A 57,671-nucleotide genomic window follows, 5' to 3' on the forward strand; every position below is an offset into this window, starting at 1 on the left:
AGTGTCCGGCGTCTGCCATAGCCTCAAGGCGCTCCGGCTCAAACTGGTTGAGCACGGTATTGCGCAACCAGGTCTCGCCAAACATGGCCGTCATGGTCGCGGTATTCCGCGCCAGCTCCAGGGTGCCACCGGCTACCTGGCCGGTGAGCCGGCGCAGGGAGTCGATGAGTCCGTCAGATTCGTGTGTGTCGTCTTTAGCCATACGCCAAGGATAGCTTACTCAGCGGCAGAAGGCAGGCCTGTTTCAAGCGCAAAAATCCGCTGCAAGATCCCCCGCCAATCGCTGTACTGCTGTTCCAGGCTCCCGGTCAGGCGGTAAACCTGCCCACTGGACTCCAGTACCGTGGGCGCTGTTTCATTGTCGAAGCCTCGCGCGAGCTCGCGAATGTCCTGCTGTTGGGTCTTCGCCACCTTGTACTGATTGTAGACCTGCTGCAATGCAGAGAAGCTACCGTAGCGGCCTTGTGAGTCACGCTCTGAGACACGCTGCTCGTATTCTGCGCGGTAAAGCGTTTGCTCCCGGTCGTACTGCCGCCAAAGATTATAGGCCGGCGCCATCTCCCGCTGCAGGTCGACATACTGCTCATCAACGTAGTCCACGAACAGGTACTCCTGGCTGCGAATCCGCTTGACCCGCGCCACCATTTCATCGCCTTCTGCCGGCAGTCGCAGCGCCTGATAACGTCCATCCACACTTCCGAGATAACCTCCAAACGCGTCCGGGGAGAGCCCAGCGGCGTAGCGGAGGAAAGAAATTTGCCGTATCTGTCGCGGCGCGGCAGGGTCCATAGCGTCGCGGGCCGCCAACATATCGTTGGCTACAGCGCGGTAGATGTCGGCAAACGGATCGGCGTCATTCTGCACCGGATAATCGCCCTCGCTCGAGGTATCCAGGTAACTGCGATTGAGCCAGATACGACCCGTTGCATCGACGACCTCGATAGCCAGCTGCAACCGAAGCCCGGTGGCGTTTTCAATCCTTGCGAGCACCTGGACATCGGCCAGCGCACTGCGCTCAGGCGTCACCCGGATAACGCCCCATGCATCACTCTGCTCGAGGGCACGGCGCAGGTTCACCGGCAGGTACGTGGATTCAACCGCCCGTACTTTCGGCAGGATGCCCTGGGCGTTCTGCTGGGCGACGTCCTCAGGCACACCGTCGTCGAAAACCACGATAGCGATGTCCAGCCGGTCCTCATCTGCAATGCTCTGTGAAGTCTCTAACGGCACCGAACCCACAGGGTTCAAGAGCTCTTGTGCCTGCGCGACCCGAAACATCATCGAGCACAGCGCAACCAGGGTAAACAAAGCGAAATATCTGCTCATAGCTGCGGAGCCTCTGTGGTACAGACCCGCCCTTTGGTCAGGGTCTGGCGGCAGCGAATACCCGAGCGCGTCGGGTCGTAACGGCGGTATACGCGATCGATGGTGAAAGGATAAGTGGAGCCCGGTGTGCGCACTGTCGTCGCGATATTGAGACGCTCACCGTCGGGGGCGAGGGTCAGCCGGTGAAAAATAGATAATTTTTCCGGAAGCCCGATAGAAAAGACGAGCTGGTGCCCGTTCCAGCCGCAAGACTCGCGCCCGAAGGCGTTCTCGTCGGTATAGACCTTGCCCGCGTGGAACTCGCAATACAGGGCAAAACTGCCCTCGCGATCTATATCGATATGAAACTCATCCTGGGTAATTTCCAGCAACTGCACATCCGTGATCAGTTCCGCCATACGCGCCTGGGTGTACAAGCCCTGGCTGCTCGCTGAGCCGGTATTGCCCGTCGACAATGTGCCCGGCCCCTGCTTCATATTGCGCTGGCGCCGTTCCGCTTCACGCCGCAGTTCACGCATGGCGACATCGTACTGGTCGCGCACCGTTTCACTCTTGCTGTAGTCCACTTCCCAGGCGCCACTAAGATCCACCGCCCGGGTACTTGTCGGAGTGGCTGGAATCCTCTCCGGCTCAGAGGAACAAGCAGGCAACAGAGAGCCGGCGAGTATCACCAGACAAAAAGTACGTACTATCGGAGCAAACATCAGCCTTCGCTGCCCCTCCCGGCCAGTTGGGGGAATTCAATGGTCATGCCGGTCGCAATATCCATACCCGGCGCAAGCTCTGTGGCAATTGCGGGGTGCAGGAAGGACTCCCAACTGCCTTCCAGCGTATACACTCCATCATAGCCTGCCGCCGCGAGTCGCTCTGCTTCTTCAGCGGCCTGGGGTAGCTGGGCGTAAAAGGGGCCGTCGATCTTCATCATGTGGTTCCAGAATTCATCAGCCCGATACCATAACCTAAACCCAATTCAGGAGTAATACTGCAGTGAAAATTGGTGTGTGCCTGCCCTACATGAAAGCCGGTATCAACCGCGACGATTTGCTCGCGTGGTTCCGTGTCGTCGATTCCGGTCCTTTCCACAGCGTCTCCTGTGGCGAGCGAATTCACGGCCCCACCTGCGATATGGGTGCACTGCTGGCCGCCGCTGCGGCCTGCACCACGCACGTCGAGATCAGCCCTACTCTTTACGTGCTACCCATGCACAGCGCCGTAGAAGTGGCCCGGGAAATCGCCACTCTGGACCTTATTTCGGGTGGCAGGATGAATCGTGTAGCACTGGGTTACGGCGGTCGAGAACAGGATTATGCGGCACTCGGCGCAACATTCCGCGGACGCTATGGCCGCATGGACGAACAGGTAGCGACGATGCGTGAGGTCTGGCGCGGGAACGAAGTCATTCCCGGTTGCGGCCCCATTGGCCCCCAGGGCTTACGCCCGGAAGGTCCGCAGCTACTGGCCGGCGCCATCGGGCCAAAAAGTATTGAACGCTGTGCCCAGTGGGCCGATGGCCTGTACGCCTGGTCTGGCAACGGTGAATCCGAGGAGCTGGCCAACGCATTCGCCCTGGCTGATGCGGCCTGGGATCGCGCTGGCCGCGAGCAACGCCCCTATCGGCTGGGCGGTTTCTGGTACACCCTGGCCGAGGACGGCGCGCAAAAGCTCTATGACTATGTCTACCAATACCTGGATATCGCAGGGCCCGAAATCGCCACGATGATGGCTGAGTCAGTCTCTCGCTCTTCCAGCGACCAGGTGCTGGAGGCACTGGATAACGCCGAGGCAGCGGGCTGCGAGGAGGTATTCCTGGTGCCGGCCACCGCCGAGCTGGTTGAAATCGAAAAGCTCGCCGAGTTGCTGCAGAAACGGGGCTAGGCAACAGTGTAAATATGGCCTTTTTCCCGGTCTGAGTTGACGTATACTGTGCGGCCACCGCAAACCCAACATTCAGATATACCGCGAGATACTTCATGGCCAAACGAGTCTACCTGTTCAACGAAGGCAATAGAGACGACCGGGAACTCCTCGGCGGCAAGGGCGCCAACCTCTGTGAAATGACCTCTCTGGGGCTTCCCGTGCCCTACGGTTTCATCATCACCACCGACACCTGTCGCGAATATTTCCAGGCAGGCAACAAGCTTCCAGGCTTGCTGGAGCAGGAATACCGGGTCGCGCTCGATCTTGTTGAGAAGAAAATGGATGCTCGTTTTGGCGACCCAGAGAACCCGCTACTGTTCTCGGTTCGTTCCGGCGCCCCTGTTTCCATGCCTGGCATGATGAACACCATCCTCAATCTCGGCCTGAACGACGAAATCGCCGCGGGTCTCGCCGAGAAAACCGGCAACCCTCGCTTTGCCTACGATTCCTACCGTCGCTTTATTTCCATGTTCGCCGACGTGGTGATGGGCATTCCCGGCGAGAAGTTCGAGCACGAAATCGAGAAATACAAGGAAGCGCACGGCAAGGAACTCGACGTCGATATGAGCGCCGAGGACTGGCAGGCCATAATTGCTATCTACAAAACCATCGTCGACTTTCCGGAAGACCCTTTCACCCAGCTAAAGATGGCTGTTGAGGCCGTATTCCAGTCCTGGCATACACCCCGCGCAATTTTCTACCGGGAGATGAACAACATCTCCGACACCATCGGTACTGCCGTCAACGTGCAGGCCATGGTGTTTGGGAACTTCGGCGAAGACTCAGGTTCGGGCGTGGCATTTACCCGCAACCCATCCACCGGTGAACGCCAGTTCTTCGGTGAGGTTCTGTTCAACGCCGCCGGCGAAGACGTGGTCGCGGGCATTCGCACTCCCCTGCCCGTGGACGCCTTGCAACAGCGCATGCCCGAAGTTTACGACGAGCTCTACCGCACTCAGGAGCTATTGGAGAAGCACTATCGCGACATGCAGGACATGGAGTTTACGATCCAACAGGGTCGCTTCTACATGCTGCAAACGCGCGGCGGCAAGCGCACAGGCCGTGCAGCGGTGAAAATTGCGGTAGATATGGTTGGCGAAAACCTGATCAGCGAAGACGAAGCGCTGATGCGGGTGTCGCCCGACCATGTGGAAGCATTCCTGCACCCCACGGTCGATCCCAGCGCCAAGAAGGATATCGTCGCCACGGGCCTGCCAGCGAGCCCCGGCGGTGCCACCGGCCAGATTGTCTTCTCCGCCGAGGAAGCTGAGGAGGTTAGCAAGACTGGCCGCAGTGTGATCCTGGTGCGTCGAGAAACGACGCCAGAAGACATTCACGGCATGAAGGTCGCTGCGGGCATTCTCACCGAGCTGGGCGGCATGACATCTCACGCGGCCGTTGTTGCCCGGGGCATGGGCGTGTGCGCTATCACCGGCTGCGGTAGCTTGAGTATCAATTATGCCGACGGCATCGCCACTACCGAAGATGGCGTGGCGATGAAACGCGGCGACACCATCACTCTCGACGGCACCTCCGGTGAAGTCATGCTCGGCGACATCCCGAAAGCTGAAGCATCGTCCTCTGACGACTTCCAGACCCTGCTTTCCTGGGCAGACAAACACCGCCGACTCAAAGTGCGTGCCAATGCGGAGACTGCAGAAGACGCAGCCAAGGCACTGGAGCTCGGAGCCGAAGGCATCGGCCTGTGCCGCACCGAACACATGTTCTTCGAAGCGGAACGCATTGAAAAAATGCGCGCCATGATCCTGTCTGAGACCAAGAAAGAACGCAAAAAATACCTCAAAGACCTGCTCGAATTTCAGCGCAAGGACATGTTCGAATTGTTCAAGGTCATGGACGGTAAACCGGTCACGATTCGACTGCTGGACCCCCCGCTGCACGAATTCCTGCCGCATACCGAAGAGGACATGCAGGCGCTTGCAACCTCTATCGGCAAGCCAGTAGAGAAAGTGCGAGAGATCACTGAGGGCATGTCGGAGGTCAATCCGATGCTGGGTTTCCGCGGCTGCCGCCTATCGATCATGTATCCCGAAATCACCGAAATGCAGGTAAAGGCGATCATGAGTGCCGCGGCAGATGCCGTGGAAGCTGGCTACAAACCGCTACCCGAAATCATGATCCCACTGGTAGTAAACGTGCGTGAGATTCGCATGATCACCGAGATCATCGACAAGGGCATCCAGAAGGTGTTGAAGGATCGCCTGATATCGGTTCCCTACAAGGTGGGCACGATGATGGAAACGCCCCGAGCCACCCTCGGTGCCGACCGCATCGCCCCGGAAGTCGAATTCATGAGTTTCGGCACCAACGACCTCACTCAGATGACCTATGGCTTCTCGCGCGATGATGTGGGCAAATTCATCCCCAGCTACATCGAAAAGAAACTGGTCGAGGACGACCCCTTTGTCAGCCTTGACCAACGGGCCGTAGGCCGCTTGATGGAGCTGGCCGTGTCAGAGAGCCGCAAAGCGAAAAAAGGCATCAAGTACGGGATCTGTGGCGAGCACGGCGGCGACCCGCGCTCAATTCGATTCTGTCACAACCTCGGTCTGGACTATGTTTCCTGTAGCCCATTCCGCGTGCCCATCGCGCGTATCGCCGCCGCACAGGCACATGTGGAGAAAGCGCAAGAGGATTGAGTCTGTTGGGCGCGGCTTCAGCCGCGCCCCGCTAACCCGCTACCTGCTCCTTGAGCACAAACTTCAGCACTTTGCCCGCCGGGTTGCGCGGCAGCGCATCGACCAGTTCCATGCGCAACGGCAGTTTGTAGCGGGCCAGGAATGGGTCGGCGAAGTCGCGCAATTCGTCCAGCGTCAATGAGGCGCCCTCATGCAAAGCCACCACGGCTGTCACCGCCTCCCCCCACTTTTCGTCCGGCATGCCGATTACGGCAACTTCGGCGATCGCCTCGTGTTTGTAGAGCACACCTTCCACTTCCGCCGGGTAAACATTTTCACCGCCGGAGATCACCATATCCTTGAGACGGTCACAGATGTAGAGAAAACCCTCATCGTCGAGGTAGCCGATATCACCTGAGTGGAACCAGCCCTCGGTATCAATGGCAGCAGCCGTCGCTTGCGGGCGGTTCCAATAGCCCTTCATGATGTTCGGGCCACGCAGGCATATCTCGCCTTTCTCTCCCGCAGGGAGCGGTTTGTTCTCAGCATCGACAATGCGTGTGTCGCTGTACAGAGGCACCTGGCCCGCTGAGCCCAGCTTGCTCACTGCGTGTTCGGGGGTCAGCATGGCGGAGAACGGCGCGGTCTCCGTCAGGCCATAGCCCTGGCAAAAGCTCACGTCGCGAGCACCGTAAGTTTCGATCAGTGATTCGGGCACGGGCGCCGCTCCACACACCAAAACGTCCAGGGAACTGAGATCCGTGTCTGCAAACTGTGGCATCTGGGACATAAACAAATACATGGCCGGCGCGCCGAACATATGCGTCACCTGGTAGCGCTCGAAGTTCTCCAGCACCGCACCCGGGTCGAAGTTGCGCAGCAGTATCAGTTTGGAGCCGAGATGGAAAGAATGCAGGGTGAGCACATTGAGGCCGCCAATGTGAAACAGCGGGGCCGCTGTTAGCACGATATTGTCGCGGCTGGCACCGAACGCCATGGACGCATTGATATTGTTCCACACAAAATTGCCATGAGTGAGCATGGCGCCCTTGGGCAGGCCTGTTGTGCCTGACGTATACATGATCAAGCCGGTTTCGTGCTGATCGACCCCCACTGTATCGGTGATCGGTTCAGCGGCTGCACGCTCTGATGTCAGGTGGCGCCAGCCTTCCGCTTCGCTCTCGGAACTGAAGTAGTTGCGGCAGCACAGGTTTTCCAGCGCGGGCTCCACGACCGGGCGCAGTGCATCATCCACGACCAGGCTGTGGAGACCCGCGTCATTGATAATAAATGTGAGTTCCTCGGCGGTTAGACGGAAATTCAGGGGCACAAAAATGGCACCCAGGGCCTGGGTCGCAAATAAGGTTTCCAGCAATGCAGGGTGGTTAAACCCGAGGTAGCCCACTCGATCGCCAACACACACGCCCGCTTCGCGAAACAAGCTGGCCTGACGTCGGACACGGCTGGCGAAGTCCGCGTAGGTGATTTCCTCTTCCTCGAATACCACCGCGATACGCTCGGGATTCAGGTCTGCCCTGCGCAGCGCTGCAGCGGCAAAGTTGTAGTCGATCTCGGGGCGATTCATCGCTATTCCTCTTATTTACTTATTCAACGGAGACTGAACAATAATGCTCTCTGGGCGCTACGTCCATTACCCTCGCGAATGGGCACAATTCATTTCAGTGCTATTAAGCTGCACGCCAAAACCTGATACCGTTGCGCTCCTTTGATTCACTGCAGAGAGCACGACCATGACCAGCAGTTTTTTCCCGCCCCAACGCACCCTGATGGGCCCCGGTCCCTCCGATGTCTCGCCCCGGGTCCTCGGCGCCGTCTCACGCCCTACTATCGGCCACCTGGACCCCCTGTTCGTCCAGCTGATGGATGAAATCAAGGGCCTGCTGCAGTACGCCTTCCAGACGGAGAACGAACTGACTATTCCAGTGTCCGCCCCCGGTTCCGCCGGAATGGAAGCCTGCTTCGTCAATCTGGTGTCTCCTGGCGACACCGTCATCGTCTGCCAGAATGGCGTATTCGGCGGCCGCATGAAGGAAAACGTTGAGCGCTGCGGTGGCATCGCGGTGATGGTAGAAGACGCATGGGGCGAACCCGTGAGCGTCGATAAGACACGCGCAGCCTTTGCCGAACACCCCGAGGCTACCCTGCTGGCTTTCGTCCACGCAGAGACCTCCACTGGCGTGAAGTCAGACGCTGCCGCCCTCTGTGCACTGGCCAAAGAGAACAACGCCTTGAGTATCGTAGACACCGTCACATCCCTGGCCGGCATCGAGCTCAAAGTCGACGCCTGGGGCGCTGACGCTGTTTACTCAGGCACCCAGAAATGCCTGAGCTGCATACCCGGTATCTCTCCTGTGACCTTCAGCCCAGCCGCTGTAGAGCGCATCCAGAATCGTGAGCACAAAGTGCAGAGCTGGTTCCTCGATATGCAACTGGTCATGGGCTACTGGGGCGCCAATACCAAGCGTGCCTACCACCACACCGCCCCCGTGAACGACCTCTACGCCCTGCATGAATCGCTCGTGATGTTGCAGGAGGAAGGTCTTGAGAACGCTCACGCTCGCCATCAGCGCAACCACGAGGCACTGGTAGCCGGGCTGGAGGCAATGGGCCTGAGCATGGCGGTTGCCGCTGAGCATCGTTTGCCGCAATTGAACGCTGTCAATATTCCGGAGGGTGTGGACGATGCCGCGGTGCGCACCGCGTTGCTGCAGGACTTCAATCTCGAGATCGGCGCGGGTCTCGGCGCGCTTGCAGGCAAGACATGGCGCATAGGCCTGATGGGTTATGCCAGCAGCCCACGCAATGTTGTGACCTGCCTGACTGCGCTGGAAGCGGTGCTCTCGCGCCAGGGCGCCACAATCAATGTTGGTGCCGCCCTGCCCGCTGCCAAAGCACTGCTCACGGACTAGTCAGCATCTGCCAGAGGATGGCGGCTCGTTCGGGCCCGCCATCTCTGCTCATCACATACTCGACGTGATCCCAGCGCCCCGCGTTCGGGCTAAGCTCGATACTCCACAAAGGATCGATTTCGTTAGGTAGCATCGAATAGCGGATATCGATCACCCGGTTCGGGTGCTCCGGGTCGAGCGCTACGTAGTCGTTGCTGAACCAGCGGAAACGCTCCACATCCAGGGCCTGCTGAGAGTTGGCTTCCAGCCAGGGCATGTCGCGTTCCAGATCCAGTTTTAACACCGAATCTCCAGGGTAAACCTTTGGACGCCAGGTCACGCGCACTGCGTCCACGTAGTAACGATCGCCGTCCGCATAGACCGTTTTCCAAAGCAGGACATTGCCGAAACTGGGCTTGGCCTCCAGGCCATGCGCAGTATGGCCGCGACTCAGGGCAAGCTCCCGCCCCATCTGGACAGCAGCATCGCGCTGATACAGGCCAAAACCCAGATAGCAAAGCGCCCAGACCAGGCCGACCCGGGCTATGCCCGGCTTGCGCAGCGCCCAGGCGAGAACTACCGCCAGCAGCAGGGGCAAGGTGAGCAGCGGGTCGATAATCGAAATCGTATTCCAGGCGAAACGCTGATCACTGAATGGCCAGAGGAGCATGGTGCCGTAGGTCGTACAGGCGTCGAGCAAGGCGTGGGTGGCATAGCCGAGCGTGCAGAACAACCATGTCTGGTGGAATGCCAAACCCCGCCGGCGGCCCAACAGCCCGTGTAACACCAGGGCGCAGATTGCGCCGCCCAGCGGAATAAAGACCAGAGAGTGGGTAAACTGCCGGTGGTATTCGAGAAACAGCAGTGGATCTTCGGCCGACCGAATCAATACATCGAGGTCAGGGGCCATACCGGCGAGAAAACCCAGCAGGCCGGCAGCGCCCGTGTGCACCTGCCGGCTGAAGGACTGCGGTAATGCTGCCCCCAGTGTTCCCTGAGTGAGAGGATCCATTGCAAAAGTTCCATGCTAAAAACCTCAACAAAGTTACAGAATTCTGTTCGCCGCAACCACAGCCGATCCGGTATTATTTTTTAACAATTCTTAACGCAACGTCGACGCCTCGATGCTGTCCAAATTGATAACAATTCAGGAGATAGTCACGATGAACGCTCTCAAACCTCTCTCAATCGCCGCCTGCCTGGCGGTTGTATCCGCATGTACGACCAATCCCTACACAGGTGAGGAGCAGGCCAGTAAAGCTGCCACCTACGGAGCTGCTGCAGCCCTGGGCTGCGGCCTGATCGGCGCTATCGATTCCGGCAAGCACGCGCGCAATGCGGCACTGGGCTGCGGCGCCATCGGCGCTGGAGTCGGGGCATACATGGATGTTCAGGAAGCGAAACTGCGTGAAGAATTGCAGGGCACCGGCGTACAGGTGGCGCGCGAGGGCGACAATATCCGCCTGATCATGCCAGGCAATATCACCTTTGAAACGGATTCCTACAACCTGAAATCAAGTTTCTACCCGGTGCTGAACTCCGTTGGCCAGGTTTTGGCGAAGTATCACGACACCACCATCAAGGTCACCGGCCACACGGATAACACCGGCAGTCGCTCTTACAACCAACCTCTCTCCGAGCGACGTGCGGGCGCCGTGGCGGACTATCTCGCCACAACCCAGGTTGAGCGCAATCGGATGCTGGTGGAAGGTGTGGCGTTTGACCAGCCTATCGCGGACAACGCTACGGCCCAGGGCCGCGCAGCGAACCGCCGGGTGGAGCTCTATATCCTGCCCAAATCCCGCTAGTCGATTTCAAACGAGTAGTAGAGATCTACAGAGCTCTCCAGCCGGCTGACAACTTCCAACCAGAGCCGGCTCTGTAAATATAAACGAGCCGTGAACACGTTGATCGGCTCGTAGATTCCAACCCCGTAAGAAACGTAGATGCGATTGCCGATGTAGCCACTGACGGTCGCTGCGGTATCGTCTTCCGAGCCACTGGTGCCAAACGCGACATCGCTGATGAGCGGCATTCTGTTGAGCTCACTGACAATACCACTTCGGTTTACCACATCGGCGCCCATGGCCAGCGCCAGCGCCGTGCCGTCGGCACCAGCGCCTGCATCGAGCCCTCGTCCACGCACAAGATAGGACATGGCCTCGCTCTGGCTCATCACGGGATCGGAATACACCTCCAGCTGAGCATCATCCAGACTACCCGAGAGGCGCGCACCTACCGTGACATCATCGCTGCGAATTTCTCGCTCCGCTGCAACGTCCAACTCCGGGTTGTCAGCCGGGCCGGAGAAAGCAATTGTGCCCCGCTTGATCTGCAAGGTTTGCTGATAGGCTCTCAGCTCGCCGCCTAGCAAGTTAAGCGTGCCGTATACCTGCAGCGGGGTAGTCGGGGTCTGCACCAGGTGTAAATCACCTCCAAGCACTGCCTGCACTTGCTCACCCTCGACCCTGAAGCGATCACGGATACGTATCCAGACATCCGCATCCAGCGCGATCGGGCGCTCCGTCTCGATGGCGTTTCCAGCCAAATCCACGATCACCACATCGTCGGATATCGCCACACTTCCCGCGGGTAACTCCTCGTGACGCAAAACGCCTTCGTGTATTTTGATCTCACCAGTGACCTGCATCTTGCGATCGGAAAAGGCAATGGCAAGCTCTTCCGATACCACCAGTTCAGAGGCTGGCGGCATCAGTACTTCGTGCCGCTCGCCAGATAGAGAGAGTTCGAGAGTGAGTTCGGGTTGCACCTGCAGCGGCCCCTCGAAGCGGAGCTCGCCGCCCCCGAGCATCCCCCTCCCCGCGATATCCCCGCCGCCTTCCCGCACGGTCAGTTGCATTTCCAGATCGGTTAATTCCGTTGGGTTGCCCACGAGAGCAAGCCGCCCCTCGGCCAGCGACAAGGTGCCATTGATATCGGGATCCAACACCGGGCCGCTGGCATCGATTCGTCCGGATACCTGCCCTTCCAGACTGGAAATCTCCGGGAACCAGGGCGTGAAGCTGGTCAGCGGTAGCGTATCGATCGTCAGCTCGAGATCCATCGCACCATTGCTGTCCTGCGGCAACATACCGGCGACTGACGCGACTTCCCTGCCTTGCTGCCGTACCTGACCTGTCACACCCAGCCGGCCATCATCCTGGCGGGCCAGCCCCAGCTGGATCAATTCGTACTCAGTTCGCACACGCTCACCCATGCCATAGCGGCGCACCACGCGCAGGTTTTCCATCTTCAGCTGAGCGTCCAGCTCTGGCGCTGCATCGGGTCGCCATTGCGCATTGAGGCGCCCCTGAGCCTCCCCACGCAGGCGCATCCCCCGCGGAAGCGTCGCCTCGAGAGCGCGGGTATCTCCTGCCATTGTCAGCTGAACATCACCCTGCGCGCCAAATTGAAGCTTGCTGCCGCAGAGTTCGAACTCCGAATGCTTCCAGCAATGTGGCGCCACAAGCCACTGATTCTCGATCGGAAGCCAACTCACAGCGACTGGCTCGCGCGACGCCCAACTACCCGCCGAAGTCTCCAGCTGCGCCGGCGCCAGTTCGCCCTGCCATGCACCGTCCTGCGCTGTTGCACTGAGACGCAGCTCACCGGCCAACTCACCTCGGCTTTGGATATTGGCCCGGAAGGATTCAAGGTCACCCTCAGCATCGATCTGCACACCAAATTCGCGCTCGAAACGAATGATTTCTGGGGCGTCTACAGCGAGGCGGAACCGGCTGCTGGCACGATCGATCTGCCCGCGAATATTTGCCAAGGGAACCTGAACCTCTGCCAACTCTATACCGCGACCGCTACCCTCGAGCTGCAAGCTATGCAGAGCAGTAGAACCCTCCCCCGTCAGCTCAATACGACCGCGCGATCGCGGCAGCCAACGGCTCAGGCTATCGAGCACAAGCGACATGCTCGCGCGGTCAGCGTCCACAGCCAGCGAAAGGTCGGTGCCATTCACGCTGGCGTGCAATGCGCCCGGCAGCAACTCAAGATTCGAGTCAATACCACCACGTCCCTTCACAATCGCAGGCAGGCCCGCCACCTCGCCCTCCAGCGCAATGCTGCCAAGCTCAACAGACCAGCTAGCGCCCTCTCCCTGCGCAGCAAGCGAGACTGCTCCTGCCAGCCGTCCATCCCCTGCCGCCTCGGGCAGAGTAAATCCGTCGCTAGCGATACGCCCTTCGACACTCCAGCTCTGCGCCAGTTGTGCTGTGGCATTCAAATGAAGCGCACTGTCGCTGATCGCGTCGCGCAGGGTGAGGTCAGACACGGTGAGCATCGGCGCCTGCCAATTCAAGGTTCCAGCGGCATCAATTGCGGTGTAACCCTCACCGGAAAACTGCGCGCTGAACTCCGCCGTTTGTTCCCCCAACAGCTCGCCCTGAGCGCTGCCGGACAGCGGCCCTTCCAGGGCAAAGTCTGTCTCCGTCAGGGAGGGAACGAGCTCCACCAAAGGCATCACAGAAGCCCATTCCAGAGACCAGTCACTCGAATAGGGAACCCCCACCTCAGTGACGTTCAGCCGTGCGTCCAGATCAGCATCGGGGGCGCCCTCGCTACGCACATTGAGATGAAGATCATCGAGCGCGCCCACAATGAGAAGCTGTGCTTCACGTTGCTGTACTGCCGGCGGCAGCAAATCGCCCTCCAGTGAAACCTCTGCGTCGAGAGCTAGCGACCAAAGCCCCTGCAGCTGGGCTGAACCCTGGGTCTGCAAGTGCCCAACACCAGGCACCCCCAGTTCTAGCTGCGCCAGCGAGAGCTCAGTGCCAGACCAGCGACCGACCAAAGCGATACTCTCCAGCTGTTGTGAGACATCGCCAACAAGCACATCGAGTGTTGCCACCCTCATGCTGTCTACCTGCAGCAGTAGCGGCAGCAGGACCTCGGGTGGAATAAATCCAGCGGGCTCTGAATCCTCCGCTGGATCGAAAATCAAATCGCCCTCCACCAGGTCGACACTGCGCAGGGTAATTGATTCTGCCGACGCAATACCGGAGGCGCTCATTGCTCCTTGCTGCCACCGACCTCCAGGCCAGTTGACCGCCCCCTCAAGCAGTTGCAGATCAAAACAAAATTCACTGTGCCAGAGGCAGGAGGCATCCAGCTGGATCTTCAGACCGGAGGCCTCCACACGCACCGCCCCCGCCGGCAGAGACAGACGCTTTAGCTCCAACAGACCGAACAAGCTGCCTGAGGTGTACTCGATATCCAACGGTGTAGCGGAGTCTATCCAGGCAACGATACGCCGGCTGCCAGCGTCACTGAACGGCAGCATTAACAGCGCGGTGAGCAACGCTACCACCAGGGCGAGACTTATCAGCAACGCCCTCAAAACTCTGCCCCGATGCTGAAATGAACACGCCAGGATGGATCGTCATCCGTCACCGGGTTGGCAAGGTCTAACCGAACTGCCCCCACCGGGGTGATGTAGTGCACGCCAACACCCACACCTACATTGGCGTCGAAGTCACCTTCATCAAAGGCGTCCCCTGCGTCGACGAAAACCGCTGCGCGCCAGTTTTCACGCACCAGATATTGATACTCGGCGCTGACGGTGAGCAAACGGTCGCCGCCGACAACGAGTGAAACCTCGTCGCTATTGTCATCCTCCACGGTGACCTCGTTGCCAATGGACTGGTAGCTGTATCCCCGAATGCTCTGGGCGCCACCGGCAAAGAAATTTAAGGATGGAGCCAGTTGATCGCGGTCACTGTCCGAAATAAAAGCCAGGCCCAGCTCGGACTTGAACACCATTCTGTGCCGCTCTCCACTACTGCGTACATGGCCAAAATTCGCCGCCATACGCACAACGTCGACGTCAGAGGCGAGTTCGGCTGAGCCGGCCTCAATTCGATACCAGTGACTGAACGCACCACTGGGATTGAGTGGATCACCTGTGCGCCGGCGCTGCGAGAGAGAGAACCCGGGCAGCAAATAGTCATTCTCGCGGCGAATCCCCTCGGCATCCCAGCCCTCGTTTAACCTTCGCAAGCCATAGCTATACACCCAGCTGTCACGTTTAATCTCTCGCCGTACCGCCAGTTCTTCCTGGTTGCTGTCGAGATCGCCGAACTCGTTGTCCTCGAGGCGGGCAGACATTTGAAGCACATCGTTATTCGGATGTCCCAGAGGAATGGTGTAAGTGAAACGACCACTGGGGTTTACCGGCGAGTACATCAGCCGTGTTTCCTGGCTGTGACCAAGGCTATTGAGCCGCGGAGTGCGCCAGGTCACCGACACACGCTCGCGGGTATCAGTACTGAACCCCACACCGAGATCAATACTATGGGTGCGTGCCGGGTATAGCGAAAGGTTCAGCGGCACTACCTGATTCTGCGCCTGCTCGCGGTCAGGGCGCAGAACTACGGTGGAGAAATAGCGAGTTCGCTGCAGATTTGCCTGGGTTTTCTGCAACAGTGCCTGATCGTAGGGTTCGCCCTCTTTCGCTTCGAGCAAAGGTTGCAGCAAGGATTCCCGCAGAAAATCCTGGTCATACACCGTCGAGCCGAAACGGTAGCGTTCGCCGCTGGCATAGTGCAGGAAGACGTCCGCAGTATTGCCCTCGGGCTCAATCTGAACCTCACTGCGTGTGTACTCACCGTCAAAGTAGCCTCGACGCAAACCCAACGCACTCAACTTCGATTTAAACGACTGATAGGCGGCATGATCAAAGGGCTGATCAACCTGCAAGCCGTGCTCGAGAATAAGCTTTGTGAAAGCCTCGTCCTCTTCGGCCCCGCCGACAAGGCGAATATCCACGCGACGCATTCGCGCGCGTTCTCCCGGGTCGACATTGATACGCAATAGCCAGGGATTCGCGTCGCGGTCGAGCTCCAGCGTCACATCTGCGTTGTAGTAACCTAATGCCTGCAGGCTTTTGAGTACGTTGTTCCGCGCCGAGAAAAGATAGTTGGTGCGACTCTGAGCTGTATCAGGCAAGTCGCCTAACCAGGCCTGGGTATTATCCCGGACATCGCCGGAAATCCCGGAGAGTTCAAGTTGCAGTGTCTGGGCCTGAGCACTCCAGGCCGGGAGGACGAAAACCAGCAGCGCGATAAGGGCGTGTGGAATTCGCGTATTCAAGCGATGTTCGCAGAGCCCCAGTAGTTATAACCGGCAATTCGAGGTGTGCCGGGGATGTAACTGGTTTCCATGCCGCTGATGCTCAAGCCACCCTGGGCCAGCAGTGCGGGAATATCCCGATTGAGATTGCAGCCGCCGGCGATAGCGCGCCACATGGGGTTCACGCGTTCCTGCCAACGCTGCACCGAGGCATCCGGTGCCTTGCCATGCTCGCAAAATATGAGCTTGCCACCGGGTTTTAATACCCTCGCCATACCCTTCAGCGCCGCTACCGGATCGGGAATAGTGCATAGCGAATATGTAACCAGCACGGTATCCACAGCCGCGTCGTCCAGTGGGATCTCCTCGCCTGGCAGGCCGATAAATTCCACATCAAAATCCAAGCCGCTGGCGCGCTCTCCTGCAAGCTTCCAGGATTCTTCAGAGGGGTCGAGGCCTATGACCTTGTCAACCTTGGCCGGATCGTAATAGGGTAGATTAAGGCCGGTACCTATCCCGATTTCCAGAACGCAGCCCTCTGCGTGGGGTACCACCTTCTCTCGCTGCTTCATCATCGGCTTGGTACTGCAGGCGCAGTTGATAAACCGCGGTAGTACATATTTTTCGTAGATCCCCATGGTCACTCCTTGAGTTCACGCATATGGGCTACTCCAAACAGGAAGACCTGCAGCAGATGTAACGGCAGCGATCCCCCCGCTGCACGACAACGCTTGAAAAAGACCGCCACTTCTACCAGATGTGCCACAGCAAGGATTAACAGCACCCATGCGGCGCCAGTACCCAGGCCGGTACCCGGCATGGTGATAGCCAACGCGGCGAGAATGGCGTAGGTGATGAGCATTATAATTTTTATTGGAGACATGGTTTTCCTCTCTACTTAACTGTTATCTGACTGTTGCTCATAAGCCTCAGGATCGAGCCGGCGCATCTCTGTTTCAATCCACTGCTCCACTTCCGCCATCAACTCGTCCTGCTGGCGCCCCTCGGAACTGATCGGCACCCCAATGGACACGTCTACCGTGCCGGGGATGAACCAGAATGTTCCTCGTGGCCAGCACTTGGCCGATGTCACAGCAATAGGAATAATCGAGGCGCCGGTAGTGACCGCGAGCCTTGACGCTCCGGTCTTGTAGTTGCCCTTGGAACCGCGCTCCGAACGCGTACCCTCGGGGAACATAATAATCCACTTGCCCTGATCCATCAGTTCAACACCCTGCTCCGCCACCTTGTTCCAGGCCTCTGAGCGCTTGCTGCGGTCAATATGGATCATATTCAGGCGAGCCATGGACCAGCCGAAGACGGGAATTCGAAGCAGTTCTTTTTTGAAAACATAAGCGAGCATGCGCGGCATCCAGGCCGGGAAAAAGAATGTCTCCCAGGTGGATTGGTGTTTGGGGCAGAGAATGATTCGCTGCATGTCGCTCTCGGCAGGGAGATTTTCTTCACCATGGACACGGTAGTTCACACCGCCAATGATTCTCGCCGCGCCGATAACGCCAGCCAGCCAGGGGACACCAAACCAGGCCCACAGTTTGCGATCGCCTACAAAGAGCGAAGATATAACGAGCCCAAGCCCAAGCGGTATCAGTGACAGCACCAGCCAGATAAACACCAGCAGTGATCGTATTGCGTTCATGTATTACCTCGGAAAACTTCTGTGGTGCATTAAACCAGAGCGGGCGGAGTGAGAAAACCTGTATAGCCGATTCTGCTTGCTTCCCTAACGACTCTCTACCGCTGTAAGATATGGGGTTTGCCGAACGCCGCGGAGCTCAGCAGTGCACCAGAACCCCGAATCCGGACTCATCCAGCTCGCTAACGGCGCCTGGGCCTGGCTCGCGCCAGGTAATAGCTGGGGCTGGAGCAATGCGGGCCTTATCTCCGATGGCGAAGAAAGCCTGCTGGTGGACACCCTGTACGATCTGGCATTGACTGGTCAGATGCTGGACAAGATGCGCGACGCCGAACCACTGGCTAACGACATCGACACCCTCGTCAACACTCACGCCAACGGCGATCACTGCCACGGTAACGAACTCGTGAGCGGCGCTGAGATCATCGCCTCTGCGGCCTCTGCAGCAGAAATGGCAGAACTCACACCTGACGCCATGGCGGCGATCGTGGCGATGGCTCCCGACATGGGCGAGATGGGGCGCTACTTCCTCGACTGTTTTGGTCGCTTTAAATTTGACGGCATCACGTTCACCCCTCCGACGAAAACCTTCGAGGGAGAGATGCACATGACGGTGGGCGACAAGCCGGTCGAGCTGATCGAAGTCGGCCCTGCCCACACCCGCGGCGACATTCTGGTTCACTCCACCAAAGATCGCGTCGTGTATACCGGTGACATTCTGTTCATTGAAGGGACCCCCATTATCTGGGAAGGCCCCGTTGGCAACTGGATTAAGGCCTGCCAGATGATTGAGGCGATGGATGTCGATCATATTGTTCCCGGCCACGGCCCCATCACCGACAAACACGGTGTCGCCCAGGTCAGGCAATACCTCGAATATGTTCGCGACCAGGCGCGTTCGCGCTACGATGCGGGCATGGACGCCTTTGAAGCGGCCAAGGACATCGAACTCGCTGAATACTCGGCCTGGTCAGACCCGGAGCGCATTGCCGTTAACGTCGATTCGCTCTATCGCGAGTTTCGCGGGGAGAAGGAAGCCTCCGATGTCTTCGAACTGTTCGCACGTATGGCAGCGCTCGCCGGCTATGATGTGCCAACGCCATGAAAAAGCCCGCTTCAAAAGCTGATATCCGCGCCCAGTTAGAACAGGAAACCGAACGCTTCCTTAGCGGTGGCGGTAATGTAGAGAATATCCCTCAGGGGATTAGCGGCAAAGACCCCACAGATGCCCCCCTGTTCCTCAATAGACGCCTTTTTATAGAACCCAGCGCACCGCGTACTCTGGTTCCGGAGGTTGTCGCCGCCATCGAAGCCCGACGCAAAGAGAAGCTCAAACGATCACCGGCACCAAAACGCTCACGCTTGCCACGGCCGCGCCGCAAAGTCATCTACGATGATTTCGGAGAGCCGCTGAGAAAAGTCTGGGTAGAAGATTAAAAGAAAGATAAAGAAAAGGGGCCACAAGGGCCCCTTAGATTCGGCAGGTCTCGCTTAAGAGCGACGACGCAGACCAGTCAGAGCGCCACCCAGTGCCAGGAGGGCACCGCCAGCTGCACCGATCAGGAACAGCGGTGAGGCAGTAGTTGGCATTGCAACTTCTTCCTCGATCACAACCAGATCGGCATCATCGAGACCGTCCTCATCGTGAACCGCCAGTGCGAAGCGATCCTGGGGCAGATAAACGTTCAGCTGCTGACCGCGCATCAGGTCAGACGCACGGTAGCTACGGCCACCGATATCTGCGCGCCAGCTGCTATCCAGCTGCACTGAACGGCTGTCACCCATGGTGCCGTCGGTGTGAACGGTGCGGAATGTCATGCGATTACCACGCACGCGAACCACTTCGATCACAGCCTTGGCATACAGCTCGCCATTCTTTTCATAAACTGACTGACAAGTTTGAGCAATGTCAGGGTTTATCGCCAGAACTTCTGCGGACCAGTTCAGGTCAGCACAGGTAACACTGCTGCTAACTGCCTTGTCCTGAGCCATTGTGGAGCCCGCGGACAAAGCCAGGGCCATACCTACTGCAACTACCATCTTCTTTTGCATGTCAATTCCTCCTTAGTTGTGATTGACATAGGGTTCGTCGAGGGACGCCGTAACGATAAATCGTTGCGGTGCATGCCCGACAAAGTAAAACGGGTAACAAGTGACCAGGGTTATGGTCTGATCACGGGTATCTTGTAACAGGCGAGTATCATCGATCTCGACGATATGCGTTTCGTCTATGCGGAAACGCTTCTCTCCTTCCAGGGTTTGCAGGACGATGGTCTCGCCAACCTTGATGTCTTTGAGCGCGCGGAAGTAGCCATCACGGTGACCGGAAATACCAATATTTCCAGGCTCGTGAGGATAAGCCATACCATCGATCACACCGGCGGCACGGTCCATCACCAGTTCAGTGTTGGTCTGATAGACGGGAACCTTGAGATTAATACTGGGCACTTCGAGCACACCGAGCACAGGAGGGAGGCTCTCTAGCAGGCTGGCCTGGTAATCTGCCACGCGACCGGGAGCCCACAGCGTGGTGTCTGGCTCGCTACCGATATCGGCAAAATTCGGCTGAATGGCATCGGGGACGGGGGGAGCGACGACCGAACTGGCTTGAGCAACCGCTAGCTGCTCCTCAAACGCACCTATAGCACCGCGACGCTCTACTTCTCCCTGGGCCAGGTGGACCACGAAAAAACCGAGCAGCACAATGCCGGCCAGATAACTGGATAGTTCACCGACGCGGATGACGGCTGGACGAACACTCATACGTGAGACGAAATTCCCCTAAATAGTCTGTTCTATATTCTAGTAGGTTCTAGAGATGATGCTAGTTTATTCAAATCTTGTGATCGCTATACTTACCGTATTTGTCGCCAATGTAAATGCCCCGGCGGATAATGGCCATGTTTTTCCACAAATGTAGACCAATTTGGTCATTACGCCACACCCTGTCTCGCAGAACAATGAGGCAAGTCATCACCCCCTATTACGGAGATCAACACTTTGGATATCAGACCCTTCACCATAGCGATTGACGAGACCGAACTCGACGACCTCCGCCAACGCCTGCGCAATACACGCTGGCCTGATGCCGAAACATGCGCCGGCTGGGAACAGGGTATACCGCTGCAATACTCTCAAGAGCTGGCAAAGTACTGGCTCGAAGATTACGACTGGCGTCGCTGTGAAGCGATGCTCAACCGCTGGGATCACTACAAAACCACCATCGACGATCTGGACATCCACTTTATCCACCAGCGCAGCCCGGAACCCAATGCACGCCCACTCATTATTTCCCATGGCTGGCCTGGCTCGATCGTGGAGTTCCACAAGATCATCGACGCACTCACCGACCCAGTCGCTCATGGTGGCGAGGCAGGCGATGCATTCCATGTGGTGGCGCCCTCCCTGCCCGGCTATGGTTTCTCCGGCAAACCGTCCAGCACCGGGATGAGCGTCGAGAACATCGGCCGCCTCTGGGGCAAGTTGATGGCACGTCTGGGCTACGACCAGTATTTCGCCCAGGGCGGTGACTGGGGCAGCATGGTTACCCAGGCTATCGGCCAAACCGAAACAGAACACTGCGTCGGTATCCATGTAAACATGCCGATCGCTGCCCCCGACCCCGATACCATGAATGACCTGACTCCAAACGAACAGCAGGCTCTCGCGGACCTCGGCCACTACAACGACTGGGAGTCTGGCTATTCCAAACAACAGGCTACTCGCCCCCAATCTTTGGGCTATGGGCTGGCCGATTCTCCGGTGGGCCAAATGACCTGGGTCGTCGAGAAATTTTACGCATGGACAGACTGTGAACAAGACGGCGTAAAGCATCCTGAAAATATCCTTACTCGCGATGAACTGCTAGATAACGTGATGCTCTATTGGCTGAATAACTGCGCCGCCAGTTCTGCCCGGCTCTACTGGGAGAGCTTTAACGCGGCCAACCTGGGCCCTATCGATATGCCGGTGGGCTGCTCCATTTTCCCGCGTGAGATCATGCGGACCAGCAAGCGCTGGGCGGAGAAGCGCTTCAGCAAGCTGATCTACTGGAATGAACTGGAACGGGGCGGCCACTTTGCTGCAATGGAACAACCAGAAGTGTTCATTGAAGAAGTACGCGCCTGCTTTAGACTGCTGCGCTAGCGCTCGAAATCGTCGTCGCCGGTGTGCAGGCTACTACTGAAAGGCCGCGGGACCGGCGCCGCGGCGGCGTCTGATTCCGGCAGTGCATAATCCGAATCATCGATGCAATCGACATCGAACGCACCAGAATCAGTCGGCAGTGAAGTGAGATCGCCACTGCCGATGAACGAAAGGTTATCAAGAGCGGCATCCGGTGCAACCGCTGGCGCTTGTGGAGCGGCCTCATAGGCGGTGGGAACCACTTCCACCTGCAGCGCTCGCGCCTGATCGGCCAGAGTGCCACTGACCTTGAGGCCACGCCCTGTCGCAAGACGAGCCTGAATTGGATTCTGGAACCGCACGTCAAGGGACTCCTCCGCTGCGTCTGCCTGCTCTGCGGCAACGGCATCGGCGATGGCTTCCTCCACCTCCGGAGCGACTAGCTGTTCGCCGATATCGTCGCGCTCCGCGCGCTGGCGCAACACCTCGTTGGCACAATCTGACCAACGCCCGAAGTGAGAAGATTCCGCAGGGTCTGGCATGCGGTGCTTGCGAAAATCACGCATGGCGCTCATAAAGCGCTGCTTTACCGCGCGGTAGTGATAGATATGATCATCTGTTTTTAGCGGCAAGAGATCGCCGCCGCGAATCACCAGCATCTGTGGCGGCAGCTGCCCTTGCAAACCGTGGAGCAAATCAGCGAGGAAACACAGCCGAAACGCCGAGTGAATCGTCGTCTTGCCCTGGGTGTCGCAAGGAATATAAAGATAATTTCCCAGCTCAGAGTAACCGCTGGTGCGCATTAGCAAATTAGCTGAACCAGACAGCGGCCCAAGTGCGAGCTGGCCATTGACGATAAAGTCTACGCCCTGGCGCATGGCCTGCAGTGCCTCGCCTCGACGCAGCGCCTCGGGGGCGTCCCAATCAATGAGCGCGACCTGCTTGCCCTCGCCCCGCAGCGATTCTGCAATATCATCCTGACGGGTCATGGTGTCGCCGGGTTCTGCGCTGCCTGAGTCGGGGGGAATGCCGTGGTCGGGGTTTTCCAGATGGAGACGCTCCATCCAGCAGGCGAAGGGAGACTCGCGAAACAATACGAGATCTTCTGATGTGTAGGTTACGGCGTTATCAACACTGTAGCGGTACATGGCTTGCTCTTTACATCCTCCCAATGGCAAACCGCTCGGAGCATCCATTGCGTCCGTGCCGTTTGGCTATTTATATCGGAATGCCCGGCCGCTGTAAACGACAGCCGGGCAATCTATCATCCGAACTAGCCAATAACGATGTCGGCGAGTCTCGCTCGATGCCAGGGTCCGTCACCCCAGAGCATCTGACTGTGCTTCTGACGCTTGAAAAACAGGTGAATGAAGCACTCCCAGGTAAACCCTATTCCGCCGTGGCACTGAACCGAACGACTACTCGCATAAGCGGCCATGTCACTGGCGGCGGCCTTGGCCATATGGGCATAACGGGTCGCTTTCTCGGGCTCGGTATCCCAGGCGCACGCCGCGCCATACACCAGCGATTTGGCCCGGTCGATATCCACCATCACATCCACCAATTGATGCTTCACCGCCTGGAAGAAGCCCAGAGGCCGGTCGAACTGCTGCCGCTGGTTGGCGTACTCCACTGTCGTTTGCAGCTGCCACTCACCCGCACCCACCATATCAGCCGCATACAGGGTCCAGATCGCGGGCATCGCCCGATCAAACGCCGGCGCTGCGTCAGCGCAAACCTCAATCGCCTCAGCGCCGCTGAGTATGACCCGCCCCTGGTCGCGGCTCAGGTCGACGATGGCGTCGCCCTGTACTTCCACACCCTCGGCGTCCACTGGCAACCAGTAAAGGCCCGCGCCTGCGGCATTACGCGCGCAGACCAACAGATGGCTGACCTTGGCCACGTCTTGCACAAAACACGCTGTGCCCTCGAGCTTGCCGCCCACCACTTCTATCGGAGTTTCGGCGAAGTCCCACGAGCCACGGGCATTGCTCACCGCCAGGCTGGCGGTCGCGCCGCCCGCTATCTCTTCCAGTGGCGCCGCGCCGCCTGCGCCAGCGGCCGAGAGCAAATAGCTCGCCGACAGCGTGGGCAACAAGGGGCATGGAAACGCCGCGCGGCCCAGCTCTTCACACAAGCCAGCGACAGCGACCAATGGCATCCCTACCCCGCCCTGCGCCTCAGGCACGGCGAGCAGCCCCCAGCCGAGTTCCTGCATCTGGTTCCAGAGACCTTCGTCCCAGGCCAGTGCCGGCCCGCGCTCCGGCGTGGGATCGCCTGCGGCCATGCCGTGCAGGACATCGGCAGTAAAATTCTCCGCCAGCATTTTGCGGGCAGAATCCTTGAGTAATGCAGCTTCTTCGGTGAAGCCAAAGTTATCCGGTTGCGTCATTTTTCAATTCCTTATTTTGATTTGGCCATGCCGAGTACACGCTCACCAAGGATGTTCCGCTGAACCTCACTGGTGCCCGCTGCAATCGTAAAACCAAAGGAATTCATATACGCCATAGGCCACTGGCCGCCGTCCGGCGCCTGCCCGTCACCGAGATAGAGTGAAGCCGCAGCTCCCTCGATATCCATTGCCAGGCCCGCGGAGTCCTGAGCCACCTCACTCATCAACAGCTTGTTCTGAAGCGCGAGGCGCATCGGATGGTCCTGCAGATCAGGCACGCGGCTGCGGCGATTGTTATCCGCCAGGCCCTGTTCGCGTATAAGCTGCTGCATAATGCGATCGCGAATGAGCGGGTCATCGGCTGCCGTGCCACTTGACCGTTCGGTACGCCTGGCAAGATCTACCAGCGCATGTGAATTGGTATTGTGGGTGGACTCACTTTTCATGCCACCGGAGCGAGGTGTGACCAGCTCCCCTGCACCGCGCTCATGCAGCAGTGTGGTCATTGCCACCTGCCAGCCTTTACCCAGCTCATCCAGGCGGTAGCTATCGTCTACTTCGAGGTTGTCAAAGATGACTTCGTTGAAACCTGTCTCGCCGGTAATCTTGATCAGCGGGCTGACCGTCACGCCTTTACCCAACGCTGACTTGATGGGCACCACAAAATAGGAAAGACCGTCGTGCTTGACCGACTTGTCTGTGCGCAACAACAGGATCATCCACTCGGCAAAGTGTGCCAGCGACGTCCATACCTTATGGCCATTAATCACCCACTTGTCGCCCTTGCGCTCGGCGAAAGTTTGCACATTGGCAAGATCGGACCCGGCACCGGGCTCGGAAAAACCCTGACACCAGATATCTTCACCGGAAAATAGCGCGGGCAATAACCGCTGCTTAAGCTCTTCCTGTGCATGGTAAAACACGGTGGGGGCAGCCATCCCCAAACCAATTACATTAGGGAAAAACGGTGTGCGCGCACGCAGCATCTCTTCGTTGGCGATACGCTGGCAGTTGTCACGGCCGCCGCCACCGACCTCAACCGGGTAATCACAGCCAACCAGGCCCGCGTCATACGCAGCCTTTTGCCAGGCCTGAAGATAATCCAGTTGCTCGTGGGTCATGATTTCAAGCGGCGACTGAGGCAATCGCACCGTGGGCGGCTCGGGCGTATTTTCCGCCAACCAGGCTCGGGCGTCCGCCCTGAACTGCGCCTGCTCCGGCGTATCCTTAAGTTGTTCGTCTGACATGCCTACTCCTATTGCTGTTAGTAATGTGGTGGCTTTTCTTGTGTGGGCGCTTCGCCGGAACCCAGGGTGGCCGCCTGCTCGTCCTGGCGCTGCTTGAGCAGAGTCATCTGCCGCCGCAGCACAAGAATCTCCTGCTGCTGCTCAGTGAGGGCCTCGTTGAGAGACGCGATGGTGTCGTCCTGAAATGCGAGTTGGCTTTGCAGTTCAATCAACTGCTGCTGCACTTGCTCCAGCTCGGTCATGGGGTTCCCTAGCGGCCACGGGGGCAGCGCTTGCGTTGCGAAAGCCAACTAATATACTGCCCCGCTCTCAAGATTGACACGGGCGAAGCAGACTCATGAGCAAGAAAACAGGACAAAGGCTTGTATATTCAACCGACGGCGGACGCCTGTGCCCGCAGTGCCACCGGCCACTGGCAGATTGTGTCTGCGGGAACGCCAGGCCGGCCTACACCGGCGACGGCATCGTCCGTTTGCACCGGGAAACCAAAGGCCGCGGCGGCAAGGCTGTGACCTTGATCAAAGGGGTGCCGCTGTCAGGCGCGGAACTCAAAAAGCTGGCCAAAGCACTGAAGCAAAAATGCGGTGTCGGCGGCGCTCTCAAGGAAGACGTGATCGAAATCCAGGGGGACCAGCGCGAGACACTAAAGGCTGAGCTAGAGAAACGCGGCTATACCGTCAAGATCTCCGGCGGATAGCCCAAAATTGCACTTTAAGGACATATAGCGATTTTTATGGCCACTTTTATAGATTATAGCGTCATATTAGGGCGAGACAGACCCTCCGATAACTTCAATTCGCTCTCAGTTACACCCGCTTCCCGAAATATTTATTAATTAAACCCCGCAAACTGTTATTTTTATTGGATTTTATTTTTTCTTGTGTTAAAAAGTAACTCGTGAGCAGGGAACTGCGGGGATATGGGATTGTTCTCGCACCATAAAATCCAGCCACATAGAACCATAAAGTGAAACGGCAGTATCTGACGGAATTAGCATCCTGCAAGGGAGTGGGCTATGTATATAACCGCAGACCACCTGAGAGACCAGGTCATAAGACCTACTCTCAAATATCTGGGTAAATGGACCTCGTCGAGCGAGACATTTCTGCTCGACGCGGCTATTGATGCCCCCGATCTGGGGCTCTTTTCAGCACGTAATGACGGCCTGGGGCTGTTCCACATCACCGCGGCTCAACACCGTGACTTGTGGGATCGGTACCTGGCATTCAACCCTGACATGGCGAGCCGCGTACGCGGACTGGCCAGCCAGCGGGCGTTCCTGAGTGACCCCGATAGTGAGTTGCAAACCAACCTGAGCTATTGCACTGCAATCGCCTGGCTACTCTACCAGCGCGCTGGCCTGGCGGTCGATGCGCCGGTAGCTGAGGAAGCGGTAACAGCATAAACAACAAGGGGCGCATCTGCGCCCCTTGTTCGTTTTGCCCCGCCCTGCTCTCAGCCACCCGCAATAGTCCGCCATAGGCGGAGGTCTTCTGGTCGGTCAATATCCTGCAATACCGGAAGTGCAGACCAACTCGTCTCAGTCGCTTCCAACCGCGTCACTGTGTCCGCGTAGACCGTATCTGTTCCCCAGTGAACCCCATCAAACCAGCGCCAATCGAGATCGGTCACACCTATCAGCACGTAGCCGCCATCTTCAGCCGGCCCCAAAACCACATCATTCGCATCGAGCAAGGCTGCGGCCTGCTCCAGGTAGGCCGAATCAATCTGCGGGCAGTCGCTCCCCACCAGTATGACCTTGGCATATCTGGACAGGCCTTCCTCCAGAGCATTGCACATGCGATGCCCGAGGCCCGAGCCGCGCTGTGGACGAATAGCTTCCACTCCCAGAGTGCGGCACTGCTCGAACAGAGGGGATCGGGTGCTTCCAGCCACAGCCAGTTCAACCGCACCAACACCAGCCCCTGTCAGTACCTGGGCAGTCCAGTGAACGAGATCACAATGAAGATGTACCGCCTGCTCAGGACTGAGCGCCGGCAACATACGTGTTTTCACCTGCCCGGGCACGGGCTCCTTGGCGAACTGAATCAATAGTGCTTCCTGCACATTTCACCCTCCGTAGTAAATTCGATGCAAACGCTGCGGCGATACTCCAATAAAATAAGCCAGCCGCAGATACCACATCTGCAGGACCGTGCGCAGTACGCCGCGCTCGCGCCAGCGGCGGCTGGACGTGATAACGGGCTCACGAATCATCAGTGGTGAGGCAAGCCGGCGCAACCGCTTGCAGTATGCTACATCCTCCATCAGCGGAATCGAATCAAAACCCCCGCTTTCGTGAAACAAATCACGTTGCAGGAACAACATCTGGTCACCAGTGGCGACACGGGTGGCCCGCGAGCGCAGGTTAATAAAGAAACTGATGACGCGCGCCCACCACTCATCACCGCTGAGCCTCACCCGGCAGAAGCCCCAACAGGGGAGCGCCGCCAGTGCGCTGCCAAACCCGGGCTCATCGAGGCCGGGCCGGGTATCAGCATGGAGGAATATAAGATAATCACCGCCGGCCACCAATGCGCCGGCGTTCATCTGTGACGCCCTGCCCTTCGGTGCATGTTCTAGCCGGTCGCAATGAGGTGCCGCGGCAGCCAGCGTGTCATCACTGCTGCCGCCATCCACCACGATAAGCTCTGCATTGGGGTAGCGTGCGCGGAGTTCCTCCAGACGCTCCGATAGGCCCGCCGCTTCATTAAGCACTGGCAGGACAAAACTTAGCGCTGGCATTGGCTAATCGCCCAGGGCGCCACCGCAACTACTGCCCTGCCCCGCTGTGCAACCATAACAGTGGTGCGCGGTAACGATGGGCCAGTCAGCAATGGACGACTCCTGCAACAACTCGGAGATGTGGCGACGCTGGTCGCTCGCAAGAATGGGTAAATCCAGCATCTGATTGAAATCGCAATCGTAGATGTTCCCCTGCCAGTCGACGCTCACCAGGGAGCGGCACATCAGCCCCGGCAGGTTAGCTTCACTAAAATTGTCTTGCAGCAGGTCCATGTAGTTATCGAACTGCCCCTGGGCCAGCAGCACAGCGCCGAAACGACTGATGGGCATATTGGTAATGGTGTACAACTCGTCGAAATGAATGCCGAAGCGTTCACCCAGCTCGCGCTTATAGTCTTGCTCCAGACCCACCTGGGGCGGGGGCAGGACCGGCCCCACCGGGTTGTACACGAGATTGAGCGACAAACCTGGATTCATGCCGTAGCCGAGCGAATTCAGATATTGCAGGGCCCTGATGCTATCGCTATAGACGCCCTTCCCCCGCTGCTCCTCTACGTTCTGCTCCTGATAACACGGTAGCGACGCAACGATCTCCACCCCCTGCTCGGCGAGGAACTCGGCAAGATCTTCCTGTCCAGGTTCAAACAGAATGGTGAGATTACTTCGATCTATCACTCTGACACCCAGCGCCCGGGCAGCCACCACCAACTCGCGAAAGCGTGGGTGCAGTTCCGGCGCGCCACCGGTGAGATCCAGGCACGATAGCTGGCGTTGCTCCAGCACCGCGAGAACGGTGTCCAGTGTCTCATCGGACATCATTTCGGTGCGCGTGGGGCCCGCATTCACATGGCAGTGCACGCAACTGAGATTGCACTTGTAGCCGAGATTCACCTGCAATGTTTCGAGCTCGCCCCGAGACAATGGCGGAAAGTCGGTCTGGATTAACAGCGGGCGTGTGTCCTGCATGTGGGTCCTGTCAGAATAGGTGTGGTCAGTAGACTCGGGACTTTTCAGCCTCAGTCAGCAGCGCGTGAGTATCGCCCAGCAGGTACTGAAATACCACGTTATACGACAGCACATTCTTCACGTAATTGCGCGTTTCCTTGAATGGAATAGTCTCAATCCAGACATCTACCGGCAGGGTTTCACGGCTGTTATTGCGCCAGCGCTCGACCCTGTGCGGGCCTGCGTTATAAGCCGCCAGTGCAAAGATGCGATTGCCGTCAAAACGATCCAGCAACTGCCGGTAATAGGCACTGCCGAGAAGCACATTATGCTCCACCTCGTACAGAGCCGCGCTCGAGTGTGGCCGACCCAGGCCAGCGGCGACCTGCTTGCCCGTGGCGGGCATCACCTGCATCAACCCCCTGGCCCCAACCGGTGATCGCGCCTCAGGGAAAAACGCACTCTCGCGCCGGGCGATCGCCATCAACTCAGTGCTAGGCACCTGCTGCACGGTGGCATGATGCTTAAACACTTCCTGATGGGGCGTCGGGAAACGCCAATCGAGCGCGTCCCAGGCTTTGGCCTTGGCTGCCGCGTTGATAGCGAGGCTATGCCATCCCTCGTTTGCAGCCAGCTGTGCAAGCGCTTGCTTGTCTTCGGCTTCGGGAGCATCGATAAGCATCTTGTACCACTCCGAATGCGCATTGCGCTCTTCCTCGTGGTAATAGAACTCGCCGACTCGCTGCACACCGGGCATCGCCTTGAGCGGCTCCGTGCGCGCACTCTCCAGCACCAGCGAATCATGATTGAAGGCGTAAGGTTTGCCCAGCGCGTCAGCTGCCAGGAAACCGTAGAAATCGCGCTCTTGGGCGAGCGCAACGAGAATCGTGTTGGCCGCGTCCGCTTTGCCCTCGCGCTGCAGAACCCTGGCCCGCCAGTAGCGCCAGCCCTCGGTCTCTCTCGCCTCCGGGCTCAGCAGTTCCAGGTTCGCCGCGACCGCTTCCCAATCGGATTCGCCCAGCGCCCAGCGCAAACGAATCTCCACGAGTTTGTCTTCATTGAGCCTGTCCAGCGCGCCGGGTAGCCAAGCCATGTTCGACTCGGTTTCGGCAAACAAACTTCGCAGGGCGATAGCGTATTCAACCTGATGCGTCTGCTCGGCAGTGAAAGACAACTCTTCCTCGTAGCTGTACCAGTAGTCCAGCGCCATCGCCGGGTTATAGCGGGCGAGATACACCAGGCCGTGCGAGGCCAACTCAGACGAGCGCGCATCGGCTGACGGCAGGCTAACGTCGCGCATCCGCGCAGGCTTCCCGTATACAGCGATTGCCTTGTCACTCCAGGGCTTGAGCGCCGAACTGCCCTTGCGTGCGACGTACTTCATCAGCGAACCCTGGCGCGCTTCAAACGCTTTCATCATCCGCGCCCAGACCACCTCATCACTGAGCTGATCGGCTTTGAGCCAGGCGTCAAACAGCGGATCGCACTGTTTGGGACGTGACTTGCCGTGCACCCACAGACGCTCTGCGCCTTCCCAGGCCGCAAGCGGGTCACCCGTGGCCAGCTTGGCCCTGAAGTAATAGCACTTCAGTTCGATGCTGTTTGGTTCGTCGGGCTTTACCGTGAGGAAATCGTCCCAGCGGCGCTCTCGGCCTGCCCGGGTAAGGTAGTTGGCGAGAAAGCGATTCGGTAGCGGTGTATCGGCACTCAGGTCAATAAAACGGCGCGCTTCTGAAGCACGCACGTGCTTCGGTTCACGCGTGAGTTGCCGGTAGTCCAGGTAGATCGCCAGTGGATAATCGTCGAGCCCGGGACGCAGTTGGCGATACTCTGTCCACTGGCCCTTGTCGATTGCCTCAACGGCGCGGCTGTAGTCCTGGCGTTCGGCGTTTAGCTGCTCGCCGCTGACGGCCTGTGCCAGCGATGCAGAAGTGGCTGCTACAGGGAAATAAACAAGGGTGAAAATTTTGATTAAAAAGCGCAATTAGAAGCACCCTGAGAACAGCGGGATTACGTTCTAGATTGATCCTCCCGCCGTCCCTTTGCAATAGCCCGTTCAAATTATTTTGGCCATCGCGCCTGCTGCACTAAAACAGGAGCCCCAGAGTGGGGTATTCAATATCACTGTAGTCCAACACCACCTCCCGGCGCCGAATACGCAGCCCTTCCTCTGTGGCTAGCAATGTGTCCCTGCGCTGCCCGCAATACAGAAAATCCGCACTGCCTGGGCGTGCATAATGCAGGTGGAAATTGCTGAGCACCTGCCGCTCAACACCATCACTGCCCATCAACTCTACATTGCCCACTATCCGACGAGTACGCGGCGGCGGATTCTCAGACCAGGAATTGATCTTGAAAGCCCGCTCCACCCGCAGCATGAGGTGGATATAGCCCTCCTCGCGGATCGGGCTGCCCTGGCTACCCAGGCCCTCCAGTTCCCGCTCGACGCTAATCATATGCTCGTTGCCCCGTTCGCGGTTATCCACCATGGCGTTGACTCGAGAAGGCATGATGTACTCGACCTCGGGCGCAACCAGTGCCAGCCACTGCTGATATTGGCGATTGTCCAACAGCCGTGCCTCGTGAAAGTAAAAACGCTCCAGCTCGCGTTGTTGCTCAGGTGTTGTGTCTATGGCCAGATCACTCATGATGCAGCCCCCACTGAGGTCAGATCTGAGCGCCAGCGCTTAAAAAATTCGCGGGCATAAAATTCGTTGGCGGTCACACTTACCTGCCCCGGTAAGTCAGGATGCGGCCCCTCCTCGCCCAAACCCAAACCGTAATAGAAAGGCCTGTCGTCCGCGAAATCGATATTGGCGCCGCGATACTGCTGGATCCACACCTCTGCATCTTCCTGCTCTACCATACCGCCTGGGCCGAAGAATGAATTGTAATTGTGGCGCAGTTTGGCCTTGATATGCTCTGGCGCAGAGGCTGGCACGACAGGCCAGGACCAGTACTCAACCTTGCCTGGACCACGCGGGTGCGAAACTTTAAATGAAGAGTTTGACCAGAGAAACGACAGGTTCGGGTAGACACCATAGGTTAGGCCTTTCATTCGTGCGCGAATTGGGCCGACCCGCTCGTTCGCCTGTGCCTGAACTTCTCGCAGGTATTCCTGCACTTCATCTCCGCCAAGCGCTCCGGCCATGCCCTCAAAGCCCCAGGCCACTTCGTCAACCGGGCAATCTTCAGGCATTAAACGGAACGTGGCACCGTGGCCAGGTGCCGGCACTACACTGTGACCGAGTTCAGCAATGGTGTCCTGGATTTCACGCGGAATCAGCGTACTGTGCAGGAACGCTCCGTGATTCACATCTCCAAGTTGGTTCTCCACCGGCAGTTTCCAGTTGGCATCCAGTACCCAGCGGTGCGGGCTTCCGGCAAATTCGACATCCCCGCCCGGGAAGCGCTCGAAGAACGCGTCGAGGTAGAAGCGCATATCACCGAGGTAACTCTCCAGAGGCTCGATCTCCTCGTTGAAGCTGCCGAAAACCATGCCACGCCAACTCTCCAACCGGGGTACCTTCTTCAACCCCAACTGGCTCTTGTCTGGCGCGCACTGCACCTCCCGTTCTTGTGGAATAGCGACCAGGTCACCTTCAACTGAGAAAGACCAATTATGATAGGGGCAGACAAACCGCTTGGTGTTGCCGTGATCCGCGCGGCACACAGGCACCCCCCGATGGGTGCAGCTGTTGATGTTGGCGTGCAGCCCCCCACCCTGGCCACGGGCGAGAATCACCGGTGTCTCACACATATAAGCCTGCACAAAGTCGCCCGGATTGCGGACCTGGCTCTCATGGCCAAGGAACAGCCAGGCACGACCGAAAATTGCCCGTTTTTCCAACTCATAGACCTGCCTGTCTGACCAACAGCGGCGACTGATCAGTGAGGCGTCATCATTCACCAATGCAGCTATATCTATAGTCATCACTAACCCCTAAAAATTATCGTCTCTTAATTTATTGGTCAGTATAGTGCCTGATTGATCGAATTTTCGTCGTCGATATGGTATTTGTTGCATGTAATTTGACGATCGTTTGATAATTTATTCCGATGACCCTGAAAAGCGTACAAAAAATGAGCAAAGGCGAGCGGACCGCCGCTCGCATCATGGATGTGGCCGAAGACCTGTTCGCCCGCCAGGGCTATGAAGGCACAAGCTTGCGCCAGATAGCCGCTGGCGCGGGAATTCAGGAGCCCGGCTTGTACAACCATTTCGGCAGCAAGCAAGGGTTGTATGAATCCGTACTGTTCCGCGCGCTCAACCCCATGGCCGAGGCCATGAGTGACCAACTCAATAATGCTCATGGCTTGCGCGATTACACAGACCTCCCAAGTGCAATGACCGACCTGCTTTTGGAGCACCCACAAATGGCTGCCCTCTTCCAGCAGGCGCTGCAGGGCGACCCGGATTCCCTCGGCAACCGCCTGGTGCAAGGTTGGCTGGATTCCCTGTTCGATCAAGGCATGCGCAGTATCGATAACCTTCGGGGAGTAGACGCAGATCAGGAGACCCTGGCGCTGAACGTGATCGCCATGTTCAACCTGGTGACCGGCTACTTTCTATCGAACAAGGTATTTGCGTCACTGGTAGACGGGGATATACAGGCGCCCGAAAATGTTGAGCGACAGAAGACACTGCTGCGAAAAGTGATTCGGGCAATGCTGGTTAACTAACAGCCATACTCCATCAGTCGCGCCCTCCGAGCTCCCGCCAGTGCTAAAAGGCGCCAAAGTAAAAACATAACCCTTAACAGCGCAGCCAACAAAACTGGTGTGGAAATATTACTGCTGTAACCTTCTGAATGCTGAAAGCTTGCCATCCTCTCTGGCACACGGAATAATCCCCCGCTCCCCTATCACCCGCCTGTAGCTCAGCTGGATAGAGCAGCCGCCTCCTAAGCGGCAGGTCGTGCGTTCGAATCGCGCCAGGCGGGCCAGTAAACTTCTGGCTATATAGCCCTCTATGGCCCGACTGGCGACGGGTACGCCGGTTGAGACGGGTTGATTGGCTGTATAACCACTGCTACCCCCTGTTGCCACCGACTTATCAATGTAACTGCCTCCGTGTTTGAGTGGGCTCCATAAAGACCCTCCTACACGAGCAGAGTTTCCACTACCCCGACCAATCGAATCTGGGAACTAGTCTGGGCGAAAGCGCCGACTGATCCAGAAGGTGAATTGACCATGCCCGATTCTGTGCTATAGGTTAAATGGCAACCAGCGAATATGGATTTTCGTGTTGAATAATAGACTTGCACCGTCTAGCGTGTTTTTGGCGGTTTTCTCGAAGTCACTTGGCCGAAAGGGATTCTAGCCATGAGAGCACTGACAAAACCAAGCCCAGCTCACACTTACAACTCCACGAGCGAAATCAATAAGTTGCGTGCGTATCGTGATGCCATTCACATTGATCCTAAAGATAATCGGAAGATACCTGTCGTTGAACAACCCGGGCACGTACTAATTGCATCCTGGAATATCGCCAACCTTGGTGCTCACAAACGTCGCCCATCAGACCTGAAAGTAATAGCTGAGATTCTGTCTTGGTTCGAACTAGTCGCGGTACAGGAAATAGCGGATGATCTGACAGACTTTCTTGGTGTTATGACCAATCTACCCCCTCATTTCGCGTGGATTTTTAGTGACCGCGCAGGCAATGATGAACGATCAGCTTACGTCTACGACACACGACGAATAACGCTGGGACCAGAGATTGGTGAGATTGCGATAGTCGAATCAGACCGAAAGCACATCAAGCTGCCGGGCATTGCTCGTAAGTACACTGGCTTCAATCGTAATCCTTACATAGCAGGTTTCGAGAGTGAGGGACAAACGCCTTTATTGGCGAACTGTCATCTTCTATTTGGTCCATCCAAAACTAGCGCCGAGAAGAAGGCATCCATGGAAAAACGGCGACTCGAAGCCTATGCGATTTCCAGGTGGTGTAACCTGAGAAGAAGTGACAAGCATGCATGGACCAGAAATATCATAGCTATGGGTGACTTCAATCTACCGAAAGTGTTACCCGGAGAATTGATCTTCGATGCACTAACAAAGCGCGGTCTGAAGATTCCTCCACATGGCACAAAGATTCCTACCAACGTCTCTAACAACAAAGACTATGATCAAATCGCTGTGACACCTAACCTAAACAGCAAGATATCTGACTTTGGTGTATTCGATTTTGATGGCGCGATTTTCTCGAACATCTTCGACTCGCAGAAGCCGAACTACTGGCGCAGATGTGCCAAACACTATATTCCAGATCACAGGCTTCTTTGGATGAGGCTAAAACTCTAGATTTACCCAAAGCACACATTGGATATCGACGTCCATTCCATTATGAAAACAACAACTGCATATAGACTCTGGAAACGTACTGTTTTGGCGCTATTCGTAACATTGACCTGCGCAAACTGCACCACCAATACTCAGAGCACTAACGACTCGCTCTCGCTCGATAAAGTGATAGTCGTTAAATCGAAAAGGCCCATGAAGCTAATGGATGGAGAGAAAATAGTACGTGAGTACCATATCGCTTTAGGCAGCCATCCAGAGGGACATAAACTACAACAAGCCGACGGAAAGAATCCAGAAGGGGACTACACACTGGATTACGTTAACGAAAACTCAAAGTACTATCGTTCTATGCATATAAGTTATCCAAACAATAAGGATCGCTCGACGGCCAAGAGTGTGGGCTTGAATCCTGGCGGAGATATCATGATTCACGGACAAAAGAACGGAACAGGAGCAGCCGCATGGATAACGCAAAGAGTTAACTGGAATCAAGGATGCATAGCCATCACCAACTCCGAAATGGATGAATTCCTAGAGCTGGTTCCAGTCGGCACACCGATTCACATCAGCTGGTAGATCCCTGGTATGGAACTGCGAAAGAAGCTCCTGCTCTCACTTTGCATAGCGCAATGTATCACACTTTCTTCGGCTGGAATTTCTCAGACTGATCACCCACCTTCCACTGTAATCGTTAGTCAAAGATTTGAAACCAATTACTCTTCAGATTTAGATGGACTAAAAAGAATTCTCAACTATTGCCTTACAAGAGTATATGAGGTTGAGACAGGAGACAGCTTGTCCAAGATTCTTCTGGAGCAATATTCAGTGGATCGATCGAGGCTACCTCGAGTCTACACAATCCTCTCCAAGGATATTTCAGAGCGAAACGAACTAACTAGCGACGGCGGGTTATTCGCTCAACAGCTATTAGTATTGCCAGATATTCCAAAGCACGCGAATACGCTACCTAACCTAGACAATCCATATAACACCTTCCCCAAAATAAGCACCATGGCTACGAAAGTAAGCAAACCCATAGGGGGCTCAAACGATCGATATACAGTTCTAGCACAGATAGCGGGTCATCCAGGTTACGTAATAACTTCGCAAGAAGATAGAGTGGGATCAGACAACGTTGTGCAATTCCGCGAGATATCTGAATCAGCTGCCATTGACTTGTTGTCCGCTACAACTGCCAATACACAAATACACTCCGCACCAATTGAAATCTCTTTTACGGCGCTTGAAAAGGAAGACAGAAAGTCCGCCTCGGATACTAGATTAGATGAAGATGACGTAAAAAAGCTGAGATCATGGCTCGATAAGACTTCACCAGAAAAGATTTCTACTCTCGTCATAGTCGATGATGCCTGGCCTGATAGTTCGCACTTCATTGATTCCGTAGAGTTCTTTCGGCAAGCAATTCCGCTCGTCAGAGAGAAGCTAAATCTCGGGCCTGCAACTTTTTCTGAGGAATTCAAATTACTGGAAGCCAAAGACTTTGAGGACAAAAAGTCCCATGCTGACGATGTCCACTTGGCGTTGGACTACTTCAGAGAGTTATATCCCGTCGCAGATCAACGAATCAATATAGTGCATGTACCTTTGTTTGCTAGCAGCACTGCAGCGAAGGAAATACTCATAAATATCATCGAAATTCGTGAAGCCGAGAAAATTCTCGGAACTGAACTAGGAAGTAACTTTCCCTCAGATATCCAAAATAAGGCACGCGAAAATGCAGAAGAAATAATCGGTCGCATGGAGGCTTTTCGACGCAAATCACTAAGAAAGACCGACTATGCAGTAGTGGGCGGAATTCATGATTTTTTCCGCCATTATGCCAAAGCATCTAAAACACCTTTTTTTATGAACTTCTCTTGGACAGTCCCTGACCTTCAATACAGCCCCGATTGGCGCCCAGCATATGGGGTTGTCCTTGCGGCGGCAGGAAATGAAAACGATTCCGTGTATAAACTTCGCAGAGAATTCGCATCAAGAAGCATTGACCCCCAGGATGTAATCGCTGTTATGGATATAGATTCAAACGGCAGAGCTCGCTGCTGCAACGACACTTGCTCAAGCCATGTCGAAGACGATTCCGACAACTATTCATTCGCATTTTCGGGCCAGCTCCCTTCTGGAAAGTGCGGTACAAGCTTCTCTACTCCCAGAGTCGCTTATCTGCTCGCTATGTACGAGAGTATTCAAGTGCAGCCGGATTTTTCTGGAAGCTGGGAAAGAAAGTGGATGAAAAGATTTAGAAAAAGCACAAAAACACTGAGAAAGCTTGGGAAACAAGCGGACTACAGTGTCTACACCCCCAGTGTTGAAAAGATCACAAAGCAATAAACCGAAAAGGAAGTTCACCATGTATCGACTTAAATGCTCTATCGTGCTAATCGCTATTACTCTCCTACCTGGCTGTAATGAAGATACTGCAAAGGGTTGGAAAGAGGTTCTGGCAAATTGCTCAGACACGGACCTTCACAGCTCCAAGGACGTTTTATACTTCGGTATATCAAACAACCTAGGGCCAGGCACAGTTTGGAAAATTGATGATGCTGGCAACTATGATCTTCGCGCTAACTACGAAGACTATCCGAAACTGGGAGAATTCACCAATAGAGGAAACTCGCATAATTGTGATGGAAGCTATAAAACAAGTTTTAGTGGAGGTGCTGCATTAGGTTTATCCACTAAAGTCGTACCCATTTCGGGGGAAGTCAAAGCTGACCTAGAAAACGTAAGTAATATGACTGTTTCTGCGGATAACGTAGCATGGGATGAAGTGAGAGGTATTCCATATGAAAAGTACATTAATTCTCTTGAGTCTGACGATCCATTGAAAATAGATCTAAAAGATCGAGCGGATCGTCATGTCATGAAAAAGGCTCTTCGAGTGCAGGGATATAAGGTGATTCTAGAGTTTGAGAAGTCCGTGGGAGGAGAAGTCCAAGCAAAATACACAGGTCCGATTGGTAATCTAGGACAGGGTGAGTTTAATCCGAAGCTGAACGGAAAGTGGACCTCAGATAGGAAGCTCGAGGTAACCGCCGAAGAGGAGTTTTACATCGCTGGGAGATTCGCCCCATACGAAGCTGATGGATTCTCAAGTGCTGGAGTTGCTATCGGAGAAGACACTGTTGAGATAACCAACCAGAGCAATATTAGTTACGCTCCAATAAAAGAACCAAGGTAATACCTGCGTGTTTATCATTCTCATTGTCCGTCGCCTTTCGGTCTTATTAACTCACTAAACTCTATCGGAAGGTGACCGACAGCTTGAATATCTAGCTAGGTCAAGCTTCGAGCTTGTTTTCTTCAAGAGTATTTTAGGATATTGCCATGAGTCGTTTCTATGTCATTCTGTTCGTTTTGTTTTTTATTACCGGCTGTAGTGGAATAATGGCGCCGATTGCGTGGATCGGGTACGAGGACCCAATCGAAACCCCTCCTCCGGGGAGCTACCGAGAGGTTGATGGTGAGTGTTTCAGGATCGGAGTCCAAAATTTAGACGAGGGTCAAGGCGCCGCGGTTCTTAGTGCTGCTGGGATCGCATGCCAAGTATTTCTTAGTCCGGAATTTGAATCACGTATTGTGAGCCGAGATTGGCTGGCGAACTGTGACTTAGATGAATCCGGAAATGAATCCCTTATCTCGGGAGATGAACTCTTCACGCAGCTAATCCAGCCGGTGGGTGATTTTTCGGTGCACCCAGGCTGGCCCGTAGCCGCAATAGCTCAGGCGCAGCGAGACCCAAAAAATGCTAGCCGGAATAGAATATCGATTCGAAAGTCCAGAATTAATATGTGGTCTTCAGATTCGCCAGACGAAAAAAGTTCGCTAGTGAACACTATCGCGCACGAAATTACCCATCTAATCTCATACGAGTATAGAGACCGAGGTCACGGGAAAGGGTTCTGTGCGGACGAACGACTCGTTAGTTATGGCATCGGCAATCTAACTGAAGAACTCGCTAAAACCATGGATCTTCTATGATGCAATCGAATCGCTCTGGAACTGGAAATATAGCGGTTCGGGAGAAGCTCGGAGTGCGGTTTGAAAAAACTGTTACAGATCTTCGGCTTACTGTGCCCGGATACCGAAACCGACCTTGAACAGGTTCGGCATAGTCTCGGTTGGTGCGTTGTAGCGCCCTATCCCGGCTTTTTTTTTCAAAGCCTTACTAAGCACAACCTGCCTTCTCCACCCGACTCCTAAGCGGCAGGTCGCAGGGGGCGGCCACCCGCTTCGAATCGCGCCAGGCGGGCCAATTCCTATACATTCACGGACTTATAGACACTACACCTGCCGATTTCGTGGCAGATCTATCCGCCCCCACTTAGCAAATCTTTACATAACTACAACATTCATTAGTACATGATCAGGTAACAATTCTTATCCCACATCTCTAACTTGAGGCCGAGGATAAGAATAATGCTCAACGGATCCAAAATCGCAGCAGCATGTCGTTTGTTCTGCATTGCGTTGTTACTTACTTGCACTGCGTGCGGCAGTGGTGGAAGTAGCTCCAGTGACGGAAACCCCTTCAGCGATGACCAATCAGATTCCACCAGCGGATCCAACGACGGAGCCACAAATGACGACGATACCGGTGACGGGGAAGCTTCTGGCGATGGTGATGCACCGGACTATATCGAGCCAGAAGTATTCAGTAACGGTATGGCGGCCTTGAACGATACGGGTATTGATTTCGGTTCCAACTCCAATACCAACGGCTCTGATTGCAGCCTATCACTCATGGCGAGTGATGGTGTTACCCCTCTGGCCCAGGATTGCGCCCAGGGGCGCGACGCCGAAGCCAGCTCAGACAACGATGGCATCAATGGCTTCGACTTTACCCGCCTCAACGCGAACGGCAGCAAATATACAGGTAGCGGCGAATTCGAAACGGATCCCTGGGCCTGTGTACGCGATAATCGCACCGGGCTGCTGTGGGAAGTAAAAACCCGTGACGGCAGTATCCACGATGCCGACAATACATACCGCTGGGGCGGTTTGACCGCACTGGATCGCGGAAGTGTTGATCGCACGGGTGACTACTATGATGACTGGAACGAACTGGTAATAGGGACCAATGCTAAGGAACTTTGCGGCTACAGCGACTGGCGCGTACCTACCAATGCGCAGATGATGTCCATTATCCATTTTGGGCTTGAAAGCCGTCCGTTCAAGGTAGACACAGACTACTTCCCCAACGCCATCGGTGATTTCTACTGGACATCCGCTCCCTATCGCGGCTCGCACGGCGAATTCTATGCCTGGGCCTTCCAACTGGTCTTCGGCAATAACAAGAATCTCCAGCGGTACCAGGCTTCAGCTGTGCGCCTGGTGCGGGTCATCGATCCGTTCTCGGGCAGCGGCGGTGCAGAGGAAACCCCGGACGAGCGCTATACCATCGACGAAAATGGCACAGTCACAGATGTCGCCACCGGACTGATGTGGGCACAGTGTGTAGCAGGCCTGGAGGGCGCGCTGTGCAACAGCGGCGATGCCAGAAGCATGGACTGGGGCACGGCGCTGGAATACGCCCAGAACAGCACTTTGGCCGGGCACAGCGACTGGCGCCTGCCGAACACCAAGGAATTGTTCTCGCTAATCAATTTCAACGCAGCTGAGCCGGCGATCAACCTGAATATCTTTCCTGCCACGACTGTCGACTACACCTGGACCTCTTCCCCAATGATCGAGTTTTCCCAGGACTCGTGGTTTATCAATTTCAAAACAGGTTTGAACTGGTTCAAAGGTCGCGACGACACCATGCTAGTGCGGCTGGTACGTGAGGGAACTGACAACCTCGCAACAACGGATATCGATACGCAAGAAATCGCCGCCGTTACCAGCGACGATGGCCTTGGCACCATGGCAGGCTCCATGGAACCGGTTGATATTCACGCGCAGTTACTGGCGAACGAACAAGGCTTCACGGGCGATCCAACCACAGGCCGCGACTTGCCTCACATTAACGATCCCAAGGCTCAACTTGGTAAAGCCCTTTTCTACTCCAAGCGCTTAAGTGGCGAATACGACACTGCATGTGCCTCATGCCATCACCCGATGCTGGGAGGCGGTGACAATCTCTCATGGCCAGTAGGCTACGATGCGGTAAATATTTTTCATAACTCTGCGCCTGATCTCGTTGGGCCCGGGCGTTACTTCGATGGCAGTGACCCTGATGAACTCGAAGGTTATCCCGTTATCGGGCGCAACGCCCCGAGTCTCTTCAACGTGGGCCTGCTGGACAACAGCCTGTTTTGGGATGGTCGTATCGAGAGCATGAACGGAGCACCGGGTGCCCGGGGAACAAGCGCGGGCATCATTACTCCAGACTCACCGGACTCTTCCACCCCGGACAGCAATGTTCCTGAGGGAGCGTCACTGGCCAATGCCCAGTCGAGGTTTCCCACCGTGACTCACGAAGAAATGCGCGGCGATGAGCCACTGGGCGGCGGCAATCAATCCTACCGCGATATGTTGGCACAGCGATTTGTCGGCATCCAGGAGTGGGAGGCGCTATTCCAGTCAGCCTACGGGACTACCGAGATCACCTTCGACCGTATCGCGGAAGCACTCGCTGCATTTGAAGAGTCGATGGTCTTCACCGAAAACCCGTGGAAGGAGTATGTCGCCTTCCTACTCGGCGATCCCAGCCGCGATTCCAATGCACTCACCCACGACCAGAAAGTGGGCGCTGTACTGTTCATGACCGAAGGTGACGAAGGTGGCGCCGCCTGCAGCGAGTGCCACTCGGGTGATGCATTTACTGACGGTCAGTATCATGCCATTGGGCTTGGGCAGGTGGGTCCCGGCCACGGCAACGACAATCTTTTTGTGACCGACAGTGACTTTGGTCGGCAGAATATCAGCGGTGATACTGGTGACGCCTATCACTTCCGAACCTCACCGCTACTGAACATTGCCGTGACCGGGCCCTATATGCACAACGGCGCCCTGTCCAACCTGCGCCAGGTCATGGATGTCTACGGCAACCCCGGCGGTGCAATGAACGAATTGCTCGGCCTCGGTACCATTCTCAATGCGAATGCCACTTTCAATGAGACCGGTGACGCAGACTATTGCGAGTTGCAGTCGGTCATCAATATCATGGCCAAAACAGACGAGAACTGCGAAGAGGTGTACTACAACATGAATCCCTTTGCGTTCGAGAACACGCGCTTCCTGTTTCGACAGAGCTTCGATGACAGTGTGTCGAATTCACCCGCACCGGAGATTGATATCAATATCCAGCAATCCGATAGGGTTGTCAGGTTCATGGAAGCACTGACAGATCCCTGTGTGACCGATCGCGCTTGTTTGCAACCATGGATATACGACTCCAGCAATTGGACCGAGCACCCTGACTACAGTGAGAACAGGAACTTCATTCTGATCGCGGAAGACAGGGACGGCATGGAGTTGTAGTCGAATGCCCACTGCGTCGAGTTCGGCTTGGAAAATCTGTTACATGTCCTGGGCTCACTGCCAGGGGATGCGGAAAGCGTCGGCGAGTCGCAAGCTTATGAAACTCGCGAAAAAGGATACTCACACGTAAACTCGTAACACTCTCTACATCAAGGTAACTTTTGTGCAGCTATGCGAATAACGACCAGGTGCTATGAATGAGTTCCGCATGGAAATCAGGAACTGCCGGTGTCTCTGTGATCATCTTTTCCTGGATACTATGCACCTCCAGCGCCGCCCAGGAGGTGGTGACCCCAACGGACTTTATCGATTTAGCGCCGGAAGATATAGGCGAATCCCTGATAGCCTTCATCAACCTTACAACTGCGCCCGGACTGAGCGGGGCTACATTTTCTGCGGAACAGCCAGGCCGCGACTCTGAATTTATCAGAGGGAGCATGGGTTACGCCTCAGACCTGACTTTGAAAGACCAGGTGTTAGACGCCTACTGGGGCGTGGCGCTGGCCTATGGCAGCCTGGAGGATCAACTGGACGTACTGCAACAGCAAGGTGAGGCCATCCGAGTAGATGCTGATCGAAGCATTCTCTCCTTGCGCGGTAGTGCCGGCCTTAGCCTGCCCATCACGCAACACTTTACTTTGCGCCCTTACCTCTCGCTGGCGGCTTCGCAATTGGAAGCGCGGTCGCGGTACGAAGTTCTGGGCGATATCGGGCTGCGCCCTGAACTGGTGCTGGATACGGAAGTCGACGCAGTGAGCACATCCGGCACGTTGGAGGCGAGCTATGACCGCTGGTTCGGCAGCCACAGGCTGGAAGCTAGCGGACAATATACTTCGACCTACACAGACACATTCAACGGTTCCTTTGACGCCCTGGACACCTGGGGCTGGAACGAGACCGCGCTAGCACACGTGCGTTATAGCAACGCCACAGGGTGGCACACTCGCAACAAACCCTGGCGCTGGAATACCTACGCTAGCTACACACATTTTATAGGGCTTGACCCCTTGCCGCTCGGATTCAACGCCTACACCGAGCTTGGTGTGGGCCTGGATTTTGAAGTGAATATTCGGCCGCTGGATTGGTTTGGACTTCGCTTTATCGGCCTCAAGGCGGGTTACATTTTCGGGGACGGAGTAGATGGCTTTTCAGTGGGGTTGAGTTTCTGATGTGGAGCTATAAAAAATATCTTGGCCCATTTCTCTTGGTGGCACTGCTCAATGCCTGTGTTGAACACCCCCGGCATCACGCCGAGGGGACGCAAGCCCAGCTACGAAGCTGGATGGAGATACTGTCAGTCAACGGTGATACTCCGGATGACAGATACAATCTCACCCTGATTCCGGGCACTTACCACTTGGAAGTAGCGTACAAGACCTACCGGCAGGACTATCTCTGTCACTTCGAGTTTGAGGCGGTCGGGGGCCGGAGCTACGAGATAGTCGATCATTCCAACCCCGAGCCGTTGATACTTTATCGCTGGCAGAGGGCCAACGGCGCCTGGTCGGAGCGGCTGGATCCTGTGCTTCCTCATTGCGAGGAGCGTTCGCGTTAAACATACACAACGTGTGACCCCATGGAGGCATACGCCTTTTCGATAACGGTACCTTCGGTTTCGCATGTGCAGCGCTGTGTTCAGCGCTGCACTTTCAGGAGCTCAGACCACAGCCACAGATTTCGCTATTTGATCTCGCCGATGACCTCTAAATCGCCCGGTTTCCAGGATCGGTCAAACCATTTTTCCAGCGGCCCATAAAGCCTGAGTATGATGTTAAACCCTTTTCCTGGTGTGGTCTGAACCCAGTTATCTTGATGCTCCTCGGGCGCATTAGGTGAAAAATATATGGTCACACTGCCATCAGCCGATGCTTTCGGGGCATTTCTCAAACTGTCTACACCACCGGATTTCTGATCGGTCTCCAATATCGAGCGGGTCTGATTGTCGTAGACCATAAATGACCAGAAGTCCTTGGCCGGCACGGGCCCTGGGAGGGTCACTGCGTATTGCTTGTCGCCGCTAAGACCCTCGCCTTCACTATCAACGGTTGCAACGGCATAGACTGACCCTGCTCCGACTTGAGGACTTACCATGAACGGGGTAATACCGGTCGCATAGAAGTGAAAGGCCATTCGGTCATCTAATTCCAGGGCGCCGTTGTCATCGACAAACTCGTGACTTTGAATCGCCTGCGAGAACCACTTGCGATCTGGGTAGATGTACATGGCCGGGTTGCGAGGGCGATAAAGCATCGATCGGCTCGCCGCATTGGCAATTTTGGCGGCCTCGTCAAGAATGCCCTGCATTCTTTCGTCAGGCTCGAAAGGTTCGCCTTTCTTTATACCCAGTGACGCAGCTAAACCAATAGTCTCAAATTCTCCAGAATTAGCGGGCTCATATTGTATGACTTCGTTGATTTCATCGAAGAAGTGGGCGTCAGCAGAATGCACGGTGATAGAGTGAATTTCCGACAGGTTAATGTATTTATTGGCGGGTGGATTTTTCGCTTCGCTCAAAAGGTACATTTTGAACCCTTTTTTAAAGGCAGCTAAGGTTTGCTCGATTGATTCACCGGGCTTGCTGACGGCCCGCATCAACAACCAGTGTCGATAGGTATTGGTCTCATACACATAGTATCCGTCGGGGATTTCCCCTTCGTAATCCTCGCCCACCAGTAAATACTTTCCTCCCTGGCCCCGGTCTGGACCACCCATGCCAATGTCAGCGACATACTTGAAATAGGCATCATTGATCAACCCGATCACTGGGGTTTGCAGCTCTACGACGACCGGGCCATTTTTGACGTCAACCTCAGCGTGAATATAGGGCGTTGTGGTATTAGGCGTTAGCCATATCGCTCGCGCATCCATCAGCTGCTCTGTTACGCCAATCGTCCGGTTTGCTTCAACACCAATCTTGGCGTTTCCTTCGAGCATGGCATACATCGATGCGATGGCTATGCCATTGGTGTAAAGATTTACGGCCCTGCTCGTGTCAAGAAAATCAAACGCTTTCTGTGCGGTCTCTTCAGTCGGAAAACCGTCGTTCATATCAACAGCACCGAGATACACGGACTCGTCGTGATCGGGTGTTAACAGGCTGGCAGGCACGTCAGCCTTGTAATACGGAGTCGTAACATTAGTCTCAGCGAAGGTGCAGGATGCGGAGACACTAAACACTGCCGTTAAACTTACGAGCGCTGTATACAGCTTCATGGACTTTGCTCCATAGGTTTTAGGGGGCCTTCCTAAATTCGGAAAGATTCCGAGTCAACTTATCATCTCTGACTCAAAGGTAGCACTGGGGCGAAAAGGAAGCACTAGTTTAAGCAGATCCAGGGCTACTCTGACGGCACTGGCTTTGGAAATGTCCATGAGCCATTCAGAATCTCCTGTCTCGGGCTGTAGAGACGAACCGCATAGTTCCAACCCTGGGTAACGGGAATGCAGTTGACACGTCCATCCTCGCATCCGCCATAATGAATAGTGTGGGAACCGTCCGGGTTCGACTTGGCGGTGATGCCATTATAGCTATTAACGCCGAGATCATTAGCCTCAAGATAGCCGTCGGCGTTGTAGACCGTGACTGACCAAAAGGCATCTACAGGCACATTCCGTACTGTCAACGTGTGAGGCGTCTTGCCGTCATTCTCATTGACGCTTTCGATTAAATAAAAGGCAGCACTGCTCGGTAGGCCACCCCAGCCTGCGGCGGTGCCGATAAGGTGGTCTATTGGTCGCGTCTCTTCCTCGCTACCGAAGGCATAGGTAGTATCGAAACCAAGTGTCGCCAAATCGCTCAGTGCCTTGCGCGCTATCGACAGTGCTTCCTGGTCCCAATCCGGGGCATCAAAAGGACCGCTACCGCCTCCGCTAATCTCGATCATGTCCTGGGTTGCATGCGCTCTCTCGATGTCTCTTTGATCATTGGGGTCAACAAAGGTCCGGAAGGTGACCTGCGCGAAGCGTGAGCCCACAGAGTTCTCCGTAAGTTTGTACCTTCCTGGCTCTGTCTCAAAGGACATATAGTGATCCTGATTCACCACATGCATAGATACATAGCGACCATCCGTATCAGGGAGCGTGACCATCGCCGGCCTCGACAGATCCAGTACTATCCCCGAATAGAGAGTGTCTTGGTTCATCCGGATAACAGGCTGGTTATCGGGTGCTGTAGGTTGGCGGAGGTGCTTGAGCTCACCGACGCCGTAATCAAAACTCTTCATACTTCCGCGAATCATGGAATCTGACTCGGCACGGACGAAATTTTCAACCGTTACCGTTTCAGCACCTGCAATGGCGGGCATCAATAGCAAGGAAAAGAACAGTCTATTGAGCATATTGATCTCCAGTCTCAGAATGTCTCACGATTATCTTCATCGAGCGCCTCCCTTATAGGCAGCCAAGAGGACTAGCGTTAGCAACCCAGCGACATATTAGCCGTAGTGTATTGAGCTGTGTTTGATGCGCATCAAGTAGATTGCGCTTGGGTTTCTACCCCGGTATGGCCCCTTCTACAACATCTGTCTCAGCAATACCTGACCGTGGATTTCGAGGGGATTCCGTAAGGACGTAAGCTGATCGTTTCTGTGCCAGAATACTCATCAACGAAATTTTCCAGGGTAAACAACATGATCGATATTGAAGACAACAAACGGCTCGCCGAAGAACTCGTGGCAGCCATGAACAGATCAGATACACAGTGGTTCCTGGACAACTACACGGATGATGTAATGGTCTGGACCATGGGCAACACCCTGATTTCCGGAAAGTACAATAAAGACCAGGTCGCCGGATTTGCCGATAGCATCTTCGACGCCTTCCCCAATGGCATCAAGTTCACCATTCATGGCATGATCGCCGAAGGTGATACCGTTGCTATGGAGACAGAATCTATCGGAGAGCATGTATCCGGCAAACTCTACAACAACTTCTACCACATGCTGGTGAAGTTTCGGGACGGCAAGATCACGCTCCTGAAGGAGTACCTGGATACAGAACTCGTGACAGACGTACTGGGAGGTGGACAGCGACCTGTGTCCCAGAAATAGCAGCCCTACCCTGAATTTTTCCTCTTATTTTTCAACACCTTCTCAGTGAGCTGTAAACTGCTAAGCCGCGCCCTGGCGGATGCGTTTGGAGTATTCCCGCGGCGACATCTTCAGATGTTTTTTAAAGAACCTCGAAAAAGCCGCCGCATCGGTAAATCCCACGCGCTCACTAATGGCCAACACATTGAGATCAGAGTCATTCAAGTACTCCAGGGCGAGATCAATGCGCGCGATATCGAACAGACGCTGATAGGTGGTGTCGCTCTGTCTTAATTTGTGTTGCAGCGTACGCGGACTGATACCCAATGAGTCCGCCACGCGATCTACTGAGGCTTCATCCCCGTTCAGTAACAGACGAATAGCACGATCGACTTCCAATACGAACGGTATCTCCCACTGTAAATAGTTAGGCGTCTCGTATTGCGGAGAGAATGTTGGCCTATCCGCCATGATCGCAATGCTGCGTTCGCAATCAGCTTTGCTGACATGGATTGCGTTGGCGTCCTGATTGAAGCTGAGCTTGTCGCCAAAGACTTGATACAGAGGCCGCGGGTTTTCGGGGGTAGAGTGACGAAACCGGACCTGCTCTGCGCGCCAGTTGGTACCCAGCAAACGCCGCATCTCATGCATGAAGATCGCACAAGCCAGCTCCACCACCTGGACACGGCTGGTGTTAAGCCCTCTCCCCCACTTCGGGTCCCACCTCGCCTCGAGGGATATCGAGATACCCCGCTCATCCTCCACCAACGGTGAAGAGATGGTACTTGCGTACGACTCCAGGTGAGCGGCAATTACGCGCAATACTTCGCCTACCGTTTTCGCCCTGCGAATCAACTGCCACACCGGCCCCAACAAATGCCAACCCTGTATTGGCGCCAGTTTCAGGGAAAAGAATCGATCATCACAGACCAGCGCTGCTTCCTCAAGGTAGTCGTTGAACACACCTCCCTCGATAAAGAGATCTGGCCGATAAAGCGCGGACGGCGCCAGGCCCACGCGACGGGCGATGGCGTCCGGGTCATGGCCATAGCTCTGAACCAGGCTCGCCACCCCGGTAAGCGCTCTACTAGGCGTGTTATTGATCATAGGCAGGCTGCATTCGGGGCTAAGAGGTTTGCGCAATATATCAAGTTTGGACAGTAACACCACAATACCATAGCTGTGGATGTTGCGCTGTTATGGCGCAAAAGCAGCACTCAAAAAACAATAAGGGAGTTATCACAATCATCAAGCTACGCACCCTACGCTGGCCACTGGCAGTACTGCTAAGCCTGGCCTGTTCGATTCTTTTCCTGCTGGTGACCCTCAAAGCGGGGCTGGGGAACTCCTTTCTGCGAAATGGCGACTGGTACACCAGCGAAAGTATCGGCGCTGCCGACACTGATGTCATCGTCACAGCCATGGTTGCGATCAGCGGATTGCTTGGCTCTACCCGCGACAACTCCATGTACTACAGACTGAACTCAGTATCAGGTGAGCCCTTGCGCCTTAACTGTCGCTACCGCATTGAGGGGCACGACTACGATGCGAACTGGTGGAGTATTACTGCCTATGGATGGGACTACTTTCTGATTCCCAATGAGCAGAAACGCTATTCCTTCAACAACGAAAACATCAAGCGTGGCCACGATGGCCGCTGGGTTATTCACGTTGGCGCCAGAGCGGAAGATGGCAACTGGCTACCGGTGGGCCCGTCCGGCGCGCCCGCATCCGAAAAGTCTACCAATTACGACTTTGACTTACTGCTGCGACTGTACACACCCGGCGACGCCTACTTGCAGAACCCCGAGTCAGCGCCGCTACCCGTTGTTACGCTGGAGAGCTGCTCATGAACTGGTTGCGCTGGATAGCAGCAATTCTGGTGTGCGGCTGGCTGGGACAGTACGCGCTGGCCATGCTGGTACCGCACCTGGTGATGGAGCGCCTGTACCAAAAATTCGCAGAGGTCCGAGAGCCTAACCAGCTGAACCTGACTCCACGTCCCGATGAAAACTCTCGCTGGGTTGTACGCCCAAGCCCGGACCTTCTCTACGCCAGTTGCCTGTACAACCTCGAGCAGGGACCGTTATTGATTAGCGCCCCCGTGCCAGAACGCTACTGGTCCATGCAGTTCTACCAGATGAATACCGATAACTTCGCCGGGATCAGCAACCAGCGTGAACAGCGCTCTCGGGTCGGGACACGCGTTGAGGTGACCCTGATTGGCCCCGGTGCTGACCCCACCGAACACTCCGGCGAAGTAATTCAGTCGCCCACAACACGGGGCGTCATGCTGTTGCGAGCTTCAGGTATCGGTGACGCATCACAGTCGCAGGCCGCGATTGATGCGAGCAGCTGCGCTCCGCTATAGCCACTTCAAATTTCATAAATAAAAAAAGGGGAAAATAGATTATGCACCTTAAACAAGAATGGCTCCGACGCAAGGAATATAGAAAAACCGCTCTGGCTTGCGCCATTGCCAGCCTCAGTATTGCCAGCGGATCTGGTGTTAACGCACAGGCTTTGGTACTGGAAGAGGTCATCGTGACCGCGCAAAAACGCACCGAGAGCCTGCAAGATGTGCCTATCTCCGTTGCCACCATGAGCGGCGATAGAATTGATGATATCGGCATCACCTCGCTCCAGGAGATCACTCAGTACATGCCGAATGTGACTGTGAATGCGGGCTCAGGCACCCCCAATCTCTTCATTCGCGGCATCGGTTCCGGTACCAACCAGGGCTTCGAACAGTCTGTGGGGATGTATATCGATGGCGTCTATGCCGGCCGCGGCCCTCTAGCGGCGGTTCCTACCACCATGGATCTGGAACGTGTTGAGGTTCTGAAGGGCCCTCAGGGCATTCTGTTTGGAAAAAATACGATTGCGGGTGCAATCAACATCACCTCCAACAGGCCCAGCGACGAATTCGAGGGCATGGTCGAGGCGATGTACGAGTTCGAGTACGGTGGACAGCAATACAACATGGTGCTGAACGCGCCGCTGACTGACAGCCTGTCTGGACGCCTCGCAGTACGCCACGACGCACCGGGGGACGGCTGGTGGGAAAATGTTGCCACCGGCGACGAGGGCCCTGAATTTGACAATTGGTATGCTCGCGGCAGCCTGCGCTGGGAAGCTACCGACAACCTTGAAATCAATGCCAAGTACGAGTACGGCGATTTCCAGAGTGACAATACCCAGACGGTTGTCTATCAGTCGGACTTCGTCGGACAGGAGAATTTTGCCGGAGTAGTGCCGATTCCCGTGGTCTCCGACTACGATAAGGGTGCGGGTGATGCTGGAACCCGCAAAACGACCGATACAGAGGTCCTGGCGCTGACCATCGATTGGCACCTGGATTTCGCCACCTTTACTTCGATCTCGGCCTACTCGGCCTATGATTTGTTGTCGACGGGCGATACCGATGTCGCCGCCGCACCCTCTCTCCACCGGACCCGCTGGGAAGACTACGAACAGTACAGCCAGGAGCTACGCCTGGTATCGCCCGGCGGCGAGACCATCGACTGGATTGCGGGCGCCTATTACCAGCGCAATGAGCTGGATATCAGCCGACGCATAGAGACCATCGATTTCCTGCAGTCGGGCCCTTTGAGCACATCCGCGTTGTATGCGCCAGATCCGGGTGTGCCCAGTGTTTTCGATCAGGAAGGTGAGAGCTGGGCAGTGTTCGGTCAGGGAACCTGGAATGTCAGTGACACCCTACGCCTGACGCTGGGTTTGCGCTATAACGAAGAGACCAAAGATCTGGACAAATCCACCAATTCCGAGGGTTTACAAGTAAGGGCAGGAAGCAACCCCAATCTTCTCGTGTATTCCGATCCTGCCAATTTTTACTCGATTGCGGACCTGCGCCAGCACAACTTCACTGACCTCAGCCGCGACGAAGACAAAGTGACTTACTCCACTAACGTCCAGTGGGACGTTAGCGATGACACCATGCTTTACGCAAGTGTCAGCACCGGTTTCAAGGGTGGTGGTTTCGATGAATCCTACAGCGGCGCCGGCTACGAGATTCGCCTGGTGCACCCAATCACGAACGAACCAATCGGTGGATCCGTTCCGGGTAACGACCCGTCGATACTCGAGGTCGAAGACGAGGAAGTTCTCGCCTATGAACTTGGGGCAAAAATGAGCCTGCTGGAAGGCGCAGCGGAGTTGAATTTCGCTGTCTTTCGGATGGAGTACGACAACCTGCAGGTCAGCTCGCTGGTTGGGGATGTGTTCCGCGTAGGTAATGCTGCCGAGGCGATTAGTCAGGGCCTGGAAGTGGATGGCCGCATATTGTTGGCCGAAGGGCTGACTATTGGCGGAGCAATGGCTTACCTGGACGCCTCTTATGATGACTTCACCGGTGCGACCTGTACCACACCGCAATCCATGGACCCGACCAACAACCCCGGCTGCCTGACCGAGGACGGCAGCAATATTACCGAACCACGGCAGCCAGGCGGCCAGGATCTCAGCGGAGAGACACTGGTATTTTCACCGGAGTGGAGTGCCAGCCTGTTCGCACAGTATGTCGTTCCCCTGGGAAGCAACATGCAGCTGATTAACAGTTTGGACATCAACTATAGCGATGAATTTTTCACCTCCCTGGATCTTGATCCAAACACCCCCCATGACGCCACGAGCATTATCAACGCGCGTATCGCCCTGGCCAGTAATGATGACACCTGGTCAGTTGCCCTGATTGGCAAGAACCTGACCGATGAAAAGACGTACCTGTGGAGAGACGATCTACCGGTAACGAACTCCAACAGTTACTACGCAGTGCCAGAGCGGCCGCGCACGATAGCTTTGCAGGCACGGTATCGATTCGATTGATTTTCGCGGCGGCTGACCAGCGCCATGCTGGGGCAGCCGTCAATTCATAAAACATAAGGAGAAAACTTATGATAACAGTAATAAAAAACAGCTTTATCTCTAATACCGCGCCCAGCGTTACTACAGTCTGCATCGATGGCCTGAAGAAGATTGGGATCGCTTGCGCTCTGGCACTTATGCCAGTCGGTGCGGCGGTGGCAGATATTATGACTACCGCTAACGTCGGTGGGGTGGAGGTTGAAATCCGCAGAGCCGGCAACGGCATCTATCCGCTGATTATGTTTTCCCATGGCATGGGCGGTTGCCCTGGCAACACCGATGGAATCCAAAGCAGACTGGCCGACGCAGGCTACATTGTGGTTGCACCCAAACACCAGGACTGCATCACGGGTAGTTCAACACCCGATGTTCCCTGGACTCAGCCCGAGAACTGGACTGACCAGACTAATCGGAATCGGCGTGATGACATACATGCGGTTCTCGACGCCCTCCCCGCCAGTACTTATTCGCAATACATCGAGGATTTCAGCAACATCGGCTGCATGGGACACTCAATGGGTGGCTACACGTGCATGGGAGTTGCCGGCGCCTGGAGCAGTTGGACACGCAGCGAAATCGGCCCGGTAGCCGCACTCTCGCCATGGCACAGGCCGCTGATGGTACAGAATCGCGTCGCTGACATGACAAACAGCCAGACCTTGTACCAAGGCGGAACGCTGGACAATCCAATCACACCCGAACTGATTCAGACGGGAGGCACCTACGTTCAGACCCCCACTCCGAAATACGGACAGATATTCAACCGGGCCGGTCACACAGCATGGACAGACGGTATTCTCTCAGGCCGATTCCACGGCCAGATGGCTTATTACCTCATCGCGTTTTTCGATGCATACTTGAAGAACGGCTCCGAGACAGACCTGGAAGTTAAGAAATCGCGCGTCAGCACTTTAGCCTACGAGCACTAAGACATATCTGAAAATTCCTCGATCGGTCGCAAAGCTCTCGATGGAGAATCGCGACCTGTCGAGGGACCTTTGCCTTTATGGCCGGGAGATGGTCTGAGATTGATCGGCCAGAGAGATAAAACAAGGCAAAAATGGTAAAGACAATTTTTAGTGCGCTCTCTTTTCTGCTGTTTTGCGCGGTGATTATTCTTTCCTTCGGCAGACAGCCGGAAGCATTCCCGGACGGCAGCGACGCTGAAAGCCTGCTCGCTCGCCAACCTTATGAGGTTAGCCGTCAAAACATACGTCTTATTGATACCAGTCGGCGCACGCAAAGCAACAACGAATATCAGGGTTCCGAGCATCGCTCCCTCGAGACCAGCTACTGGTATCCACTGAATGATCGTGGCGCGGTACCGGAGGGCAAACACCCCCTGATTGTATATTCCCATGGCTTTACCTCATCGCGAGACAGCGGCAGGCACCTCGCCGAACACCTGGCGGGTAACGGTTACATCGTTATTGCTACCAATTTCCCCCTGACCACTAACGACGCACCCGGTGGCCCTGAAGTCAAAGACGTGATCAACCAGCCCGGCGACGTTAGTTTCTTAATCGACACAGTCATCGCCTGGTCAGAAAACGAGCAGCATGTCCTATTTGGCCATCTGGATAAAAACCGCATCGGTGCCACAGGTATATCCCTGGGAGGATTTACAACCTCTCTGGTCAGTTATCACCCCACGCAGCGAGATCCTCGCATCAAAGCAGCCGCTTCAATTGCCGGCCCCAGCAGCTCACTCTCCGAGAAGTTCTACCAGACTGCAGACATCCCGTTTCTGATGCTGGCGGCAGATACCGACGCAATCGTTCCCTACGAGACGCATGCACGGCCGATACTGGACCGGGTCCCGCGTTCAACCTTGGTCACGATCACTGGAGGCACTCACCTGGGATTCGCCGCACATACCGGCATTCTACGCTGGCTGAATAATGCAGATTCCGTGGGCTGCCATTCAGTACTTAAGAACATAGACCCCTCGGAAGAGCCTTGGCACGACCTGGTCGGTACGCCTGAGCAAGGCGTTCTATATGAGGACGTGCCTTTACCCTGCGCTACGCATCCCCAAGCTGTTTCTATCAACCCGCTCCGCCAACAAATGGCGACCCTGGTCACAATATTCAGTTTCTTCGAATCCCACTTTAATCCGAACCAGAACGAGCGAGACTATTTTGATTGGTTTTTGCATGAGGAAATGCCCAGGGAGATTGCCGAGGTGGAGGTAAACTTCGGACAATAAGTTGGTCAAAATAGACATATTCCTAGACTTGGACATTTCGCAAGATACCCTATTAATGCAGCGCACAATATCGCCATCGATGCGCCTGCATATTTACTGTTAGAGGCACATATGAAAGTAAAAGCTATCGCTCTCCTCACTGCTGTCGCATCCCTGGCTGCATGCAAAATTGAGATAGAGACCCCCGTGGAAGGCGGCGTAACCACAAGCTCTAATAATATCGAGTGCCACGCCAACCAGGCCTGCACCGTGGATGTCAGCGACCTTTTCTTCAATGAAACCTTTGTCGCTGATCCCGCGCCGGGTTGGCAGTTCGCCAGGTGGAACAAGAGACATCTGGGTCTGTGCGGTGGCAACTCAACACCCTGCACTATCAACACTGCAGGCTTCGAAGGTAATGAAGACCTGGAAGCGGCCCTGGCCGACCCTACCAGCATTACCTATCTCAAACCGGAATTCGCCGTACCCAGAACCACCAGCGGCATTGCCCTGGCGGACCAGGCAACTCTCAGCCGCGCTGGCATGGATTTCGATATGGACTTTTATCGCAATTCGGCCTACGCATGTGGCCTGTCGGGCAACTATACGTTTATGGTCTTCAATCCGGGCAATGGCAGCGCAGATGACGAGGCCCCACTGTGGGTGTACCTGCACGGCGGTGGTGTCGGTCACTTCGACGAGCAAGGTAACTACTACGGGGTGCTGAACCAGACAGTAGAAACCTGGAATAACGAAGAGAGCTTTGGGGACCTGCAGGAAATACTGAGCACTCGCACGTCGCAAAATGGCCAGCTTATCAACAACACTCTGATCCGTCGTATCCAGGAGAGCTACCGATTACTCGTGGTATCCATGTGCGACCACGACCTCTACTCCGGCCTTGGCACGCCCTACCCCAACAACCCCAACCCTGATGCAGAAGTAAATGGCATGCAGGCAACCATGTCTGCGGTCGACTACACCGTGGCTAACTATCCGACGACTGAAGTCTGGGCCCACGGAACCAGCGCTGGCTCCACAGGGGTCTACAACCTCACCATGAGCTTTGCCGCCGAAAATACCTACCTGACCGGCACCGTGCCCGACTCGGCCATCGTCACCCCCAACGGGGATCCTCTGATTGAGGCCTACAATGGCGAACCGGGCTCTAACAACCAGCCAGGTCTGGACCGGGATGCTGTCGCGGAAAAGATGGGATTCTATGGCGACTTCGAAAACAAGGCCTATGCCGAAGCGCGCATCAGCGCTGGCTTTGACGAGGTACCCATGCTTTTCGTGGGTGGCCAGAACGATGCCTTCTGCTACGAAAACTTTCCTGCTATCCCCGAAGCGCTGGAACTGGGTCTGGACAGCAATTGTGCGTATCACTACGAAGGTATCAGGCAGGCGATTGCCGATCAGCCAGACTCACCTCACCAGATGGCTTTTGTCACTGACCGCGGCCATGTCCCCACCCTTGACGCAGGCCCCGTCAACAACACAGTTGATACATTTATTGACGACATCCTGGCAGACAACCCAGGCGCACCGTTCCGCAAGATTCCAGGCTTGAACATGATGTTAATGGGCCACAGCTTCTTCAGGCCCTTTGCCACAGAAATGCCCTACCATGCAGTGCGCGCAGGGGTTGACGGCCACAACCAGGAACTGGAAATTTCAGGTGGCGAAACGGGTGCCCCCCTGGCGTTGTGGAACGACCCAGGCCACCGCGCCAGGATCCAGGCCGTCTTGGACGCCGGCGATGTAGATCTGTTTGGCATGACTTGCTGCGACACCGAAGAGGGCCCCGGTGGAGAAAGAACTCTGGTCACCGAGGGCTATAAGCGCTGGCTTGACTATGCGCTGGCACAAAACCCCGACACCGATTTTTTCATCGCACTGCCATGGCGCGACTTTCCCACAGACTACGCAGATGCCGAGGCCTACGCCGAACCCTGGTATGACTACTACGATAACGAGTGGCTTGCCGCAATCGACGAACTGCGTGCGCTCTACCCCGGCGTCACCATTTATTCCATCCCCTACGGTGCAGCCGCGAACGAGCTACGCCGAATGTTTGAGGCAGGCGAGCTGCCAGATGTAAGCAGCCTGCAGGGGCCAGCCGCGAGCGCTATCTTTACGGACTACAAGGGGCACGCCGGCCAGATACTCAAGGACCTGGGGGAACTCATCTGGATAAACGCCATTTATGGCGTGGATCTTGACAGGTACGCCTATGATCCAGGTTACGAAACCGATCTGAAGGCGATCGCCAAATCCATCATGGAGGCCCACAACCCGAGTTATAACGGGCCGAATCGATAATTGGCCCTCGGATTATCCAAGCCCTTATTCCGCCCATTCAATCGTTCCGCCTGGCCTGGGTTCAAACAGATTCGCACCGTCTGCAGCCCAATCGTGGAGAAACTCTGCACCAGCCGGGGTCATTAGCCAAATGTACCCGGCACAATTGAGAACAACCGTGAGCCAAAAGACCAAACGGAACGACTGCTTTCTGGATTTGTGCCTCAGCGTTTGTTGAGCGACCAGCGCACCTGGCCAACCGCCAGCTAGCGACAGCCAATGAAATGTACTTTCTCGAGTCCGCCAAGAGTCGCTTTTTGCTGCTGATTTATCCAATGCGTAAAGTACGAAGGTAACGAAACTAGCCGCGAGATACGTCCATAAAATAAACGCAGGAACGGTGGCCGCGACGACAGACGCAGCAACAATTGCAAGAAATATGGTCGCTACCATGATAGCGAGCACAACTGAGTTGCGCACTGGATAAAGGCGGCCGCCGGGCAGTGTCGCTTTCACTGCACAAGGTCGACCCTGCTTGTC

At 55.7% G+C, this 57,671-nt stretch carries 51 protein-coding genes and 1 tRNA gene (2 of these 52 cut by a window edge); 25 read left to right on the top strand and 27 right to left on the bottom strand.

What is annotated here, in order from left to right; all coding sequences use genetic code 11:
• The 4 genes in view from EY643_RS11345 to EY643_RS11360 are tightly spaced (at most 14 nt apart) and all read right to left on the bottom strand, a layout consistent with a single transcriptional unit that may run on beyond the window.
• Positions 1–202: the 5' end (the start) of a helix-turn-helix domain-containing protein gene (locus tag EY643_RS11345; protein WP_152662310.1), read on the bottom strand. It extends 515 nt beyond the left edge of the window; only the first 202 of its 717 coding nucleotides appear in the window; it begins with the start codon at positions 200–202; the stop codon falls past the left edge of the window.
• Between the two features lie 14 nt (positions 203–216).
• On the bottom strand, positions 217–1,326 hold the full coding sequence (locus tag EY643_RS11350) for a hypothetical protein (protein WP_152662311.1): 1,110 nt from the start codon (positions 1,324–1,326) through the stop codon (positions 217–219).
• Positions 1,323–2,030 (bottom strand): hypothetical protein, encoded by a 708-nt coding sequence (locus tag EY643_RS11355; RefSeq protein ID WP_152662312.1) that lies wholly within the window; start codon positions 2,028–2,030, stop codon positions 1,323–1,325. The genes EY643_RS11350 and EY643_RS11355 overlap by 4 nt, the downstream gene beginning before the upstream one ends.
• Positions 2,030–2,248, bottom strand: a complete 219-nt coding sequence (locus EY643_RS11360; RefSeq protein ID WP_205743041.1) for a hypothetical protein — start codon at positions 2,246–2,248, stop codon at positions 2,030–2,032. The genes EY643_RS11355 and EY643_RS11360 overlap by 1 nt, the downstream gene beginning before the upstream one ends.
• Before the next feature lie 65 nt (positions 2,249–2,313).
• On the opposite strand from EY643_RS11360, the gene EY643_RS11365 reads away from it, so the two are divergent.
• Positions 2,314–3,201, top strand: coding sequence for an LLM class flavin-dependent oxidoreductase (locus EY643_RS11365; protein WP_240732679.1), 888 nt, complete (start codon positions 2,314–2,316; stop codon positions 3,199–3,201).
• Positions 3,202–3,296: 95 nt separating this feature from the next.
• Entirely contained in the window at positions 3,297–5,903 is a 2,607-nt protein-coding gene (ppdK, locus tag EY643_RS11370) for a pyruvate, phosphate dikinase (RefSeq protein WP_152662314.1), read from the top strand.
• A gap of 31 nt (positions 5,904–5,934) precedes the next feature.
• Here ppdK and EY643_RS11375 read toward each other — a convergent pair whose 3' ends face one another.
• Entirely contained in the window at positions 5,935–7,467 is a 1,533-nt protein-coding gene (locus EY643_RS11375) for an acyl-CoA synthetase (RefSeq protein WP_152662315.1), read from the bottom strand.
• A 166-nt stretch (positions 7,468–7,633) separates the two neighbouring features.
• Here EY643_RS11375 and EY643_RS11380 point away from each other — a divergent pair, with 166 nt between their 5' ends.
• Entirely contained in the window at positions 7,634–8,812 is a 1,179-nt protein-coding gene (locus EY643_RS11380) for a pyridoxal-phosphate-dependent aminotransferase family protein (protein WP_152662316.1), read from the top strand.
• Here EY643_RS11380 and EY643_RS11385 read toward each other — a convergent pair.
• On the bottom strand, positions 8,802–9,803 hold the full coding sequence (locus tag EY643_RS11385) for a metal-dependent hydrolase (RefSeq protein WP_152662317.1): 1,002 nt from the start codon (positions 9,801–9,803) through the stop codon (positions 8,802–8,804). The two genes, EY643_RS11380 and EY643_RS11385, sit on opposite strands and share 11 nt — an antisense overlap.
• Before the next feature lie 151 nt (positions 9,804–9,954).
• Here EY643_RS11385 and EY643_RS11390 point away from each other — a divergent pair, with 151 nt between their 5' ends.
• Positions 9,955–10,599 (top strand): YiaD family glycine zipper/OmpA-like lipoprotein, encoded by a 645-nt coding sequence (locus EY643_RS11390; protein ID WP_152662318.1) that lies wholly within the window; start codon positions 9,955–9,957, stop codon positions 10,597–10,599.
• Here the strand turns inward: EY643_RS11390 and EY643_RS11395 are convergent.
• From EY643_RS11395 to EY643_RS11415, 5 genes are read right to left on the bottom strand one after another with little or no spacing between them, the layout of a single operon-like run.
• Positions 10,596–14,129 carry a translocation/assembly module TamB domain-containing protein gene (locus tag EY643_RS11395; RefSeq protein ID WP_152662319.1) on the bottom strand — a complete coding sequence of 1,178 codons (3,534 nt, stop codon included), beginning with the start codon at positions 14,127–14,129 and terminating at the stop codon, positions 10,596–10,598. The genes EY643_RS11390 and EY643_RS11395 overlap by 4 nt on opposite strands.
• Positions 14,130–14,134: 5 nt before the next feature.
• Entirely contained in the window at positions 14,135–15,889 is a 1,755-nt protein-coding gene (locus EY643_RS11400; protein WP_152662320.1) for an autotransporter assembly complex protein TamA, read from the bottom strand.
• Positions 15,886–16,506, bottom strand: a complete 621-nt coding sequence (locus tag EY643_RS11405) for a class I SAM-dependent methyltransferase (RefSeq protein ID WP_152662321.1) — start codon at positions 16,504–16,506, stop codon at positions 15,886–15,888. Before EY643_RS11405 ends, EY643_RS11400 begins: the two co-directional genes overlap by 4 nt.
• A gap of 2 nt (positions 16,507–16,508) precedes the next feature.
• The gene (locus tag EY643_RS11410) at positions 16,509–16,751 is read right to left on the bottom strand and encodes a hypothetical protein (protein WP_152662322.1); all 243 of its coding nucleotides are present in this window, start codon (positions 16,749–16,751) and stop codon (positions 16,509–16,511) included.
• Between the two features lie 15 nt (positions 16,752–16,766).
• Positions 16,767–17,525 (bottom strand): lysophospholipid acyltransferase family protein, encoded by a 759-nt coding sequence (locus EY643_RS11415; protein ID WP_152662323.1) that lies wholly within the window; start codon positions 17,523–17,525, stop codon positions 16,767–16,769.
• A gap of 142 nt (positions 17,526–17,667) precedes the next feature.
• On the opposite strand from EY643_RS11415, the gene EY643_RS11420 reads away from it, so the two are divergent.
• Positions 17,668–18,627, top strand: coding sequence for an MBL fold metallo-hydrolase (locus tag EY643_RS11420; RefSeq protein ID WP_152662324.1), 960 nt, complete (start codon positions 17,668–17,670; stop codon positions 18,625–18,627).
• Positions 18,624–18,959 carry a hypothetical protein gene (locus EY643_RS11425; RefSeq protein WP_152662325.1) on the top strand — a complete coding sequence of 112 codons (336 nt, stop codon included), beginning with the start codon at positions 18,624–18,626 and terminating at the stop codon, positions 18,957–18,959. The genes EY643_RS11420 and EY643_RS11425 overlap by 4 nt, the downstream gene beginning before the upstream one ends.
• Positions 18,960–19,013: 54 nt before the next feature.
• Here the strand turns inward: EY643_RS11425 and EY643_RS11430 are convergent, their stop codons facing one another.
• Together EY643_RS11430 and EY643_RS11435 are read right to left on the bottom strand one after the other, a co-directional pair.
• A complete protein-coding gene (locus EY643_RS11430) occupies positions 19,014–19,574 on the bottom strand; it encodes a hypothetical protein (RefSeq protein ID WP_152662326.1) in 561 nt (186 codons plus the stop codon).
• 12 nt (positions 19,575–19,586) lie between these two features.
• Entirely contained in the window at positions 19,587–20,285 is a 699-nt protein-coding gene (locus EY643_RS11435; RefSeq protein WP_152662327.1) for a class D sortase, read from the bottom strand.
• A 237-nt stretch (positions 20,286–20,522) separates the two neighbouring features.
• Between EY643_RS11435 and EY643_RS11440 the strand changes: the two genes are divergently transcribed.
• Positions 20,523–21,668, top strand: coding sequence for an epoxide hydrolase family protein (locus EY643_RS11440; RefSeq protein WP_152662328.1), 1,146 nt, complete (start codon positions 20,523–20,525; stop codon positions 21,666–21,668).
• On the opposite strand, the gene EY643_RS11445 is transcribed toward EY643_RS11440, so the two are convergent.
• From EY643_RS11445 to EY643_RS11460, 4 genes are all read right to left on the bottom strand, one after another.
• On the bottom strand, positions 21,665–22,843 hold the full coding sequence (locus tag EY643_RS11445; protein ID WP_205743042.1) for a hypothetical protein: 1,179 nt from the start codon (positions 22,841–22,843) through the stop codon (positions 21,665–21,667). The two genes, EY643_RS11440 and EY643_RS11445, sit on opposite strands and share 4 nt — an antisense overlap.
• A gap of 77 nt (positions 22,844–22,920) precedes the next feature.
• Positions 22,921–24,039, bottom strand: a complete 1,119-nt coding sequence (locus tag EY643_RS11450) for an acyl-CoA dehydrogenase family protein (RefSeq protein WP_152662330.1) — start codon at positions 24,037–24,039, stop codon at positions 22,921–22,923.
• A gap of 11 nt (positions 24,040–24,050) precedes the next feature.
• Positions 24,051–25,286, bottom strand: coding sequence for an acyl-CoA dehydrogenase family protein (locus tag EY643_RS11455; protein ID WP_152662331.1), 1,236 nt, complete (start codon positions 25,284–25,286; stop codon positions 24,051–24,053).
• 17 nt (positions 25,287–25,303) lie between these two features.
• Positions 25,304–25,528, bottom strand: coding sequence for a SlyX family protein (locus tag EY643_RS11460; RefSeq protein WP_152662332.1), 225 nt, complete (start codon positions 25,526–25,528; stop codon positions 25,304–25,306).
• 95 nt (positions 25,529–25,623) lie between these two features.
• Between EY643_RS11460 and EY643_RS11465 the strand changes: the two genes are divergently transcribed.
• Positions 25,624–25,983, top strand: a complete 360-nt coding sequence (locus tag EY643_RS11465; protein WP_152662333.1) for a translation initiation factor Sui1 — start codon at positions 25,624–25,626, stop codon at positions 25,981–25,983.
• A gap of 318 nt (positions 25,984–26,301) precedes the next feature.
• A complete protein-coding gene (locus EY643_RS11470) occupies positions 26,302–26,691 on the top strand; it encodes a hypothetical protein (protein WP_152662334.1) in 390 nt (129 codons plus the stop codon).
• 50 nt (positions 26,692–26,741) lie between these two features.
• On the opposite strand, the gene EY643_RS11475 is transcribed toward EY643_RS11470, so the two are convergent.
• From EY643_RS11475 to EY643_RS11500, 6 genes are all read right to left on the bottom strand, one after another.
• Positions 26,742–27,353: a TIGR04282 family arsenosugar biosynthesis glycosyltransferase gene (locus tag EY643_RS11475; protein WP_152662335.1), complete on the bottom strand. Its 612-nt coding sequence runs from the start codon at positions 27,351–27,353 to the stop codon at positions 26,742–26,744.
• 3 nt (positions 27,354–27,356) lie between these two features.
• Positions 27,357–28,031, bottom strand: coding sequence for a TIGR04283 family arsenosugar biosynthesis glycosyltransferase (locus EY643_RS11480; RefSeq protein WP_152662336.1), 675 nt, complete (start codon positions 28,029–28,031; stop codon positions 27,357–27,359).
• 3 nt (positions 28,032–28,034) lie between these two features.
• Positions 28,035–28,997: an arsenosugar biosynthesis radical SAM (seleno)protein ArsS gene (gene arsS, locus EY643_RS11485; RefSeq protein ID WP_152662337.1), complete on the bottom strand. Its 963-nt coding sequence runs from the start codon at positions 28,995–28,997 to the stop codon at positions 28,035–28,037.
• 25 nt (positions 28,998–29,022) lie between these two features.
• Positions 29,023–30,960 carry a transglycosylase SLT domain-containing protein gene (locus tag EY643_RS11490; RefSeq protein ID WP_152662338.1) on the bottom strand — a complete coding sequence of 646 codons (1,938 nt, stop codon included), beginning with the start codon at positions 30,958–30,960 and terminating at the stop codon, positions 29,023–29,025.
• A 103-nt stretch (positions 30,961–31,063) separates the two neighbouring features.
• Entirely contained in the window at positions 31,064–31,624 is a 561-nt protein-coding gene (locus EY643_RS11495; protein ID WP_152662339.1) for an aromatic-ring-hydroxylating dioxygenase subunit beta, read from the bottom strand.
• Positions 31,621–32,910, bottom strand: coding sequence for an aromatic ring-hydroxylating oxygenase subunit alpha (locus EY643_RS11500; RefSeq protein ID WP_152662340.1), 1,290 nt, complete (start codon positions 32,908–32,910; stop codon positions 31,621–31,623). The genes EY643_RS11495 and EY643_RS11500 overlap by 4 nt, the downstream gene beginning before the upstream one ends.
• Before the next feature lie 125 nt (positions 32,911–33,035).
• Here EY643_RS11500 and EY643_RS11505 point away from each other — a divergent pair, with 125 nt between their 5' ends.
• From EY643_RS11505 to EY643_RS11545, 9 genes are all read left to right on the top strand, one after another.
• The gene (locus EY643_RS11505) at positions 33,036–33,659 is read left to right on the top strand and encodes a TetR/AcrR family transcriptional regulator (RefSeq protein WP_152662341.1); all 624 of its coding nucleotides are present in this window, start codon (positions 33,036–33,038) and stop codon (positions 33,657–33,659) included.
• A gap of 186 nt (positions 33,660–33,845) precedes the next feature.
• A tRNA-Arg gene (locus tag EY643_RS11510) sits at positions 33,846–33,922 on the top strand.
• 379 nt (positions 33,923–34,301) lie between these two features.
• The gene (locus EY643_RS11515) at positions 34,302–35,285 is read left to right on the top strand and encodes an endonuclease/exonuclease/phosphatase family protein (RefSeq protein ID WP_152662342.1); all 984 of its coding nucleotides are present in this window, start codon (positions 34,302–34,304) and stop codon (positions 35,283–35,285) included.
• 192 nt (positions 35,286–35,477) lie between these two features.
• Positions 35,478–35,861: a L,D-transpeptidase family protein gene (locus EY643_RS11520; RefSeq protein ID WP_240732680.1), complete on the top strand. Its 384-nt coding sequence runs from the start codon at positions 35,478–35,480 to the stop codon at positions 35,859–35,861.
• A 9-nt stretch (positions 35,862–35,870) separates the two neighbouring features.
• Positions 35,871–37,634: a S8/S53 family peptidase gene (locus tag EY643_RS11525; protein WP_205743043.1), complete on the top strand. Its 1,764-nt coding sequence runs from the start codon at positions 35,871–35,873 to the stop codon at positions 37,632–37,634.
• Positions 37,635–37,653: 19 nt separating this feature from the next.
• Positions 37,654–38,484 (top strand): hypothetical protein, encoded by an 831-nt coding sequence (locus tag EY643_RS11530; RefSeq protein ID WP_152662344.1) that lies wholly within the window; start codon positions 37,654–37,656, stop codon positions 38,482–38,484.
• Between the two features lie 1,238 nt (positions 38,485–39,722).
• The gene (locus tag EY643_RS11535; protein ID WP_152662345.1) at positions 39,723–42,728 is read left to right on the top strand and encodes an Lcl domain-containing protein; all 3,006 of its coding nucleotides are present in this window, start codon (positions 39,723–39,725) and stop codon (positions 42,726–42,728) included.
• 197 nt (positions 42,729–42,925) lie between these two features.
• Entirely contained in the window at positions 42,926–43,897 is a 972-nt protein-coding gene (locus tag EY643_RS11540; RefSeq protein WP_152662346.1) for a hypothetical protein, read from the top strand.
• Positions 43,897–44,283 carry a hypothetical protein gene (locus EY643_RS11545; RefSeq protein ID WP_152662347.1) on the top strand — a complete coding sequence of 129 codons (387 nt, stop codon included), beginning with the start codon at positions 43,897–43,899 and terminating at the stop codon, positions 44,281–44,283. The genes EY643_RS11540 and EY643_RS11545 overlap by 1 nt, the downstream gene beginning before the upstream one ends.
• A gap of 125 nt (positions 44,284–44,408) precedes the next feature.
• Here the strand turns inward: EY643_RS11545 and EY643_RS11550 are convergent, their stop codons facing one another.
• Together EY643_RS11550 and EY643_RS11555 are read right to left on the bottom strand one after the other, a co-directional pair.
• On the bottom strand, positions 44,409–45,941 hold the full coding sequence (locus EY643_RS11550) for a DUF1254 domain-containing protein (protein ID WP_152662348.1): 1,533 nt from the start codon (positions 45,939–45,941) through the stop codon (positions 44,409–44,411).
• A 125-nt stretch (positions 45,942–46,066) separates the two neighbouring features.
• Complete coding sequence (locus tag EY643_RS11555; RefSeq protein WP_152662349.1) at positions 46,067–47,065, bottom strand: DUF1214 domain-containing protein; 999 nt, start codon at positions 47,063–47,065, stop codon at positions 46,067–46,069.
• 291 nt (positions 47,066–47,356) lie between these two features.
• Here EY643_RS11555 and EY643_RS11560 point away from each other — a divergent pair, with 291 nt between their 5' ends.
• Positions 47,357–47,776: a nuclear transport factor 2 family protein gene (locus EY643_RS11560; protein WP_152662350.1), complete on the top strand. Its 420-nt coding sequence runs from the start codon at positions 47,357–47,359 to the stop codon at positions 47,774–47,776.
• Positions 47,777–47,836: 60 nt separating this feature from the next.
• On the opposite strand, the gene EY643_RS11565 is transcribed toward EY643_RS11560, so the two are convergent.
• Positions 47,837–48,862 carry an AraC family transcriptional regulator gene (locus EY643_RS11565; protein ID WP_152662351.1) on the bottom strand — a complete coding sequence of 342 codons (1,026 nt, stop codon included), beginning with the start codon at positions 48,860–48,862 and terminating at the stop codon, positions 47,837–47,839.
• Positions 48,863–48,954: 92 nt separating this feature from the next.
• Here EY643_RS11565 and EY643_RS11570 point away from each other — a divergent pair, with 92 nt between their 5' ends.
• The 6 genes from EY643_RS11570 (at position 48,955) to EY643_RS11595 (ending at position 57,152) form a co-directional block, all read left to right on the top strand.
• Positions 48,955–49,608, top strand: a complete 654-nt coding sequence (locus EY643_RS11570) for a DUF1214 domain-containing protein (RefSeq protein ID WP_152662352.1) — start codon at positions 48,955–48,957, stop codon at positions 49,606–49,608.
• A complete protein-coding gene (locus EY643_RS11575; protein WP_152662353.1) occupies positions 49,605–50,126 on the top strand; it encodes a DUF1254 domain-containing protein in 522 nt (173 codons plus the stop codon). Before EY643_RS11570 ends, EY643_RS11575 begins: the two co-directional genes overlap by 4 nt.
• A gap of 41 nt (positions 50,127–50,167) precedes the next feature.
• Positions 50,168–52,600, top strand: coding sequence for a TonB-dependent receptor (locus EY643_RS11580; protein WP_152662354.1), 2,433 nt, complete (start codon positions 50,168–50,170; stop codon positions 52,598–52,600).
• A 68-nt stretch (positions 52,601–52,668) separates the two neighbouring features.
• Entirely contained in the window at positions 52,669–53,568 is a 900-nt protein-coding gene (locus EY643_RS11585) for an alpha/beta hydrolase family protein (RefSeq protein WP_152662355.1), read from the top strand.
• Between the two features lie 131 nt (positions 53,569–53,699).
• Positions 53,700–54,848, top strand: a complete 1,149-nt coding sequence (locus EY643_RS11590) for an alpha/beta hydrolase family protein (RefSeq protein WP_152662356.1) — start codon at positions 53,700–53,702, stop codon at positions 54,846–54,848.
• A gap of 111 nt (positions 54,849–54,959) precedes the next feature.
• Entirely contained in the window at positions 54,960–57,152 is a 2,193-nt protein-coding gene (locus tag EY643_RS11595) for a hypothetical protein (protein WP_152662357.1), read from the top strand.
• Between the two features lie 24 nt (positions 57,153–57,176).
• On the opposite strand, the gene EY643_RS11600 is transcribed toward EY643_RS11595, so the two are convergent.
• Positions 57,177–57,671, bottom strand: the 3' portion of a protein-coding gene (locus tag EY643_RS11600; protein WP_152662358.1) for a DUF1294 domain-containing protein. The gene runs 162 nt beyond the window's last position; the window shows 495 of its 657 coding nt (coding positions 163–657); the start codon falls outside the window, past its right edge; it ends in the stop codon at positions 57,177–57,179.

Origin of the sequence: Halioglobus maricola, assembly GCF_009388985.1 — a bacterium.
Lineage (GTDB): Bacteria > Pseudomonadota > Gammaproteobacteria > Pseudomonadales > Halieaceae > Halioglobus > Halioglobus maricola.

Coding starts and splice junctions, on each gene's coding strand:
- EY643_RS11460 (WP_152662332.1), bottom strand. CDS start 25,528: ATGACCGAGCTGGAGCAAGTGCAGCAGCAGTTGATTGAACTGCAAAGC.
- EY643_RS11465 (WP_152662333.1), top strand. CDS start 25,624: ATGAGCAAGAAAACAGGACAAAGGCTTGTATATTCAACCGACGGCGGA.
- EY643_RS11450 (WP_152662330.1), bottom strand. CDS start 24,039: ATGACGCAACCGGATAACTTTGGCTTCACCGAAGAAGCTGCATTACTC.
- ppdK (WP_152662314.1), top strand. CDS start 3,297: ATGGCCAAACGAGTCTACCTGTTCAACGAAGGCAATAGAGACGACCGG.
- EY643_RS11550 (WP_152662348.1), bottom strand. CDS start 45,941: ATGAAGCTGTATACAGCGCTCGTAAGTTTAACGGCAGTGTTTAGTGTC.
- EY643_RS11405 (WP_152662321.1), bottom strand. CDS start 16,506: ATGGGGATCTACGAAAAATATGTACTACCGCGGTTTATCAACTGCGCC.
- EY643_RS11530 (WP_152662344.1), top strand. CDS start 37,654: ATGTATCGACTTAAATGCTCTATCGTGCTAATCGCTATTACTCTCCTA.
- EY643_RS11415 (WP_152662323.1), bottom strand. CDS start 17,525: ATGAACGCAATACGATCACTGCTGGTGTTTATCTGGCTGGTGCTGTCA.
- EY643_RS11435 (WP_152662327.1), bottom strand. CDS start 20,285: ATGAGTGTTCGTCCAGCCGTCATCCGCGTCGGTGAACTATCCAGTTAT.
- EY643_RS11525 (WP_205743043.1), top strand. CDS start 35,871: ATGGAACTGCGAAAGAAGCTCCTGCTCTCACTTTGCATAGCGCAATGT.
- EY643_RS11570 (WP_152662352.1), top strand. CDS start 48,955: ATGGCGCAAAAGCAGCACTCAAAAAACAATAAGGGAGTTATCACAATC.
- EY643_RS11480 (WP_152662336.1), bottom strand. CDS start 28,031: ATGCCAGCGCTAAGTTTTGTCCTGCCAGTGCTTAATGAAGCGGCGGGC.
- EY643_RS11580 (WP_152662354.1), top strand. CDS start 50,168: ATGCACCTTAAACAAGAATGGCTCCGACGCAAGGAATATAGAAAAACC.
- EY643_RS11375 (WP_152662315.1), bottom strand. CDS start 7,467: ATGAATCGCCCCGAGATCGACTACAACTTTGCCGCTGCAGCGCTGCGC.
- EY643_RS11585 (WP_152662355.1), top strand. CDS start 52,669: ATGATAACAGTAATAAAAAACAGCTTTATCTCTAATACCGCGCCCAGC.
- EY643_RS11425 (WP_152662325.1), top strand. CDS start 18,624: ATGAAAAAGCCCGCTTCAAAAGCTGATATCCGCGCCCAGTTAGAACAG.
- EY643_RS11495 (WP_152662339.1), bottom strand. CDS start 31,624: ATGAGTGATCTGGCCATAGACACAACACCTGAGCAACAACGCGAGCTG.
- EY643_RS11565 (WP_152662351.1), bottom strand. CDS start 48,862: ATGATCAATAACACGCCTAGTAGAGCGCTTACCGGGGTGGCGAGCCTG.
- EY643_RS11350 (WP_152662311.1), bottom strand. CDS start 1,326: ATGAGCAGATATTTCGCTTTGTTTACCCTGGTTGCGCTGTGCTCGATG.
- arsS (WP_152662337.1), bottom strand. CDS start 28,997: ATGCAGGACACACGCCCGCTGTTAATCCAGACCGACTTTCCGCCATTG.
- EY643_RS11555 (WP_152662349.1), bottom strand. CDS start 47,065: ATGCTCAATAGACTGTTCTTTTCCTTGCTATTGATGCCCGCCATTGCA.
- EY643_RS11515 (WP_152662342.1), top strand. CDS start 34,302: ATGAGAGCACTGACAAAACCAAGCCCAGCTCACACTTACAACTCCACG.
- EY643_RS11540 (WP_152662346.1), top strand. CDS start 42,926: ATGAGTTCCGCATGGAAATCAGGAACTGCCGGTGTCTCTGTGATCATC.
- EY643_RS11560 (WP_152662350.1), top strand. CDS start 47,357: ATGATCGATATTGAAGACAACAAACGGCTCGCCGAAGAACTCGTGGCA.
- EY643_RS11410 (WP_152662322.1), bottom strand. CDS start 16,751: ATGTCTCCAATAAAAATTATAATGCTCATCACCTACGCCATTCTCGCC.
- EY643_RS11595 (WP_152662357.1), top strand. CDS start 54,960: ATGAAAGTAAAAGCTATCGCTCTCCTCACTGCTGTCGCATCCCTGGCT.
- EY643_RS11520 (WP_240732680.1), top strand. CDS start 35,478: ATGAAGCTAATGGATGGAGAGAAAATAGTACGTGAGTACCATATCGCT.
- EY643_RS11500 (WP_152662340.1), bottom strand. CDS start 32,910: ATGACTATAGATATAGCTGCATTGGTGAATGATGACGCCTCACTGATC.
- EY643_RS11390 (WP_152662318.1), top strand. CDS start 9,955: ATGAACGCTCTCAAACCTCTCTCAATCGCCGCCTGCCTGGCGGTTGTA.
- EY643_RS11445 (WP_205743042.1), bottom strand. CDS start 22,843: ATGGATGCTCCGAGCGGTTTGCCATTGGGAGGATGTAAAGAGCAAGCC.
- EY643_RS11430 (WP_152662326.1), bottom strand. CDS start 19,574: ATGCAAAAGAAGATGGTAGTTGCAGTAGGTATGGCCCTGGCTTTGTCC.
- EY643_RS11470 (WP_152662334.1), top strand. CDS start 26,302: ATGTATATAACCGCAGACCACCTGAGAGACCAGGTCATAAGACCTACT.
- EY643_RS11545 (WP_152662347.1), top strand. CDS start 43,897: ATGTGGAGCTATAAAAAATATCTTGGCCCATTTCTCTTGGTGGCACTG.
- EY643_RS11380 (WP_152662316.1), top strand. CDS start 7,634: ATGACCAGCAGTTTTTTCCCGCCCCAACGCACCCTGATGGGCCCCGGT.
- EY643_RS11575 (WP_152662353.1), top strand. CDS start 49,605: ATGAACTGGTTGCGCTGGATAGCAGCAATTCTGGTGTGCGGCTGGCTG.
- EY643_RS11455 (WP_152662331.1), bottom strand. CDS start 25,286: ATGTCAGACGAACAACTTAAGGATACGCCGGAGCAGGCGCAGTTCAGG.
- EY643_RS11385 (WP_152662317.1), bottom strand. CDS start 9,803: ATGGATCCTCTCACTCAGGGAACACTGGGGGCAGCATTACCGCAGTCC.
- EY643_RS11360 (WP_205743041.1), bottom strand. CDS start 2,248: ATGAAGATCGACGGCCCCTTTTACGCCCAGCTACCCCAGGCCGCTGAA.
- EY643_RS11355 (WP_152662312.1), bottom strand. CDS start 2,030: ATGTTTGCTCCGATAGTACGTACTTTTTGTCTGGTGATACTCGCCGGC.
- EY643_RS11535 (WP_152662345.1), top strand. CDS start 39,723: ATGCTCAACGGATCCAAAATCGCAGCAGCATGTCGTTTGTTCTGCATT.
- EY643_RS11505 (WP_152662341.1), top strand. CDS start 33,036: ATGACCCTGAAAAGCGTACAAAAAATGAGCAAAGGCGAGCGGACCGCC.
- EY643_RS11590 (WP_152662356.1), top strand. CDS start 53,700: ATGGTAAAGACAATTTTTAGTGCGCTCTCTTTTCTGCTGTTTTGCGCG.